We start from the raw sequence: 55089 nt of genomic DNA, 5'->3' as shown, positions 1-55089 counted from the left end.
AGGCGCGCACTCGGGTGATACGCATCACGCCCTTGAGCGCGCGCAGTTTCTTGATCACGCGGGCCAGGTGCACGCGGTCATGCACGCTGACCACCAGTTGCACCACGCTGATACGGCCATCACGTTCGTCCATGCTGATCTTCTCGATGTTGCCATCGGCAGCATTGACGCTGCTGGCCAGCAGGGCGATCAGGCCGCGCTGGTGTTCCAGCTCGACGCGCAGCTCGACGTTGAATTCGCCGGTGACGTCCTTGGCCCAGTTGAGCTGGATGCACTTTTCCGGGTTGTGGCGGATATCGACGATGTTCCGGCAGCTCTCCATGTGTACCACCATGCCCTTGCCGGCGGACAGGTAGCCGACGATGGGGTCGCCCGGAATCGGCGTGCAGCACTTGGCGTAGCTCATTACCAGGCCTTCGGTGCCACGGATCGCCAGCGGCCCTTCGCTGCTCGGCAGGGTGTCGTCGCCATTTTCGGCCAGCAGGCGGCGGGCCACGACGTAGGCCATGCGATTGCCCAGGCCGATATCCTCCAGCAGGTCCTCGATGACCTCCTGGCGGTATTCGCCGAGCACCGTTTGCACGCGCTCGGGCGCAATCTTCTCCAGGTGCGTATCGAAGCTGGCCAGCACCTTGTTCAGCAGGCGTTCGCCGAGGCTGATGGATTCCGAGCGGCGCTGCTGCTTGAGAGCGTGGCGGATGTGCGTGCGCGCCTTGCCGGTGACCACGAAGTTGAGCCAGGCCGGATTCGGTCGGGCGCCGGGGGCGGTGACGATTTCCACGGTCGAGCCGCTTTCCAGTGCTTGCGACAGCGGCGCCAGACGGCGGTTGATACGGCAGGCGATGCAGGTGTTGCCGACGTCAGTGTGCACCGCGTAGGCGAAGTCGACCGCCGTGGAGCCCTTCGGCAGCTCCATGATGCGACCCTTGGGCGTGAACACGTAGACCTCGTCCGGGAACAGGTCGATCTTCACGCTCTCGATAAATTCCAGCGAGTTGCCGGCGCGTTGCTGCAGCTCCAGCACGCCCTTGACCCACTGGCGCGCGCGGGCATGGTTGCCCTTGGGCGCTTCGTCCTCGTTGGACTTGTACAGCCAATGCGCGGCGATGCCGTTGTTGGCCATCTCTTCCATCTCGCGGGTGCGGATCTGGATCTCGATGGGTACGCCGTGCATGCCGAACAGCGTGGTGTGCAGCGACTGGTAGCCGTTGGCCTTGGGAATCGCGATGTAATCCTTGAAGCGCCCGGGCAAGGGTTTATACAAGTTGTGCACGGCGCCGAGCACGCGGTAGCAGGTGTCGACCTTGTCGACGATGATGCGGAATGCGTAGACGTCCATGATCTCGTTGAACGCCTTACGTTTGCCGCGCATCTTCTGGTAGATGCTGTAGAGGTGCTTCTCGCGGCCGATCACTTCGCCTTCCATGCCCTCGCGTTGCAGGCACATCTGGATCGATTCCTCGATCTTGGCGACGATTTCCTTGCGGTTGCCCCGGGCGCGGCGCACAGCGGCGCGAATGCGCTCGGAGCGCATCGGGTGCATGGCCTTGAAGCCCAGGTCTTCGAACTCCACGCGCATGTTGTGCATGCCCAACCGGTTGGCGATGGGCGCGTAGATTTCCAGGGTTTCCTTGGCGATGCGCCGGCTCTTCTCGTGCGGCATGGCATCGAGGGTGCGCATGTTGTGCAGGCGATCGGCGAGCTTGACCAGAATCACGCGGATGTCGCGGGCCATGGCCATGGCCATCTTCTGGAAGTTCTCGGCCTGCGCCTCGGCCTTGGTCTCGAAGTTCATCTGGGTCAGTTTGCTGACCCCGTCGACCAGTTCGGCCACGGTTTCGCCGAACTGCGCGTTGAGCGCTTCCTTGGCGATGCCGGTGTCTTCGATCACGTCATGCAGCATGGCGGCCATCAGGCTCTGATGATCCATGTGCATTTCAGCGAGGATGCTGGCCACGGCCAGCGGATGGGTCACGTAGGCTTCGCCACTGCGGCGGCGTTGGCCATCGTGCGCCTGTTCGGCGTAGAAATAGGCTCGGCGCACCAGGTTGACCTGGTCATGGCCGAGGTAGGCCGAAAGTCGGTCGGCGAGAGCGTCTATGCCAGCCATGGGGTATTCCCTTCAGGGCTGGCTTGGCTACACGCCGCGCGACTTCGACCCGGCATCATCGACTTACAGAGGCTCGTTGGCCTCTTCCTCGAAGGCAGCGAACAGCGGTTCTTCTTCGACGATGTCGTCCTGGGCAATCACGTCGTAATCCACCAGGCCGGCGGCGATTTCACGCAGGGCCACGACGGTGGGCTTGTCGTTTTCCCAAGCCACTTTCGGCTCTTTGCCGCCGGTGGCCAGCTGGCGCGAACGCTTGGTCGCGAGCATGACCAGTTCGAAGCGGTTATCAACGTTGTCCAGGCAATCTTCGACGGTAACGCGAGCCATGGTGTTCCTCGTAACGTGTGCGGATAAGCTTGGCCCGAGAGGGCGAGCGGACTGAATAGTGTAAAGCAGCTTCAAGCTTCAAGCTACAAGTAGGCGCCAAAACGGCCTTGCTTTTACCTGCAGCTTGTGGCTCGAAGCATGCGCGGCTTTTAGGCCAGCAACTCGCTGAGCAGGCCGGCATGGCGTTGCTGTTGCTGCGGTTGTGCCAGTTGGTTGCTGCGGAAGATGGCTTTCAGGTCGCTCAGGGCGTGGTTGAAGTCATCGTTGATCACCAGGTAGTCGTATTCGACGTAGTGGCTCATTTCGCTGACCGCTTCGCGCATGCGTCGTTCGATGATCTCGCCGCTGTCCTGGCCACGGTTGGTCAGGCGATGGCGCAGGGCTTCCTGGGTCGGCGGCAGAATGAAGATGGATTTGCTCTGCGGCATCAGCTTGCGCACCTGCTGCGCGCCCTGCCAGTCGATTTCCAGAATCAGGTCGAAGCCTTCGGCCAGGGTCTGCTCGACCCATTTCTGCGAGGTGCCGTAGAAGTTGTCGAACACCTGGGCGTGTTCGAGAAACTCGCTGCGCTCGATCATGGCGTTGAACTGCGCATGGTCGACGAAGTGGTAGTTCACCCCATTCACTTCGCCCGGGCGCATGGCGCGAGTGGTGTGCGAGACCGAAACGCGAATCTGCGCTTCGCTGTCGATCAGCGCCTTGACCAGGCTGGTCTTGCCGGCGCCGGAGGGGGCGGAAACGATGTAGAGGGTGCCGGTGGTGGCCATTAGATCTTCCTGAGCAAATCCTGGTGGACGTGAAAACGTAGCGAGCGACGGCTAGACAATGCGAAATCAGGTGAGAAAGCGGAGTTTACGACTGTAAATGAGCATTTCGAACCTGATTTAAACGCGGTATAGCCTAGCGCGGCAGTTTTCACTCGATGTTCTGTACTTGCTCGCGCATCTGCTCGATAAGCACCTTGAGGTTGACCGCAGCCTGTGTGCTGCGTGTATCGAACGCCTTGGAACCGAGGGTATTGGCCTCGCGGTTGAGTTCCTGCATCAGGAAGTCCAGGCGCCGCCCGGCAGCGCCGCCGGCCTTGAGTACGCGACGCACCTCGCTGACGTGAGTGCTGAGGCGATCCAGCTCCTCGGCGACATCGCTCTTTTGTGCGAGCAGCACCAGCTCCTGCTCCAGGCGTTGCGGGTCGAGTTCTGCCTGCATTTCTGCGAAGCGGGTTTCGATCTTGGCGCGCTGGCCGGCGAGCATCTGCGGCACCAGCTCGCGCAGGGCGGCGACTTCGTCGAGGATGCTGTCCAGGCGTTCGTTGAGCAGCTTGGCCAGCTCGGCGCCTTCGCGGGCACGTCCGGCCTTGAGTTCGCCCAAGGCCTGGTCGAACAGATTCAGCGCAGCGGCGTTGAGCGCCTGCGGGTCGGCCGAGTCGGCCACCAGTACGCCGGGCCAGGCCAGCACTTCCAGCGGGTTGAGCGGCGCCGGTTGCTGGATCAGCGCGGCGACCTGTTCGGCAGCGGCGATCACTTGGCGGGCGCGCTCGCTGTCGACCTGCAGTTGCTTGCCGGCGTTTTCCTCGGCGAAGCGCAGGGTGCACTCCACCTTGCCGCGTGACAGCCCCTGGCGCAGCGCTTCGCGCACGGCGCCTTCGAGGTCGCGAAAGGCTTCCGGCAGGCGCAGGTGTGGTTCGAGATAACGGTGATTGACCGAGCGCAGTTCCCAGCTCAGGGTGCCGTGGGCGGTTGCCTGCTCGTGGCGGGCAAAGGCCGTCATGCTGTGAACCATGGGATACCTCGCGAATGTCGATTCGAAAAACGCAGGATTGTAGCCCAGGGAGAGCGCCTGTTTCATGCGCCGGTGATCAGCTCTTGGCCCTGCCTGCTGTCAGTCGCTGCCAAATCGTCGTGCCCTGTCGGCGGCTGGCCCCTATAATGCGAGCTGTTTTCACTTAATGAAGTAGGTATCGCTCGATGAAACGTCCCAGTGGCCGCGCCGCCGATCAGTTGCGCTCGATTCGCATCACCCGCAACTACACCAAGCACGCCGAAGGCTCGGTGCTGGTGGAATTTGGCGATACCAAGGTGATCTGCACCGTCAGCGTCGAGTCCGGCGTGCCGCGCTTCCTCAAGGGGCAGGGCCAGGGTTGGCTGACTGCCGAATACGGCATGCTGCCGCGTGCCACCGGCGAGCGTAACCAGCGTGAGGCCAGTCGCGGCAAGCAGGGTGGTCGTACCCTGGAGATCCAGCGCCTGATCGGTCGTTCGCTGCGTGCCGCACTGGACATGAGCAAGCTCGGTGAGAACACCCTGTACGTCGATTGCGATGTGATCCAGGCTGACGGTGGCACCCGCACCGCGTCCATCACCGGTGCCATGGTGGCGCTGATCGATGCACTGAAAGTGCTGAAGAAACGTGGTTCGCTCAAGGGCGAGCCGCTCAAGCAGATGATTGCGGCGGTATCGGTCGGCATCTACCAGGGCGAGCCGGTGCTGGATCTGGACTACCTGGAAGACTCCGCCGCCGAGACCGACCTCAACGTGGTGATGACCAATGCCGGTGGCTTCATCGAAGTGCAGGGCACCGCTGAAGGCGCACCGTTCCAGCCTGACGAATTCAACGCCATGCTGGCATTGGCGCAGAAAGGCATGAACGAGATCTTTGAACTGCAGCAGGCCGCTCTGGTCGACTGAACCCGTAACGAGCAAGGAGCATCAGGATGAACGACGATCTGCAAAACCCGCTTCCGACGCCCAGTCAGGAAGCGCGCCAGTGGGCCATGTTCTGTCACTTCGCCGCGTTTCTCGGCCTGGTGTTCCCCTTTGGCAATCTGCTTGGCCCGCTTATCGTCTGGCAGGTGAAGAAGGATCTCGACCCCTTCGTCGATGCGCAGGGCAAGGAAGCGCTGAACTTCCAGATCAGCGTGGCCCTGGCCGCAGTGATCTGCTTCATCCTGATGGTGGTGGTGATCGGCTTCCCCATGCTCATGTTGCTGGGGCTGGCCGCGCTGGTGCTGACCATCATCGCCGGGATCAAAGCCAACGAGGGACAGCCTTATCGCTATCCCTTCAGTTGGCGGTTGCTGAAGTAGATCGTAGGCAATGAAAGGCCATGGCTAGGCCTGATGGGCTGTTGCGCAACTACCGGTATTGCCCTGCTGCATTGAAAACGATCGCATATGCCAACCCAGGCTTGTCGCTTCGATCAGCGCGACGGATGGTTCTGGAGGCTGCGTAAAGCCAGCAGGTGGGCCCCGATGCCTTCAGTGTGGCTGTGTCGGCAGGTCACCACTGAACACATCGTCTTCCAGATCATTGCCGGGAATCGCATGTTCACCGGCAGCCCAGGCGCCGAGATCGATCAGCTTGCAGCGCTCGCAACAGAACGGACGGTAGGTGTTTTCGGTTTTCCACTCGACGGGCGCACCACAGGTGGGGCATTGAACAGTCGTGGTCATGGCTGGCCTCCGCGTAGGGTCAGGTAGAAAGTGTGCAGGCGCTCGACCTGCGTATCCAGCCAGGCCATGTCGCGGTCATTGACCAGTACATCGTGGGCATGACGCAAGCGTTCTTCGCGGCTGGCCTGGGCCTGCATGATGGCGCGTACCTGCTCTTCCGAACTCTGGTCGCGCGCGATGGTGCGTTGCAGCTGCAACTCTGCGGGTGTATCGACCACCAGCACACGTTGGGTCATATGCCGCTGGCCGGATTCGACCAGCAGCGGTGACACCAGGATGGCGTAAGGCGACTCGGCGCGTGCCAGTACCTCAGCGATTTCCTGGCCGATCAGCGGATGCAGCAGGCTTTCCAGCCAGCGGCGCTGTTCGGGGTTGGCAAACACCAGCTTGCGCAGTGCGGCGCGATCCAGTTCGCCACTGGCTTGCAGCACGCCCTCGCCGAAATGCTCGACGATTTTCGCCAGCGCCGGGCGCCCAGGCTCTACTACCCAGCGCGCCGCGTGGTCGGCATCGACCACATGTATGCCGCGCGCGATAAAACCTTGCGCGACTGCGCTCTTGCCGCTGCCAATGCCGCCAGTCAGGCCGAGAATCCAGGGTTTCATCACGCCAATGCCGCCTCGTTATTGCTCAAGGGCGCGATTGTAGGGGGGATTGTAATGTGATGCGACCACGTCCGTGCTGTGCACCTACCTGTAGCCGCGCCCCGCCGCGAATCGATAGCAAGGCCAGCGCAAACCCAAAAGCTTCGCCCCGTGGCGGGGCTCCTACCGTGCAGGTTCGGCGCCGGCGATAATTGTTGCGTAGCTGTAGGAGCGGCGCCCCGCCGCGAATCGGTAGCAAGGCCAGCGCACCCCCAAAAGCTTCGCCCCGGGGCGGGGCTCCTACCGTGCAGGTTCGGCGCCGGCGATAATTGCTGCGTAGCTGTAGGAGCGGCGCCCCGCCGCGAATCGATAGTAAGGCCAGCGCAAAACCAAAGCTTCGCCCCGGGGCGGGGCTCCTACTGTGCAGGTTCGGCGCCGGCGATAATTGTTGCGTAGCTGTAGGAGCGGCGCCCCGCCGCGAATCGGTAGCAAGGCCAGTGCAAACCCAAAAGTTTCGCTCCAGGGCGGGGTACCTACAGTCTGGGTTGCCGATAGTGTTTGTGTGGATCAGAAGCCGGCGAACTTCAGATAGCTGCCGGTAATCACATCGCCCCACAGCAGCGCGACCCACCCGGCAATAGCCAGGTAAGGGCCAAAGGGCATTGGTGTGCTGGAGTCGCTACCGCGTATCCGCAGCAGAATCACCCCCAGTACAGCGCCGACCAGCGACGACAGCAGAATGGTCAGCGGCAAAATCTGCCAGCCCCCCCAGGCGCCAAGCATGGCCAGCAGCTTGAAGTCACCGTAGCCCATGCCTTCCTTGCCGGTGATCAGCTTGAACAGCCAGTACACCGACCATAGGCTCAGGTAACCGGCAATCGCGCCCCACAGAGCATCTTCCAGGCGGGTGAACAGCCCGAAGTAATTGACGATCAAACCCAGCCACAAAAGCGGCAGCACCAGCACGTCAGGTAGAAGCTGGTGATCAGTATCGATCAGGCTCATCGCCAGCAGCCCCCAGGCCAGAAGCAGCATTGCGCCGGCCTGCCAGGTGAAACCGAAATGCCAGGCGATGTAGCCGGAAAGCAGCCCGCAGGCCAGTTCGACGAGGGGGTAGCGCTTGCTGATTGGCGTTTTACAGTTCGAGCACTGACCGCGCAGGAACAGGTAGCTGAGTACCGGGATATTCTCCCAGGGGCGTATCTCGTGACCGCAGCCAGGACACGCAGAATTGGGTAGCAACAGGTTGAAGGTTTCTGCCTGTGGGGCTGGGGGCAATTCCAGCACTTCACGCGCCTGGCTCTGCCAGTCGCGCTGCAGCATCAGCGGCAGGCGGTAAACCACCACATTGAGGAAGCTGCCAATCAACAGGCCGAAAAGGGTACAGATAAAAACAAAGGCCGACAGATTGTCGGCCAGAAATTCGAACACCATGGGTTAGCCGACCACCGCACCAAGCTGGAAGATAGGCAGATACATCGCAATGATAAGGCCACCGACCAACACACCCAGCACGGCCATGATCAGCGGCTCCATCAGCGTGGTCAGGTTGTCCACGGCATTGTCTACTTCTTCTTCGTAATAACTGGCGGTTTTATCAAGCATTTCGTCCAGGGAGCCGGCCTCTTCGCCAATGGCGGTCATCTGCACGGCCATGGTGGGGAAAATACCCGTACTGCGCATGGAGAAGTTGAGCTGCATACCGGACGAAACATCGACTTTGATTTTATGCACGGCGTTGCGGAAAACCACATTGCCGGTTGCGCCTGCCACGGAGTCGAGCGCATCCACCAGTGGAACACCCGCTGCAAAGGTGGTGGCCAGGGTACGGGCGAAACGGGCTACCACTGCTTTGTACAAAATATCACCAACAATAGGCGCTTTTAGTAGAGCCCTGTCCAGTGAATCACGGAATTTCTCTGAACGCTTATAGGCTTGGGTAAAGGTGTAGGACGCAATGAACATCACCCCCAGCACGACGTACCACCATTCCTGCAAGCCTCGGGAGAGGTTTACAACTACTTGCGTAAACGCCGGCAGTTGAGCACCAAAGCCTTGGAAAACTGCTTCGAATTGTGGCACTACCTTGATCAGCAGAATGGCGGTCACGATCACCGCCACCACGATGACCGCGATCGGATAGGTCATGGCCTTCTTGATCTTGGCCTTGAGGGATTCGGTCTTTTCCTTGTAGGTGGCAATTCGGTCCAGCAGGGTTTCCAGCGCGCCGGACTGCTCGCCTGAGTCGACCAGGTTGCAATACAGGTCGTCGAAGTACATCGGCTTCTTGCGCAAGGATGAGGCAAAGCTGTTACCGGCAGCGACTTCCTGTTTGACCTCGTCGATCAGCTTGCGCATGTTCGGGTTGTCGAAGCCTTCGGCGATGATGTCGAACGACTGCAGCAGCGGTACGCCTGCCTTCATCATGGTGGCCATCTGGCGGGTGAACAAGGCGATGTCCATCGGCTTGATCTTTTTGCCCGCGCTGAACAGCGAAACGGCCTTTTTACGTACCTTGAGCGGGTTGATGCCCTGCTTGCGCAGTTGGGCCTTTACCAAAGCGGGGGATTGCCCGGAAATCTCGCCCTTGACCTTGCCGCCTTTACGATCGGTACCTTCCCAGGCGAATACGCTGGTTTTCAGTGCTTTTTCCGCCATGGATTAATCCTTGGTCACACGGTTGACTTCTTCCAGGCTGGTGATGCCCTGCATCGCCTTGAGCAGGCCGGAAGTACGGAGGTCATTGAAGCCGTCGGCCCTGGCCTGGGCGGCAATTTCAATGGAGTTGCCTTCCTCCATGATAATGCGTTGCAGGGCAGGCGTGATTTTAACTACTTCATAAATCCCCACCCTTCCTTTATAGCCGCCTTTGCAATTATCGCAGCCATTGGGGGCGTAAAGTTTGAAGCTGCCAATCTGGCTTTCCGGGAAGCCCTCTTTCAGCAGAGCCTCGCGCGGCAGCTCAACGACCTTCTTGCAACTGCAGAGTTTGCGCGCCAGGCGCTGGGCGATGATCAGGTTGACCGATGTGGCGATATTGAAGGCCGGCACACCCATATTGCGCAGGCGGGTCAGCGTTTCGGCGGCGCTGTTGGTGTGCAGGGTGGACATCACCATATGTCCGGTTTGCGCAGCCTTGATGGCAATCTCGGCGGTTTCCAGGTCACGAATCTCGCCGACCATGATCACGTCCGGATCCTGACGCAGGAAAGCGCGCAGCGCCTGGGCGAAGTCCATGCCGTGCTTCGGGTTGACATTGACCTGGTTAATACCTTCCAGGTTGATTTCCACCGGGTCTTCTGCCGTGGAAATATTGATGTCCGTAGTATTGAGGATATTCAGGCCGGTATACAGCGATACGGTTTTGCCTGAGCCGGTGGGGCCGGTCACCAGGATCATGCCCTGAGGCTGCTTCAGGGCGGTCATATACAGCTCCTTCTGCTCCTCCTCATAACCAAGCGCATCGATGCCCATTTGTGCGCTGGTGGGGTCGAGAATCCGCATCACGATCTTCTCACCCCACAAGGTGGGCAGGGTGTTGACGCGAAAGTCGATGGCCTTGTTTTTCGAAACCTTCATCTTGATGCGGCCATCCTGTGGCTTGCGCCGCTCGGAGATATCCAGCTGCGCCATGACCTTGAGACGAGCGGAAAGGCGGCTGGCCAACTGGATGGGCGGGCGCGCGACCTCATGCAGCATGCCGTCGGTACGAAAGCGCACGCGGTAGGTTTTTTCGTACGGCTCGAAGTGCAGATCGGAAGAGCCGCCCTTGATCGCATCCAGCAGCATCTTGTTAATAAAACGCACTACCGGTGCATCGTCGGCATCGCCACCAGAGACGGCATCGTCCTTGTCATCGGTGACGGCCTCCACATCCAGGCCGTCCAGGTCAACATCGGCTAAATCCTCCATGCCCGTATTGCCTGTATCGAAAAAACGCTCCAAGGCATCGCCCAGTTTGTCATCTTCGACCAGCAGGGCTTCTGTGCTCAGTCCGGCGCTGAATTGCACATCGGTCAGCGCCTGGTGGTTAGTCGGGTCGGACAGTGCAATAAACAGTTTGTTTCCCCGGCGATAGAGCGGCAATACCCGGTGTTGTCGGCAGAGCTTTTCGCTCAGTACATCCCGGGGTTGGCTGTCCTTGTCGATGGCAGTCAGGTCGAAATACGGGACACCGAATTGTTCTGCCGCTACTTCCGCCAGTGCACGGCTAGCGACCAGCTTGTTCTGTACCAGGTATGACACCAGGGGGATCTTGTTGCGGGCAGCCTGTGCCTGAGCATTGCTGGCGGCGCGCTCGTCGAGCAATTCGGCGTTGACGAGTTGCCGGGCCAGGCCGGTTGCGATCATGGTGTCATTCATTGCAATAGGTATCGACTGATGGCTAGACCATCTTTATAGCCCAAAGCCATGCAGTCGCCCAAGCAGGTTCTATAGGGGTGACCAAAAGTGTCAGTTGGTGACTCTTGCAGGGATGGCTCTGCCAGCAGTCGGCCCGCTTAAGGGCTCGCTAGAAGCTGGTTTGCACTGGGCTAGCGGCGTGGCCGAGCTTCGCGATAGGGACCAACTTTCTTGGCACGCTATCTGCTTTGGGTGTTCTAGGTCGTTGACCTTAACCACAATAGGAGTTCGTCCATGAAGTCTCTTAAGAAGCAAAAGGGTTTTACCCTGATCGAGCTGATGATCGTGATCGCGATCATCGGTATTCTGGCTGCTATCGCCATTCCTCAGTTTAATGATTATCGTCAAAAAGCGAACGATACTTCGGCGGTTGCTGATGTGAAGAACGGTGTTACATCTATTATTTCTTCTCTGCGCTAATGGTCTGGGTGATGAATATGAAAAAGATTACTCTTGTTCTCGCGGGGCTGATGGTGTCCGGTATGGCCTCTGCTGTTCAGTTGACCCAGTCAGGCAGTGTTAGCATGGATGATTGTGCTCCGCTGAATGAAAACGTACGTATTAACTTGAGCAATAATGTTCATGCTGGCGTTACGTGTAATGCCAATGCGGTTGCTCTATCTGCGTGCCATACTGGTGGCAAGGTGACTACTCGCTCTGTGCCGGTTAAGACTGTTGCTGCCGTCCCGGCTGATGGTATTCCAGAGCATATAGTGTCGTGCACTGTGGGTGCGGCAGATCCAGACTGTGCTCTAGAAGATGTGGTAGGTCCTGCTATGCCTTCTGCAACTACTATCTTGGGTACTGTTAATACTCAGTATCCTGGTGGTAATACTTGCACTGCAGCGGGCGCCGAAACTAACTCTACTGTTATGCTGCTTAACCCGTAATGTATTGGCGGGCGAGATTTATGTGTCTCGCCTGCCAGCTTTAAGTTTGGTGTGGAGAGTGTTGGGTGGATTGTAGTTTGTTATGAAGTTTCCTGCCATTTTTTTTGTGACCATTCGTTTGTCTTTTCGAGCTCGTTATATTGGGCTTGTTTTGTTTTCGGTTGTTTTCTTGTCATTAGCAGTGCTGTTGGGGGCTCAGTTTGCCGGGCGGCAGCCAGCAACTGTTGCTCTGGATGTGGGTATCTCGATCATTCGTTTGTTGTTGCCTTTTGTTGTCGTGATGTTGACTCAAGAGCTGCTTTCTAATGAGTTTGAGCGACGTTATTTTCTTAGTTCTCTTTCATATCCTTATACAAGACTATCTTGGTTGTGGGGGCGTTTTTTTGCTGTCACAGTTTTAATATTTGGTCTCCTGTGTCTTTTGGCGATTTTGCTGAGTGTTTTGGTTAGGTTGGCTGGGGAGGGGTACGTGCAGTCTACTCCAGTAGACCTTGTGGGCGGGTATCTTATTACGATGGGTTTCATCGCTTTAGATCTCCTGGTGTTAACTGCTCTGTCTAGCTTTCTGGCGTTGACCGCTTCGACATCGAGTTTTGTATTAGTAGGCACTTTTGGGTTTATGTTGGTGGCACGTTCCTTTGCGGCTATTATTGAATTGCTGGCTCGGGATTCTAGTGTGGTGTCTAACGCTGAAAGTTATGGTTCGGGTGTTGGGTTACTCGCTTACCTTCTTCCTGATTTGGGAGCGCTAGATGTTAGGGGGGTTTCATTGTATGGGCAGATGGAATTTCTGCCTGTAGATTGGCCGTGGTTGTTGTTGTCCTGTCTGATTTATGCTTTTGCTTTGATGGCGCTTGCTGTCTGGGCTTTCAATCGTAAGCGTTTTGTTTGATATGCGGCGCTACTATATTTCTCTGTTTTTGACGATATTGGGTTTTGCTCTATTTGCTACTTTGGTCTTCTGGCGCTCTCAGCAACTGCCTGAGCCGAATTACGGTGTGGCGTCAGATCGGGTTGTGGTTAGTGCTCCAATCCTTTTAGCTCTTTATGGTGGGGATCGATTTCTTGCTGCCAATTTAGAGGTTATGCGTCTGTCTGCAACTGGAATGGATTACGGTCAGTTTAACTCGCATTACTTGATTCGTGCTCAGCGTGTTGTTTCCGAGCTTAACCCCTGTCATGAGGATAACTATTACCTCGCTAACGGTCTTCTTACATGGGGCGGAGCTGTGGTAGAAGGGAATGATATTCTGCGTCGAGCCATTGACTGCCGTTTCTGGGATGGCATGCCCGGGTTTTTCTATGGCATAAATCTTTCTTTCTTCAATCGAAATGCCGATGAAGCTGCTCGGGTGTTGGAGGAGTCGGCGACTCGATGGCCAGAGAATGCTGCTGCTTTGCGCAAGTTGGCCGTAATGCTGAGGGTTGAGAAGTTCTCCGATGAGCGTCTGGCTTTAGAGTATCTGACTCTACAGCGCGATGTAGCTGATGACCTCCAACTACGTGAGATGTTGGATCGACGGGTTGTTCGCCTGCAGGGCTTGGTAGATTTGCGTGCCGCACAGCATCGTTATGAGGTTCTGCATGGCCCCCTGGGGGATCTAACCCAATTGGTAAGCTCCGGTGAGTTATTAGCATTTCCAGATGATCCTCTGGGGCTGGGCTATGAGTTGCGTGAAGGGCGTATCGAACTACGTAAATTGAAAATTGCAGGTTTGGAGGAGCAGCCTTGAGCGCTGTACTGGAGTTCAAAGGCGTCAGTCATACCTTTCGCGCCAAAGGTAAGGAACTTCGCGCACTGAATAACGTGAATTTCGCTCTCACCGAAGGCGAAGTCTTCGGTTTCGTTGGCCCTAATGGTGCCGGTAAGTCCACCACCATCAAAGTGATGCTGGATATCATCAACGACTATCAGGGCAAGGTAAGCATCTACGGTGTCGATGCTCATCGTGCCGAGGCACGTCAGCCTTTGGCGTTTGTGCCCGAGTCGCCAGCGCTCTATGAGCAGTTCACCCCGCTGGAAATACTGCGCATGGGCCTGTCCATGTATGGCATCAAGCGGGCGGATGCCGATGCCTGGTGCATGCATTGGCTGGAGCGCTTCTCCGTGGATATGAATGCCAAGCGGCGCATTCGTGAGTTGTCCAAGGGCAATGTGCAGCGTGTGGCGCTGGCCCATGCGATGGTCGTGCAGCCCAAGCTGCTGGTGCTGGATGAGCCGCTTTCCGGTCTTGATCCAGTCGGGCGCAAGGATGTGGTGGATATCCTTACCGAGTTCAAGCAGCAGGGTGGGGCGATCTTCTTCACCTCCCACGTGCTGCATGATGTGGAGCGTATTGCCGACCGCTTTGGCTTTATCAACAAGGGCGAGTTGCTGACCGTGCGCTCGCCGCGCGAGCTGGCTGCCGAGCGGGCTGACGATATGCTGGTTCGTTATCACGCGACGCAGCCGATTGGTCAGCCGTTGCGTGTGCTGCGCGAGGGGGAGTTCGAATGTGAGGTGCTGCAGGCTGAGCTGCCGGCCTTTATCGCCCAGTTGAATCAGGTGGGTGGCCATCTGTTGACGGTCAAGCCTGCAGTTTCGCTGGAGACGGTGTTCTTCAATATTCTCGACAGCGCCGGTAACAAAACCCCGGCCTGAGCTTGACTCTGTAGCCCCGTTTTGCGGTGTGCCGGCCATCGCTTCGCCGCGAGGCGCGGCTCCTACGAGAGCGATGCGTAGGTTTTTGCGATTTGCTGTGTGGGAGCCCAGGGGCGGGGCTTTTGGTTTTGCGGTGTGCCGGCCATTGTTTCGCCGCGAGGCGCGGCTCCTACGAGAGTGGTGCGTAGGTTTTTGCGATTTGCCGTGTGGGAGTCCAGGGGCGGGGCCTTTGGTTTTGCGGTGTGCCGGCCATCGCTTCGCCGCGAGGCGCGGCTCCTACGGGAGTGGTGCGTAGGTTTTTGCGATTGGCCGTGTAGGAGCCCCGCCCGGGGCGGGGCTTTTGGTTTTGCGGTGTGTCTGTTATCGCTTCGCCGCGAGGCGCGGCTCCTACAGGAGTGGTGCGTGGGTTTTGCGATTGGCCGTGTGGGAGCCCCGCCCCGGGGCGAAGCGTTTGGTTCTGCTATCGCTTCGCTTCGAAGTGAGGCTCTCGCAACACTACCGCGTCGACATCTAAATGGCGGGCGTTAGACAGTGCACCAGCTGTCGGTCAGACGCTGAGAATCCAGTCGTAATCGACGATCAGCGGCGCATGCTGGGAGAAGCGCGGCTGACGTGGCAGGCGTGCGCTGCGCACACTACGGCGCATGCCCGGAGTGAGCAGCTGATAGTCGAAGCGATAGCCCAGATTGAGCATTTCCGCCTGCTCGTTATCCGGCCACCAGCTGAACTGGTCGCCTTCGCGACTGACTTCGCGCAGCGCGTCGACATAACCCATGTTGCCAACCACCTCATCCATCCAGGCACGCTCAGGCGCCAGGAAACCCGGTGACTGCTGGCAATCGCGCCAGTTCTTCACGTCCAGCTTCTGGTGTGCCACGTGTAGCGAGCCGCAATAGATGTATTCGCGGCGCTTGCGACGTTGCTTGTCCAGATAATGGGTGAAGTCGTCCATGAACTTGAATTTCTGATTCAAGTTCTCGTCGCCCTCCCGTCCGCTTGGCAGCAGCAGGGTAGCGATACTTACCTTGTCGAAATCGGCCTGCAGGTAGCGCCCATAGCGATCGGCCATTTCAAAGCCGAGGCCGCTGATCACCGCCTTGGGTTGCAAACGCGAGTAGAGCGCCACGCCACCTTGGCTGGGCACTTCACCGTCGCATGCATAGAGGAAATAACCATCCAGCTGGAAGGCCTGGTCGTCCATTTCAAAGGCGGAGGCACGGGTGTCTTGCAGGCAGATCACGTCGGCATTCTGGGCTTGCAGCCAGCTGAGCAGACCTCGCTCGGCCGCAGCCTGAATACCATTCACGTTCACACTGATGATCCGCATAAATGGCCCCCAAAAACACGTGCGTGTATGATACCCGAGCTCACCTTAATTAGCTAAATCCGTGCCGCCCAGGACTTTTTCATGCAAGCGTACCAGCGCGATTTCATTCGCTTTGCCATCGAACGCGGGGTTCTGCGTTTCGGTCAGTTCACCCTCAAGTCCGGGCGTACCAGCCCCTATTTCTTCAATGCCGGCCTGTTCGACAGCGGCCTTGCTCTGGCCCAGCTGGGGCGTTTCTATGCGGCGGCCATCGTCGACAGTGGTATCGATTTCGACGTGCTGTTCGGCCCGGCCTACAAGGGTATTCCGCTGGCGGCGACCACGGCCGTGGCGCTGGCCGAGCATCATCAGCGTGATCTGCCCTGGTGCTTCAACCGCAAGGAAGCCAAGGACCATGGCGAGGGCGGCACCCTGGTCGGTGCGCCGCTCAAGGGCCGTGTGTTGATCGTCGATGACGTGATCACTGCCGGCACGGCGATCCGCGAGGTGATGCAGATCATCCAAAGCCAGGGCGCCCAGGCCGCCGGTACCCTGATCGCGCTGAACCGCCAGGAGCGCGGTCAGGGTGAGCTCTCCGCCATTCAGGAGGTCGAACGCGACTTCGGCATGCCGGTAGTGAGCATTGTGTCACTCGAACAGGTACTGGAATATCTGGCAGGTGATGCTGAACTGAAGCAATATCTGCCGGCCGTCGAAGCCTACCGCGCCGAGTACGGAATCTAGCCCTCGCACAAGGTCGTCCTATGCCTGCACCGCTCCTGACCCGCTGTACGCTGCTCTGTAGCCTGCTGCTGCCGTTGTCTGGAGTGGCTGCCGAGCTGTATCGCTATGTCGACGACAAGGGCGTGACGGTGCTTAGTCGTCAGGGCGTGCCGCCGGAATTCATCGGCAAGGGTTATGAGGTGCTCAACGACCAGGGACGTGTGCTGCGGGTCATACCGCCGGCGCCGACGCCGGAAGAATTCGCCCGCATGCAGGCGGACAAGGCCCGTGCCAGCAGCGATGCGCAGTTGCTGCGCCTGTACACCAACCTCGATGATGTCGACCGCGCCCGCGAACGCAAGCTGGTCGAGCTCGACGGCGTCACCAGCGTGGCGCGCGGCAACCTGCAGTCGGTGCGCACGCAACAGGCCAACCTGCAGAGCCAGGCCGCTGACCATGAGCGCGCCGGGCGTGAGGTACCGGAGCATTTGCTGGTGCAGATCAACAATCTCAAGGAAGAACAGCAGCGCCTGCAGCGTGATATCGCGCGCTACAAGGAAGCGCGCACTCAGGCCGAGGCCGGTTTTGCCGCTGACCGTGCACGCCTGGCCGAGTTGTTTGGCGAGCCGCAGAAAAAACCTTAGGGCTCAGTGATTCAGCCTTGCGGCTGAGTCTTCTCGAAACTCTCGATCTTTTCCCTGAGCCACTGCGGCAGCGTGGCGCTGCTGCGTGTCGCGCCGTCGGCGTGAACATAGACGATTTCGCCGCCGGTCAGTAGCTCGCCGTCGCGCCAGATGCCGAGGGCAAACGTCAGGCTGGAGCGGCCCAGGCGTGCGCTGCGGATGCCGACCTGCAACAGGTCGTCGAAGCGTGCCGGCGCGCGGTATTCGAGCAGCGTGCGGATGGCGAAGAAATCGCCGCCATCCCGAGCCAGGTCACCGGGGTAGGCGACACCCAGCGCGCGAAAGTATTCGGTGATGGCGACATCGGCGTAGGTCAGGTAGTGGCCGTTGAAAACGATGCTTTGCGGGTCGACTTCGGCCCAGCGTACGCGCAAGGTGTGGAAGAAGGTGAACTGGCTAAGTTCAGGCAGGGCACTCATGGGCGATCCTCTATCAGGGTTGCCTGGTGAGCGTGCTGGTTGAGGAGGGTTGCGGCAAGTTCGAGTCGGTATGCGGATGGCTTGCGATAAGGCTGCTCTATGGCCGGCGTCATCTCGTAGGGGTGCGCCGTGCGCAGCGGGTTGAGGGTGCGCTTGCCCTCACCTGCCCTGCGGGCACTCCCGGCTTTGGCTTCCTGCGTCGCTCCCATGCAGTCGTCTCCGGTGGAGAGGGGCATCAGAGGGATGCGTGGTAGCCGCTTTACCCTCACCCGCCCTGCGGGCACCCTCGGCTTTGGCTTTCTGCGTCGCTCTACCTCCTGCATCCATGCAGTCGTCTCCCGGAGGGAGAGGGGCGTCAGAGGGATGCGTGGTAGCCGCTTTGCCCTCACCCGCCCTTCGGGCACCCTCTCCCGGAGGGAGAGGGGCATCAGAAAGCCGCGTTCGCGGCTTGCTTTTAGGGGCGTTTGCGGTTGCTGATCATGGTGCCGTTGCCGATATCGGTGAAGATCTCCAGCAGTACGGCATTGGGTACGCGACCATCGATGATGTGCGAGCTGGTCACGCCACCCTGTACCGCTTCCAGGGCGCATTTGATCTTCGGCAGCATGCCGCCGTAGATGGTGCCGTCGGCGATCAGTTCGTTGACCTGCTCGGTGTTCAGGCCGGTGAGCACCTCGCCCTGCTTGTTCATCAGGCCGGCGATGTTGGTCAGCAGCATCAGTTTCTCGGCCTTCAACGCCTCGGCTACCTTGCCGGCGACCAGGTCGGCATTGATGTTGTAGGACTCGCCATCCGGGCCGACGCCGATGGGCGCGATGACTGGGATGAAGTCGCCCTTGGCCAGCATGTTGAGCAGGTCGGTGTTGATCCCGGTGACCTCGCCGACATGACCGATATCGATGATTTCCGGCTGGGTCATCTCCGGCGTCTGGCGGCTGACCTTGAGCTTGCGTGCGCGGATCAGGCCGGCATCCTTGCCGGTCAGGCCGATGGCGCTGCCGCCATGCTGGTTGATCAGGTTGACGATGCTCTTGTTGACCTGGCCGCCGAGCACCATTTCCACCACGTCCATGGTGGCGGTGTCGGTGACGCGCATGCCATCAATGAAGTGGCTTTCGATGGACAGGCGCTTGAGCAGATCACCGATCTGCGGGCCGCCACCGTGTACCACCACCGGGTTGATGCCGACCGCCTTCATCAGCACGATGTCGCGGGCGAAGCCCTGCTTGAGCTCCTCGCTCTCCATGGCGTTGCCGCCATACTTGATCACCAGCGTCTTGCCGACGAAGCGGCGGATATAAGGCAGGGCTTCGGACAATACCTTGGCAATCTGGGCAGCGGCGTCACGCTCGAGGGTCATGCATGGGCTCCTAAGGCAAATGGGTTAAAAGGGCAGTTGCAGGTCGGGGGCGACCTTGAGCAGTTGCGCGCGGAACACGTCCTGAATGCGCTCCAGCTCTTCCTGGGTGTCGGCCTCGAAGCGCAGCACCAGCACCGGTGTGGTGTTGGAGGCACGGATCAGGCCCCAGCCCTTGGGATAGTCGACGCGTACACCGTCGATGCTGGTGATGTTCGCCTCGCCCCACTGGCCTTCACGTTGCAGGCGCTCGATCATGCCGAACTTGGTCTGCTCGGTGACCTTGATGTTGATTTCCGGCGTGGAAATATCGCTGGGGAAGGCGCTGAACACCTGCTCGGCGTTGCGTTTTTCCAGGCTGAGGATTTCTAGCAGACGGGCCGCGCTGTAGATGCCGTCGTCGAAACCGTACCAGCGCTCCTTGAAGAAGATGTGACCGCTCATCTCGCCAGCCAGCAGGGCGCCGGTTTCCTTCATTTTCTTCTTGATCAGCGAGTGGCCGGTCTTCCACATCACTGGGCGGCCGCCGTAGCCGCTGATCAACGGGGTCAGGCGACGGGTGCATTTGACGTCGAAGATGATGTCGGCGCCGGGGTTACGCGAGACAACGTCCTTGGCGAACAGCATCAGCAGGCGGTCGGGGTAGACGATGGTGCCGGTATTGGTCACCACGCCGACGCGGTCGCCGTCACCGTCGAAGGCCAGGCCGAGGTCGGCGTTTTCCGCTTTGACGCGGGCGATCAGGTCGACCAGGTTCTCCGGCTTGCCCGGGTCCGGGTGATGGTTGGGGAAGGTGCCATCGACTTCGCAGAACAGCGGAATCACGCTGCAGCCCAGGGCTTCGATCAGCTGTGGGGCGATCACGCCGGCGGCGCCGTTGCCGCAGTCGACCACCACGCGCAGCGGCTTGGCCAGGGCGATGTCGTCACGGATGGTCTTGAAGTAGCGCTGCAGGACGTCGATCTGCTGCACGCTGCCGACGCCTGTGGCCAGGTCGTTATTGTCCAGGCGGGTTTTCAGCGCGAGGATCTGCTCGTTGGCCAGGGTGTCACCGGCGATGATGATCTTGAAGCCGTTGTAGTCCGGCGGGTTATGGCTGCCGGTGAGCATGACCGCTGAGCGGCCTTCCAGCACGTTGGCGGCGAAGTACACCACCGGGGTCGGCACCATGCCGATATCGGTCACTTCGCAGCCGCAGTCGAGCAGGCCCTGCACCAGTTGCTGCAGCAGCTCGGGGCCGGACAGGCGACCATCGCGGCCGACGATGACCTTGGGTTCACCCTGAGCCAGGCTTTGCGAGCCGATGGCCCGGCCGATCCAGTAGGCGTATTCGGCGGTCAGGGTGTCACCGACCACGCCACGGATGTCGTAGGCACGGAAGATGTCGTCGGGAAGTTTGGGGGCGCTTTGGCTGTTGCTCATTGCGGGGCTTTGCTCCAGTCCCAGGAGATCCTGGTCTTCATCGAGAATGTCGATATCGAGGATATCGGTGTCCTGGAACAGCGGGTCGACCAGCTCGGCGGGCTTGGCGGCCGGCTGAGCGGCGGGGGCCGCAGCTGTTCCTTTCAGGGGTGTATTGCTGCCTTCACTGCTGCGACGCGGCAGACGAGCCAGGCTCTGAGCCAGGGCGTCGAGTGCCGGTACGCTGAGGCTGAAGGCTTTGACGCTCTTGCCCGCAGAGAGTTCTTTGAGCATTTGCCCGAGTTGGCGGGCATCGCTGTTGACCCGGCCTTGCAGTGCACCTTGCACCAGTATCAGGCCGATCAGTGCGCCGCCCAGGGCCAGCAGGGCGGCAAGGCCCAGCATCAGCGGTGGTATGCCGCCCTGTGCCAGGCCTGGGCCTGGGGTGAAACTGAGAATCCATTGTGGGTTGCCGGTCGAGAAGGTCTGCGCGCTGCCTGCGCCTGCCACGCCGCGTTGCAACAGCACCTGCGGCGCCGTATTGGCGAACTGCTGCAGCAGTTGCACCTGGCCATATTCGGCCGGTAGTGGCGGCAGGGCGGCCAGCAGGCGTTGCAGATCGACGGCCAGCAACAGGGTGCCCTGCGCCGGCTGGCTGTCGCTGACGCGCAGGGTCACGGCGCTGTAGGCTAGCCAGCGCTGGCCGACGCGATAGGCTTCGACAGCGGGCTGCTGACCACTCTCGGCGCGGCGCAGCATGTCCAGCCCGGCGAAGTTCATTGGCGCGGCGCGGGTGGTGTTCTGCACGGCCTCGCCACGGCGATTGAGGTGGGCGTCGATCACGCCGTGCCAATAGCCCAGGCGCCGTTCGGCCTCACTGACCTGCAGGCTGTCACCGCTTTGCAGCGCCTGTAGCAGTTCCGGGTTGCGCGCGGCTGCCAGGCTGTCGGCCTGCAGTTGTTTGAGCGCCTGTTGCACCGCTGCCGCCTGACTGCTGCCGATAGCCTGGACCAGCTCGCTCTGGCGCGCCTGCTTGCTGCTGTCTTCGGCGAACCAGAGCAAGGCGCCACCTGCGCCCGTACCAATCAGTGCGGCAAGCAGGCCGGGCAGCAGCGGCCCAAGTGCGGGCTTGGCAGCGGCGCTCTTGCTGGCTGGCGCTGGGCTGGCAGGGGTGTCGGCTTCCTTGGCATTGCGCTTGAAGAGTTTCACGCAGGTGCTCCTCGGCGGGTCGTCCTGTGGGAGAGAGTCAGTGGCTGCCGGAGTGGCCGAAGCCGCCGGCGCCGCGTTGGGTCTCGTCGAACTGCTCGACCAGTTCGAAATGCGCCTGCACCACCGGCACCAGTACCAGTTGCGCGATGCGCTCGCCGATGGCGATGGTGAAGGGGCTCTGGCCACGGTTCCAGCACGACACCATCAGTTCGCCCTGGTAGTCCGAGTCGATCAGGCCGACCAGGTTGCCGAGGACGATGCCATGTTTGTGGCCGAGGCCCGAGCGCGGCAGGACCAGCGCGGCCAGGTCGGGGTCGCCGATGTAGATCGACAGCCCGGTGGGAATCAGCACGGTCTGCCCCGGCTCGAGGATGATCTCTTCCTTGAGCATGGCACGCAGGTCAAGGCCGGCGGAGCCTGGTGTGGCGTATTGCGGCAGGGGAAATTCCTGGCCGAGGCGGGGGTCGAGGATCTTGGCTTGCAGAGCGTGCATGGTCAGTTCTTGTTCAGTCGTTCTTTGATAAGGGTGATCAACTGGCGGGCGATCTTGCCCTTGCTGGTCTGGGCGAAGCTGATTTGCTGCAGCCCACGGTCGATCACGGTGATGGCGTTCTCTTCACTATTGAAGCCGATGCTGGGGTTGGCCACATCATTGGCGACGATCAGGTCGAGATTCTTGTCGCGCAGCTTGCGCGAGGCGTATTCCAGCAGGTTCTCGGTTTCGGCGGCGAAGCCCACGCTGAACGGGCGATCCTCGCGGCCGGCGATGGTGGCGAGAATATCCGGGTTGCGCACCATTTGCAGGAGCATGCCCTCGCCGCTGCTGGGGTCTTTCTTCAACTTGTGCTGCGCGACCACTTCCGGGCGGTAGTCGGCCACCGCGGCGGCGGCGATCAGCACGTCGCAGGGCATGGCGGCTTCGCAGGCAGCGAGCATGTCGCGGGCGCTGACCACATCGATGCGGCTGACCCGGTCTGGCGTCGGCAAGTGCACCGGGCCGCTGACCAGGGTCACGCGCGCGCCGGCTTCGGCAGCGGCCTCGGCGAGGGCAAAGCCCATCTTGCCGGAGCTGTGGTTGGTGATGTAGCGCACCGGGTCGATGTTTTCCTGAGTCGGGCCGGCGGTGATCAGGACATGCAGGCCATCGAGCGCCTGACGCTGGAAGCAGTCGGCGGCCAGCAGGGCCAGATCATTGGCTTCGAGCATGCGGCCAAGGCCGACATCGCCGCAGGCCTGGCTGCCGGAGGCCGGGCCGAATAGGCGCATGCCGCGCTGTTGCAGCAGTTCGAGGTTGGCCTGAGTGGCCGCGTCGCGCCACATGGCCTGGTTCATCGCCGGAGCCAGGGCAATCGGCGCATCGGTAGCCAGCACCAGGGTGGTCAGCAGGTCGTTGGCGATGCCCTGGGCCAGGCGCGCGATCAGGTCGGCGGTGGCCGGGGCGATGAGGATCAGATCGGCCCAGCGCGCCAGCTCGATATGGCCCATCGCCGCTTCGGCAGCAGGGTCGAGCAGGTCGAGATGAACCGGGTGGCCGGAAAGGGCTTGCAGGGTCAGCGGGGTGATGAACTCGCGGCCGCCCTGGGTCATCACTACGCGCACTTCGGCGCCCTGATCCTTGAGTCGGCGAACCAGTTCGGCGCTCTTGTAGGCGGCAATACCGCCCCCCACGCCGACGATGATGCGTTTGCGATACAGCCGCTGCATAGGCCTGCCTTGTCTGGACGGATGGATGTGCGCCACGCGACCAACGCCTCCCCAGGCCGGTCGCAGGCAAAAAGATGGGCTACGATAGCACAGGGCCCGTAACGGAAGCAGCGGGCGACTGGCTCGATAAGGAGGTGGGAATGAGCATTCGCGATTGGCCTGCGGCAGAGCGTCCGCGAGAGAAATTGCTGGAGCAGGGCGCAGCATCACTGACCGATGCCGAACTGTTGGCGATCTTTCTGCGCACCGGGGTGACCGGCAAGAGTGCGGTGGATCTGGCGCGCTATCTGCTGAGCGAATTCGGCAGCCTGAGGGCGTTGCTCGAAGCCGACCTGGCCGGTTTCAGCCAGTACCTCGGCCTGGGCCCGGCCAAGTACGCACAGCTACAGGCAGTGCTGGAGATGTCGCGGCGCCATCTGGCCGAGCGCCTGCGTCGCGATTCAGCGCTGGAAAGCCCGCAGGCCGTGCGCGATTACCTCAAGGCGCAACTGCGCCATGAGCCGCATGAGGTGTTTGGCTGCCTGTTTCTCGATGCCAAGCACCGGGTGTTGGCGTTCGAGGTGCTATTTCGCGGCAGCATCGACAGTGCCAGCGTGTATCCCAGGCAAGTGGTCAAGCGTGCGTTGGCCAATAACGCCGCCGCCGTCATCCTCACGCATAACCACCCCTCGGGTGTGTCGGAACCCAGCCAGGCTGACCGCGTACTGACCCAGCGCCTCAAGGATGCCCTGGCACTGGTCGAGGTGCGCGTGCTCGATCATTTCATTGTCGGCGATGGCGAGCCGCTGTCGATGGCCGAGCTGGGCTGGATGTAGGGGCGACGCACTGACGGTAGGAGCGGATTTATCCGCGATCCTGGCGGCTTGGTGCCGGCCCCATCGCGGATAAATCCGCTCCTACATTGCGTAGGGTGGGCTTTAGCCCACCACGACGATGCTTAGGGTGCGATCTGCACCGAAGCGAAATTCTGCCGGCCGAACGGGCTGACCTGGTAGCCCTCGACCTTGGCGCTGAGCAGCGTGAAGGCGGTGGGATGAGCCAGCGGCAGCCACAGCGCCTGCTGCTGGATGATCTGCTGCGCCTGCTGATAGAGGCGGCTGCGTTCGGCCTGGTCGTTGCTGGTTTTGCCATCGGCGATCAGCTTGTCCAGCGTCTCGTCGCAATAACGCGCGAAGTTGAGGCCGGACTCGACCGACGCGCAGGCGAATTGCGGGGTAAGGAAATTGTCCGGGTCGCCGTTGTCGCCGGCCCAGCCCATGAACAGCAGGTCATGCTCGCCGGCCTTGGCGCGGCGGATCAGTTCGCCCCACTCGATCACGCGAATCTCGGCGTCGATACCCACCTTGGCCAGATCCGCCTGCAGCAGTTGCGCGCCGAGGCTCGGGTTGGGGTTGAGCAGGCTGCCGTTGGGGCGCGTCCAGATGGTGGTCTTGAAACCCTCCGCCAGGCCCGCCTCGGCCAGCAGGGCGCGGGCCTTGTCCGGATCATACGGATAACCGGGCAGATCGCTGGCATAGCTCCAGGTGTTCGGCGGGTAAGGGCCGCTGGCCGGTTCGGCGCTGCCCTCGAACACCGCCTTGACGTAGCTGGCCTTGTCGAACGCCAGGTTGATCGCCTGGCGCACCTGCGGCTTGTCCAGCGGCGCATGCTGACTGTTGATACCGACGAAGGCCGTCATGAAGGCGGCGGTCTGTGCGCTTTTCAGCTTGGCGTCACCAGCGATGGCCTGCACGTCCTGCGGTTTTGGCGACAGGGCGATCTGGCATTCGCCACGGCGTAGCTTCTGCAGGCGCACGTTGCTGTCCGGGGTGATGGCGAAAATCACCCGCTCCACCCCCGGCTTGCCGGCGAAATAATCCGGGTTGGCGCGGTAGCGCACTACGGCATCCTTCTGGAAACGCTCGAAGACGAACGGGCCGCTGCCGACAGGGGCGCTGTTGAGCCGCTGCGGGGTGCCGGCGGCCATCAGCTGGTCGGCGTACTCGGCGGAGTAAATCGAGGCGAAGCCCATGCTCAGGGTGGCGAGGAAGGTGGCATCGCGGCGGTTCAAGGTGATGCGTACGTCATGTGTGCCCGGTGCTTCGACCTTGGCGATCAGGCTTGGCCACTGCATCGACTGGGCGTGTGGGTAACCGCTGGCGGCGACCGCGTGCCAGGGGTGATTGGGGTCGAGCATGCGCTGGAAGCTGAACACTACATCCTGCGCATCGAGGTGGCGGCTGGGGGTGAAGTCGGCGCTGTGATGGAATTGCACGTCGTCGCGCAACTGGAAGTCGTAAACCAGGCCGTCGTCCGAGACCGACCAGCTGCGCGCCAGACTCGGCAGCAGCGTGCCCTGCTCGGCGTCGAACTCCACCAGGCGGTTCATCAGCATGTCAGCCGAGGCGTTGGTGGTGGTCAGCGAGTTGTACTGCACCACATCGAAACCTTCCGGGCTGGCTTCGGTGCACACGCTAAGGGTGGCGGCCTGGGCCAGTATCGGGGTACACAGCAGAGCGGCAAGCAAAAGGCGCATGATCAAGTCCTTATTCCTGGCGTTGACGGCAAGTGTGCAACCCTAGTCGATTTGCCGGGCGCTGAATACCGGAGCGAGGCGACGAGCGGTCAAATCCTGATCAAACCCCGGAACCCCGGCTCCTGGCCAGCCTGGGGGCCAGACTCGGTGTTTTATCCTGCGTTTTTCCTTGTTGCTCCATAGGGTTTCTGGTATAAAGCAGCGCTCTTTTCTAGGGGCCCGGTTCTTGCGCTATCCAGTGCGCCCGGTAAGACCCTCGGGAAACGCGGCGCCGAGCGCCAATGACATTGAGTTTAAGCGGCCAACCCATGCCGGGTTGGGCATGTGGTTTTAGAGGGCTGAGGCATGTCGAGAGTCTGTCAAGTTACCGGTAAGGGTCCGGTAACCGGGAACAACATTTCCCACGCAAACAACAAAACCCGTCGTCGTTTCCTGCCGAACCTGCAGCATCATCGCTTCTGGGTCGAGTCCGAGAAGCGCTTCGTGCGTCTGCGCGTATCTGCCAAGGGCATGCGCGTCATCGACAAGCGTGGCATCGACGTAGTGCTGGCTGAGCTGCGCGCTCGCGGCGAAAAGGTTTAAGGAGAGAGTCATGCGTGAACTGATCCGTTTGGTGTCCAGCGCCGGTACCGGCCACTTCTACACCACCGACAAGAACAAGCGCACCACCCCAGACAAGATCGAAATCAAGAAATTCGATCCGGTCGTGCGCAAGCACGTGATGTACAAGGAAGCCAAGATCAAGTAATTGATCGGCGACCTGTCGAAGAAACCCGCCCTCACCGGCGGGTTTTTTTATGCCTGTTGCGGTCACGGCCTGGCTGTAAGCAAGTCGGCGCGACCTTTGGTCGCGGCGTTTTTCGTGCAACCCGACCATCCGTTACTTACGCCAGGCCGGGGTCGGGTTTAGACTGCGCCGTTGCCGTGGTACTGACTCATCCGTCAGCTTTTGCTGGATGCGGGCATATGGGGTTCGGGCACCCGCCGTTCGTCATTTGCCCAGAGGCTCGCATGACCGCTTCAGCTCATTGTGTGGAAGTTCTGATCGCCGAAGCGGACCCCTGGACCTCCAATCTGCTGCAGCAACTGGTGCTCGATGTGCGCGGTGATGCCCGCGTGCTGCAGGTCAGTGATGGCCAAACGGCACTGGCACGCTGCAAGCGCCGCCTGCCTGACCTGGTGATCGCCGATGGCGAGCTGCCGGGGCTCGATGGTCTGGAACTGTTGCGTCAGTTGCGCCGTCATCCACGTACGCCGGCGTTGCCGTTCGTGCTCATCAGCGGTCGTTTCGATGCCAGTAGCGTCTGTGCGGCGCGGCCTTTGGCGCCCAGTGCCTATCTGGCCAAACCATTCAATGCCGAGAGCCTGCGCCAGCGCTTGCGTACCTTGTTGCCCGCGTCTGCGGGGGCCATGGCGGTGCCTCAGCCGCTGCTGGTCAGCGAGCTGCGCGATTTTCTCGATACGGTGCGTGAAGAGGGGCAGGGCGCGCCGCTGCTCAGCGATGTGCGCGACGCGGTTAGCCAGGCGCTGCAGTCGGGTGAGCAGGATCTGGGTGAGCTGCAAGCGGTATTCGGCAATGACCCGCAGATCACCGCGCTGTTGATCGCTGCGGCCAGCACCGCCGCCCAGCATCAGGGCGTACCTTGCCAGACGCTGGCGCAGGCGCTGCATCGTCTGGGAGTGGCGCGTACGCTGAATCTGGTGCTGGGGATGGCCCTGCAGCGCAACGCACAGTTACGCGATCCGCGCCTGGCCGAACTGGCCGCGCATGCCTGGCAGCAGGCACGCCGCAGTGCCGATCTGGCACGCTGGCTGGCGCTCGAACTGAGGCTCGATGCCGAGCTGTGCTACACCGCCGGCCTGCTGCACAACATGGGCGAGTTGGCCTTGCTGCGCAGTCTGCAGGACTGGCTGGATACGGGGGGTGAGTTGAGTGATGAGCAGATCGAGCAGGCCATGCAGCGCCGGTCGGCCAGCTTCGGCTTGGCCTTGCGCATCCGCTGGCGTCTGCCATTCGGCCTGCGCGAATTGATCGCGGCGTTCTATGGCCTGGGCAGCGGCGTGTTCTCGCGCGAGGCGTTGTTGCTCAACCTCAGCGGCTTGCTGTTGGCGCTCGCGGTCAGCGAGCAGCCGGCGAGCCTGGCCGAGGCGCGCTGTGTACGCATGCTACGGCTTGATTTGCGGCTGCTTGAACGCCTGCCGGCGGAGCTTTATCGGTCTGCCTGAGTGTACTGGCAGGCATCGTCAGCCAACTGCCGCAGTGGCTGCGGGCGGCCAACGAAATAGCCCTGGGCATAGTCGATGCCGAGGTTGCGCAGGCAGTCCAGGCTGGCCTGGGTTTCGACGAACTCGGCGACGGTGAGCAGGCCCAGTTGCCCGGCGATCTGGCGCATGGAGCCGACCATGGCCTGGTTGATCGGGTCGTGCTCGATACCGCTGATGAAGCTGCCGTCGATCTTCAGAATGTCCAGTGGCAGGTGGCGCAGATAGGCGTATGAAGCGAAGCCGCTGCCGAAGTCGTCCAGGGCGACTTTCAGCCCCTGGCTGCGCAGTTCCTCGATCCACTGAGCGGAGACGTTCAGCTCGCCGAGGGCCACCATTTCCGTGACTTCGATGCACAGCTTGCCGGGTGGCAAGTCGTGGCGTTGCAGTTCGTCCTGCAGCAGGCGATGGAAGTTGTCATCGAGCAGCGAGTTGGCGCTGAGGTTGACGTTGACCTGGGCCAGTTGCGCCAGGTGCTTGGGGTTGGCTGCGAGCCAGGCGCACAGGTGCTGGATCACCCAGCGGTCGATGGCACCGAGAAAGTCATAGCGCGCCGCCGCGTCGAGAAACTGCGCCGGGCTGATCCACTCACCGCTGTGCGGGTCACGGTAGCGCAACAGCACTTCGTAGTGCAGGCCGCTGGTGACGCTCTGCAGTGCCTGCACGGGTTGCTGGAACAGCTCGAAATGGCCGCGCTCGGTGGCTTCGCGCAGGCGCGTGATCCATTGCAGCTGGCGCTGGTGTTCGAGCAGGGCGCCGTCTGCCGGGCTGAAGGCGTGGATGCGGTTGCGCCCCTGATGCTTGGCCAGTTGCGCCGCGTTACCGGCCCAGTTGAGTGCGGTCTCCCAGTCGCTGACATCGGCGTTGAGGTTGAGCAGGCCGATGCTGGCATTGAGGCGCAGCGGTCGGCCTTGCCAGGTGAAGACGAATTGCCCGACAGCCTTGCGCAGGTGGTCGGCCTGGCTCAGGGCGGCGGCGTCGTCGACTTCACGCAGGAGGATGGCGAATTCGTCACCGCTGACGCGCGCCAGCTCGGCATGGCGCGGTAGCTGATGCAGCAGTTGGCTGCTCAGTTGCTTGAGCAGTTGATCGCCGGCCGAATGGCCAAACAGGTCGTTGACCTGCTTGAAACGATCCAGCCCCATCAGCAACAGGTGGCTGAAGCGGCGCTTGGCGGTGCCACTGAGGGTTTCCGACAGCAGCCTTTCCAACTCGCGGCGGTTGAGCAGGCCGGTCAGGGCATCGCGGGCCGCCAACTGTTGCAGGCGCTCTTCCAGTGCGCGGCGCTCGCTGAGATCGACCACGATGCCTTCGATGAGATCCTGATGCGGGCGACGGTGCAGTGACAGGTAGACCCAACGCGGTCGTTGCTGCAAATCGTAAAGCTGGCATTCGCAGCTGATCGTGCCAGCCTGCGCATCGAACTGTGCCAGCAGCGAGCGCCACTGCGCGGCGCCGAGCAAGCGTTGCAGGGACAGATTACCCGGGTCATCCGGCAGGGTCGCGTTACCGAGCAGGCGCGTCAGGCTCGGATTGGCCTCCAGCAGTTGGCCGTCGTGCTGGCAGCGGAAGATGCCCTCACCGCTGTGCCGGAACAGCGCCTGGTATTGTTCCAGGTTGTCGATGGCCTGCGCCTGGCTGCTGAGCAGTACGCGGCGCACGCGCTCCAGTTGTTTGTCGAGCAGGGCGCCGAACAGCAGCATGCTCAGGGCCGGCAGGTAGGCGTACAGCGCATAGAAGCCGGCCGGCAGCGGAATCACTCCGGCGCGGCTCAGCGGCACCAGCAGCATCAGTACTAACGCTGCGCTCCAGCACAGCATGTAGCCCGGTGCATAGGGGCGGCGCTGGCGAATGCCGAGCACCATCAACAGCAGTTGATACAGGCCGATGGCCAGGGTCAGCAGGTTGAGCATCTGGTAGGCGTGCGGCGGGTCGATGATCACGCCGCCCAGGCTGATCAGCAGGGTGGCGGCGAACAGTGCATCGCGCAGCCAGCGCAGGCGCCCCAGTTGCAGGCCCAGGGCGCTGGCGATGAACAGCGAACTGAAGATCAGCATGCCCGCTGTGGGCAGGTTGACCAGTAACTTGGGCAACAGCGGCCACTGTGGCCAGAGCAGGCCCGGCAGGCTGTACAGGCTGGTGTTGTACAGCGCCACGCACAGCGAGGTGAGGCTGAAGTAGGCCAGTTTGGCTTCACGCAGGGTGCTGTACTTGACCAGGTAGAACACGGCCAGGGCCAGCAGCGCACCGATCAGCAGACCGCTGCGCAGCCAGCTGTGGGCAATCAGTTGCTGGCCGTGTTCGGCGCCGACCAGTTGCAGCGGCAGGTTGATCGCCGACTGGCTCTGTACGCGCAGCAGCAGGCTGTGCGGGCCGTCATCCAGGCGTGGCAGGCTGAGCAGAAACTGCGGGTAGGGCTCGCCGCGCTCACTGAATGAGCGTTTGGCGCCACTGTACAGCGGAGCGAGCGGCTGCTCGCCGTCGAACAACCAGATTTCCAGATCATCGAGGAAGGTCTGACCGATGATCAGTTGTAGGCGTTCGGCTGCGGGTGCCTGCACCTGTGCGGCGAGCCACCAGGCGCTGCGTGTGTAGCCGATGCGCGCGGTGCCCCGGACTTCGCGGCCATCAGTGGTGATTCGCTGCAGCACCTCGGCGGCGGTCAGCTGGCCGCCGGGATCTTCCAGCAGGAGACTGCGCTCGATGCTGACCGGCTGGGCCAGGTCGGCATTGCTGAGTTTCAGGAGCGGCAGGGCGTTGTCCGCCACGACCGGCATGGCACAGGCCAGGCAGAGCAGCAGGAGCAGTGAGCAAAGCGGTTGATGCATTCCGGGCGCCTTATGGCTACTACGAGGGCGCCGAAGTCCGCAGGACGCTGTCTTGTCTCAGGCGCTCGGGCGCGAAGGCAATTCTAGCCAACTGCTGGCGCAATGATTGCGCAGCGAGTCTCATCTGCTTGGATCGGACGAACAAGGATGGCTTACAGCCTGTCACAGGTTTCTCGTGGTCAACGGTTGCGGTGGTGCGGACGGGGCGACACTCTCTGCGTTCGGGTGTGACTTTGACAAGGCGTGCCGGGCGTCAGAGTGCGCAGAAAAGCAGGCGCTGCGAAGTGAGCATGAATCGGATTATCGAGCTTTCAAACGCTGGACCGGCCAGGTGCCGCGCCAGTAACGCGATGGATGCAATGAACGCATGACCCAGTACGACCTGATCCTGGCCGGGGCCGGCCATGCCCACTTGGGGGTGTTGCGCCGCTGGGCGCTGGTGGAGCGTCCGCCAGGCCGTATCGGCTTGCTCAGCCCGGGCCCGGAAGCCTGGTACGCGGGCATGTTGCCGGGGCTGATCAGCGGCCGCTTCAGCCCAGCTGACTGCCGGGTAGAGCTGCAGCCGCTGTGTCGCGCGGCCAAGGTCGAGTTGATCGAGGGCGAAATCGCCGCGCTCGATGCCGATACGCGCATCCTGCAGCTTGCGGACGGGCGCCAACTGCAGGGCGAATGGCTGTCGCTGAATGTCGGTGCCGGTATGGCCATACCGCCGCAGCAGGGCGATGCCATGCAGGTGCTGGCCGCCAGGCCGATCGAACGGCTGCTCGAAGGCTGGCAGCAGTGGCAGAGCGAGCCCCGGCGCATGGCGATTCTCGGCGGAGGTGCCGGTGGCGTGGAACTGGCTCTGGCGCTGGCCGGCCAGGTGCCGACCCTGGCGCTGTTCTGCGGTGGCTCGTTGCTCGACGGGCTGGCCCCTGGGCTGCGCCTGCGCGCGCTGGGACATTTGCGTCAGCGTGGCGTGCAGGTACGTGAGCATTGCCCGATTGGCCGCATCGAAGACGACTGGCTGCTCAGCGGCGACGAGCCGGTCTGGCGTGGGCGCCGTCTGCTGCTGGCCAGTGGCGCGCGGCCCTGGCCGTGGCTGGCAGCCAGCCAACTGAGCAGCGATGCGGCCGGCTTCATCGCCATTCGTCCAACCCTGCAATGCGAATCCCATGCGCAGATCTTCGCTGTTGGCGACAGCGCCAGTCTCGACGGCATGCGTCGCAGTGGCCGCTTCGCGGTGCGTCAGGCGCCGGTGCTCACCGCCAACCTGCAGGCGGCGCTGCAGGGCCGCCCGCTGCGTGCGTACCGCGCGCAATGGCAGAGCCTGGCCCTGCTCGCCACCGGTGACGGCGGAGCCCTGCTCGGCTGGCATGACTGGAGTGCCGGCGGGCAGCTTTACGGGCACTACAAGGACTGGCTGGACCGACGTTTCGTCAAACGCCACCGCATGGTCGGGTAGCGGCGCGGCGAAGACGTCCGAGGCCGGGATGCCGTGCCAGGGTCGGTTAATGCCTCCCGGTTAAGTGCCGATACAGCGAATAGGCACGTTGGCGCCCTGCGGCGAACTTGAGCGGGATGGGCTCGTCCTGTCGGGTACTGCTTTGATGTATGGCAGGTTGCTACCAAAGTTTTATGGTGCTGGCGCTTCCAAGCTGCTCGAATCGCGGTCATGTTGCCCGATCTGCTGGTGCATTTTTCGTCGGGCCTTTCTTATGCGTAGCCTATTGCCAGACTGCGTGGGATATTCAAGGAGAGAACCCGTCGTGACTCCGTCCGCCTACAGCGCCTCGCCGCGCACCAGAACAAGAACCCTGAGGTCGGTCATGCAAGCTGCCTTTATCCGTTCGCCGATCGCTTTCGTACTGCATGCACTGGGGCTGGCTGGGCTCATGCTCGCCTATCAGCAGATGCAGCTGCCTCTCTACGTGAGCGTGCCATCCTACTTATTGCTGGCGTTATGGCCCTGGCTGGGGCCCTGGCAGCGGCGTGACGAGCCGCAACAGGCTGCCCGGCAGGCCGCGACGGGCGACTTTGTCGAGCTGAGCCGGGGGCTGTCGCGACACACCTGCCACAACGCGCTGTCTGCCGCCAAGGTGGCCCATGCCGTGAAGCACCTGGCCGGCCGCCTGCAATCGCAACTGGCGGCGGTGCAGCAGGTCAGTCAGGCCGCCGAGGCCATCACCCACACCGAGCAGGACAGCGCCGCCCGTGCCGAACACACCCTGGTCGCTGCCCGCCATGTCCGTGAAGCCAGCGCCAACGGCCAGGCCGAGCTCAACCAGGCCATCGCGCGCATGCAGCAACTCAGTGCGCAGACCCTGGCCAGCCGCGAGCTGATCGATGGCCTGGGCAGCCGTACCGAGCAGATTGAGCAGGTCACCCAGGTCATCCAGTCCATCGCCAGCCAGACCAACCTGCTGGCGCTCAACGCCGCCATCGAGGCTGCGCGAGCCGGTGAGATGGGCCGTGGTTTTGCCGTAGTCGCCGACGAGGTGCGCAACCTGGCCGCGCGCACCGCCAGCGCCACCGAGGAAGTCAGCCAGATGATCGCCGATATCCGCCAGCAGAGCACGGCGGTGGTGGCCCACATCCAGCGCCAGAGCGTCGAGCTGGAGCAGGCGGCGCAGCAGATCGAGACCGCCGGCAGTGGCTTGCAGGGCATTGCCGAGCAGGCCGAAGAGGTCGAACAGCAGGTGGCGCAGATCAGTGCCGGCACGGCCGAAAACCATCAGTGCCTGGCCAGCCTGTCGGCTGCTGCCCTGCAATTGCAGGACGACGTGCAGAGCAGTGAAGGGCAGACACGGGAGCTGGCCGACGCTGCCGAACAATTGGTCGGCCAGGCCGAAACCGTCAGCGAGCAGCTTGCTGAGGTGGGGCTGGATGATTACCACCAGCGCGCCTATGACCTGGCCCGCGAGGGGGCTGCAGCCATCGCCGCGCAGTTCGAGCAGGACCTGCAGGCCGGGCGCATCAGCCTCGATGATCTGTTCGACCGTCATTACCAGCCGATTGCCGGCACCCAGCCGCAGAAATACCGCACACGCTTCGACCAGTACGCCGATCAGGTACTGCCGGCGCTGCAGGAGCCGCTGCTCAAGCGTCATGAAGGGCTGGTGTTCGCCATCTCCACCACCCCCGAAGGCTACGTGCCGACCCACAATGCCGCATTCAACCATCCGCCCTGCGGCGATCCGGCGGTGGATGCAACGAAGAGCCGTGGCAAGCGCCTGTTCAACGACCGCACCGGCATCCGCTGTGGCAGCCACCGGCAGGCGGTGTTGTTGCAGACCTACATGCGCGATACCGGCGAGCTGATGCATGACCTGTCGGTGCCGATCATGGTGCGCGGGCGGCATTGGGGCGGTTTGCGTCTGGGTTATCGGCCGGAGCCGTAGACTGCGCTGACTGTCGTGCGGGTCATGGTGCGCCTGGCGCACCCTGTGGATCGTTTTGCTCTGCACGGGCAGGATTGTTTAGCAGGCGTATAACCAAGCGTATGAAAAACCCGATTTAACGCACGTCAAACCCTGTGCGACGCTGCCAAACCATGATCTCCCCGGCCTGCCAAATCCATGTTCCGCTGTACTGCGCTCCAGCGCGGCGGCGTTTGTTGGAGCGCCTCAACCCGCTGCTGACGATCATCCTCGCCTTCTGGGCGCTGTGGCATTGTCGCCACGCCCGCCCGCCGGACGTCGCCCCCACCCGCTGACTCCGATGGCTGCGCCAAGCCCGCAGCCGCTGCCATGACCTTGTCTGCCTGTGCAACCCGTTCGAGACGCGAACGGGCCGTGCGGACACCGAGCGCCCACCTGGCGCAAGCGAGTGCGATATGACGACTTTCGCGGCTGTACAGGAAGCCCAGAATTTCCTGGCCAGCAATCCCGATATCGAACTGATCGAGCTGTTCATCCTCGACGCCAATGGCGTGCCGCGCGGCAAGCTGCTGCACCGCGAGGAACTGCTCGCGCTCTATGAAACGGGGCGACCGCTGCCGAGCACCATGCTCGGGCTGACCATCCAGGGTGAGGACGTCGAAGACTCCGGCCTGGTCTGGGAGGTGGGCGATATCGATTGCCGCGCCTATCCGCTGGCCGGCAGCCTGGTGCGCCTGCCCTGGCGGCAGTTGCCCACCGCTGCCGTGCAAGTGTCGATGCACCCCAGCGAAGGCCTGCCGGCCACCCCGGCCGACCCGCGTCAGTTGTTGCTGCGGGTGATCGAGCAGCTTGCAGCCGACGGCTATCACCCGGTAATGGCCTGCGAGCTGGAGTTCTACCTGCTCGACCAGAAGCGCGACGCCCAGGGCCGCCCGCAGCCGGCGCTGGACGCCGATGGCGGCCGTCCACGGCAGACCCAGGTCTACGGCCTGCGCGAGCTGGAACAGATCGAGCCGTTCCTGCGTGATCTCTATATGGCCTGCAAGGCGCAGGGCATCCCGGCGCGTACGGCGATTTCCGAGTACGCCCCCGGCCAGGTGGAAATCACCCTGGAGCATGGCCCGGCGCTGGCGGCGATGGATCAGGCGGTGCGTTACAAGCGCCTGGTCAAGGGGGTGGCCCATGCCCACGGCATGCAGGCCTGCTTCATGGCCAAGCCGTTCGCCGAGATTGCCGGCACTGGCATGCACATGCACGTCAGCCTGGCCGATGCACAGGGCAACAGCCTGTTTGCCAGTGAAGACCCCGCCGGCACGCCGCTGCTGCGTCACGCCGTTGGCGGCATGCTCGCCAGCCTGCTCGACTCGCTGCTGCTGTTCTGCCCCAACGCCAACTCCTACCGGCGCTTCCAGGCCAACAGCTACGCGCCGCTGGCGCCAACCTGGGGTGTGGACAACCGCACCGTCAGCCTGCGCGTGCCGGGTGGCCCGGCCAAGACCCGTCACGTCGAACACCGTATCTGTGGCGCTGACGCCAACCCTTACCTTGCCGCTGCGGCGATTCTGGCCGGCATTCACCGGGGCATTCGTGAACGCCTCGATCCCGGCGCACCGATCGAAGGTAATGGATACGCCCAGGCCACCGAGTACCTGCCGACCCAGTGGTCGGCAGCGATCCAGGCGCTGGAGCAGTCCGAGTGGGCACGCGAAGCTTTCGGCGCGGAATTTCTCAAGGTGTATGTGGCCGTCAAGCGCGCCGAGTATCGCCAGTTCATGGGCGAGGTCGGCGAGCAGGACTGGCGTTGGTATCTGAGCAACGCCTGAGTCGAGGGACAACAGCTTCGAGGCCAAGGCTGCTCCCACAGGGCGCAGCAGGGGCTTGTGGGAGCGGACTTGTCTGCGAATACGGATTCAACTGTGCGCACAGCGCACCCTACGGCGGCTTGCCGCCACAAGGACATGCAATGAACATGATCAAGCAACCCGCCAAACCCGCCGCCGAGCGCGCGCCCTCCTATTACTCGGCCTCGCTCAACTTCGAGAGCGACTACCCGACGCTGCAGGGCAGTGTCACCGTCGACGTGGCCATCATCGGTGGTGGCTTTACCGGCATCGCCACGGCGGTGGAGCTGGCCGAGCGTGGCCTCAAGGTGGCCGTGGTGGAGACCCACAAGGTCGGCTGGGGCGCCAGCGGGCGCAACGGTGGCCAGGTCACCGGCAGCCTGTCCGGCGACGAGGCCATGCGCAAGCAGATGCGCAACACGCTGGGCGATGAAGTGGACGACTTCATCTGGCACCTGCGCTGGCGCGGCCACGAGATCATCAAGAGCCGTGTGGCCAAGTACGGCATCGACTGCGACCTCAAGCACGGCCATCTGCATACGGCGATGAAAGCCAGCCATATGGACGAGCTCAAGGCGACCTACGAGGAAGCGCTGCGCCGTGGCATGGAAGCCGATGTCACCCTGCTCGACGCCGCTGGCGTGCGTGCGCAACTGGGCAGCGAGCTGTACTGCGGCGCGCTGAAGAACACCCGCAACATGCACCTGCACCCGCTCAACCTGTGCCTCGGCGAGGCCAAGGCCGCCGAGAGCCTGGGCGCGCTGATCTTCGAACACTCCCAGGTGCTGGATATCGTCCACGGCCCGCGCCCGGCGGTGGTCACCACGGGCGGGCGGATCGAGGCCAAACAGGTGCTGCTGGCCGGCGACGTCTACCACAAGCTGGAGCGGCGCAGGCTCAAGGGCATGATCTTCCCGGCCATGGGTGGCATCGTCACCACCGCGCCGCTGGGCGCCGAGCTGATCGAGGCGATCAACCCACATGACCTGGCGGTGTACGACTGCCGCTTCGTGCTCGACTACTACCGCCTGACCGGCGATGGCCGCCTGCTGTTCGGCGGCGGTGCCAACTACTCCGGGCGCGACTCACGCGACATCGCCGGCGAGCTGCGCCCGTGCATCGAGCGCACCTTCCCGCAGCTCAAGGGCGTGCAGATCGATTTCCAGTGGAGCTGCGCCATGGGCATCGTGATGAACCGCATCCCGCAGCTGGGCAAGCTCTCGTCCAACGTCTGGTACTGCCAGGGCTACTCCGGCCATGGCGTGGCGACCACCCACATCATGGGCGAGATCATGGCCAAGGCCATCACCGGCGACCTGGAGCAGTACGACACCTTCGCCGCCTGCAAGCACATCAAGGTGCCGCTGGGCGACCAGCTCGGCAACCCGATGCTGGCCGCCGGCATGTGGTACTACCAGATGCTGGAGAAGCTGCGCTGAGTGCCACAAGCCCTCAGCTGTGATGGGGCGTTTTCCTGAGGGCTGGGCGAAAGGTCGTCGAACTGATTGCTCGGGCTCGCGCACGAGCCCGTTTTCAACGCAGCATCACCGAGCGCGGGCCCTTTTCGTGCACAGCCTAAGGCGCAGCATTGCGACTGCGAGGCGTAGTGGCGTGGGCCGGCCGCTCTTCGCGTTCGCTGATGAACGTCACCGGCTTCGAGCCATCGGCATTGAGCTGGAGGATGCGCTTGGGTCGGCCCTGCTCGTCGAAGAACACCTGGCCGAGGCCGGCGCCGTTCCACAGGCGTTCGCCGGAGCGGCTGCGGTCGGGGATCAGCGGGGTGACGCGCATGCGCCGGCGTTTGGTCAGCCAGTTGAGCGGCGACCAAGGCGCGTAGAGCCAGCGATTGAGGCGGTCGAACCAGTCCAGCAGCCTGGCCGGAAATTCGTTCTTGATGCCGCTGCTGGTGATCTGCCAGATGGTCGGGCTGGCACGCTTGTGGCGGATGCTCACGCGGTAGACGAAGGAGTAGTGCACGTCGCCGGAGAGAATGACGAAATCCCCCGGCGTACGCGAGTGGCGGAAGATGTTCAGTATCACGCTGGCCGCGCCGCGATGGGCCATCCAGTTTTCCGCATCGACCATCAGCGGGTGGCCGGCGTAGGTGAACAGCTTCTGGATGCCCTCGATCAGCTTCACGCCGAACATCGGCGCGGGCGAGACGATGATGCAACTGGGGTGATCGAGCAGTGCCTGCTGGAAGTCGCACAGCGCCTCCCAGTCCATCAGCCCCGAGGGTTTCGACAGATGCCCTTCACTGCGCCAGCGACGCGTGCGGGTGTCGAGCACCAACAAGGCCGGCGTGGTGGGCAGCACGTAATGCCATTGTTCGAAGTGCAGCAACTGGTCGATCAGCGCGTCCTGCGCTGCGGCCCGCAGATGCTCGTTCTGGCGCTGCTGCAGCAGGTCGGCAAAGGCCTGCAGCGGCTCATCGAATACATCGGGATTGTTGCCCCAGCCCTGGCACAGCAGGTAGGCAAGCAGGGCATTGCCGATGATGCGCTTGGAAAAGGGGTGGCCGTAGGCGGTCTGCTCCCAGCGCGCGGAGAGGTTCCAGTCATCGGTGACGTCGTGGTCGTCGAAGATCATCAGCGTCGGCAGGTGGGCGAACACCCGTGCAGCCTGGCCGAGGCTCTGGCGGAAGGCATCGATGCGTTCGCGCTCACGGGCATAACGCTGCTGCTGTTCTGCGCTCAGCGGCGGCTGCTGTTCGCTGATCAGCGTCCAGGGCACAGGCGACCAGACCAGCAGGTACATGGCGATCATCTCGGCGAAGGTCACCAGATGGTTGTCGGCACTGCTGCTGGTGAAGACGGGTTTCTCCACACCGCCGAAGAACTTGTCGCGTAGGGTCTGGTTGCTCTTCACCGCCGGCAGCAGGTCGGCGCGTTGGTAGTAGCCCACCGGGTTGGCGTAGAGCGCCTGGCTGTCTTCGATCACGGCGCCCTGGAGAAACTCGTCGAACAGGCCGAGGCGGGCGATCAGTTGGTGGATGGCGCACAGCAGCGGCCCGGCGACGTCATCGACGTAGACCTGATCGCCGCTCATCAGCAGCAGCGCCGGGCGTTGCCTGGCGTCGTGAGGCTCGGCCAGCAGGCGGTCGGCGCAGAGCAGGCCATCCGTCGCGGCGTGATGCGGTTTGCGGCAGGAACCATGGAGCAACTGGTCGACCCGCGCGCGCAGGACGAAATCAGCGTGCTCAGCGCCGTCGTAGAGCAGGTGCGGCGCCCAGTCGCGCATGCCTTTCGCGCCTGCGCTGTCGATGATCTGCAGGTCGTAGGCGATGCGCGTGTCCTGCGGAAGTGCCTCGGCAAGCGGCAGGTCGATCAGGTGCAGCACGGCATGCCGGCCCAGCGGCAACTGCTGACAGTGCGCGTGCAGGGCATGGGTTTGCGGCGCCTGGCCTTCGGGCTGCAGCCACAGGTGCAGGTTCAGCTCGCCACTGGCCACCAGCCACAGCACCAGGCGGCCGGGCTCCAGGCGGCGCAGCAGCGGGCCGGCGAGCACGGCGGGCAGTGGAGCGTGGGCATTGTCTGGCATCGATACGGTTCTTTTGGCGGAAAACACGACAGGGCTTGGACAGTGGCAGGAGGCCAGCGGTTCAGGTGGCCAGGCGGCGCAGGTGCTCGAAGTCGAGAATCTCGATCTCGCCATAGGTGAGTTGCACCACGCCCTGCGCCTGCAGCTCCTTGAGAATCTGGTTGGTGGTCTGGCGTGACAGCGAGAGCATCAGCGCCAGTTGTTCCTGGGCCAGGTGCAGCACGCGGCGTGGCTCGCTCTCGCCGTAGTTCTCGGCGATCAACAGCAGGCGCCGAGCCAGGCGGGGTGCGGCCGGCAGCAGGCTCATGTCTTCCAGGGCGATAAAGGCCAGACGCAGCTTGTGGCTCATCAGCAGGGCGAAGTCGCGCCAGTGCTGCGGCTCGCGTTCGAGCAGGGCGAGCAGTCCGGCCTGCGGCAACAGCAGCAGGGTGCTGGCGCTGTCGGCGAAGGCATCGTGGGTGCGCGGCAGGCCATCGAACAGGGAAATCTCGCCGAACCAGTAGGGCGGCTCGACCAGGGTCAGCAGCGCCTCCTTGCCGGTTTCGCTGACCGCACCGACGCGCACCGCGCCTTCGACCACCGCATACAGCCCACTGGGTTTGTCGCCACGGTGAAACAGCCGCTGGCCGGCATCCAGGCGCTGCACCTGGGCCATGTTCAGCAGGGTATGACGCAGCGCCTGGGGCAGCGCAGCGAACCAGTGACCCTGGCTCAGCTGGCCGAGGTAGTGACGCGGATCGGGCATTACGACTCCTGTAGGCTGTGGCCGCAGCAGCCATTGTCGGCTAGCCGACAGTGCGACGGCGTTGGGCGAGGCGATCATGCTCAGGCCCGTTTCACACCTGAGGACGATAACAATGAAAACCCTCGTCGATCACCTGGCGCAGTATGCCGCCTACCACCGCGACCGGCGCAATATCGCCAGCCATTTCATCGGCATCCCGATGATCGTGCTGGCTGTCGCCGTGCTGCTGTCGCGGCCCGGTTTCGAAATCGCTGGCCTGTGGCTGGCGCCGGCCACACTGGTGGCGTTGGCGTCGGCATGGTTCTACCTGCGTCTGGACACCCGCTTCGGCCTGCTCATGACCGCGTTGCTGGGGCTGTGCCTATGGGCGGGCGCCAGCCTGGCGGTTGCCTCCACTGCCCTGTGGCTGACGGCAGGCATTGGCCTGTTCGTGATCGGCTGGATCATCCAGTTCATCGGGCACTACTACGAAGGACGCAAGCCGGCGTTCGTCGATGACGTCATGGGCTTGGTGGTCGGCCCGCTGTTCGTGGTCGCTGAGCTGGCCTTTCTGCTCGGTCTGCGCAAGGACGTCGAGCAGGCCGTGGTGGAGCGCGCCGGGCCGACCTGCATCCGCGAGAAGAAGGCGCTGGCCTGAGTCTGCCCTACCCGCAGGAGCGCCGCCCCGGCGCGAAATGATCGTCGCCGTGACGCTCGATTGGCGTTGCCGGCATGATTCGCCGCGGGGCGCGGCTCCTATGAAGTCACCGGAGCGCGGCTGAAGCCCCCCACAAGCTTGAGAGGCTGTGGGAGGGGCTTCAGCCGCGAGACTTTCTAGAACATCGCCATCCATTGCGCCGTCATCGCGCGGGTGTGGCGATCCACGGTGATGGGCGCGAAGGGGCGGCCGGAGACGCTCTGCAGGGCGTTGCTCTGGCTGTTCATGTCGGCCAGTGCCGTGCGCAGATAGCTCCAGCGGGTCTGCAGTTTGACCACCTGCGGATCGGACTGTGCCGGGAGTGCCTGCAGCTCTTTGTCGATGGCCGGCAGCAGCAGGCGTTCGTCCTGGCCGAGGTAGGTGTCGGGCTGCTCGCGGGCGATCTCGAAGTTGCCCAGGTAGGAGCGGCTGAGGTATTGCACGCTGAGGTATTCGATCTTCGCCGCCAGCTCGCTCTGGCCTTCGGCGCCGGGTAGGGCGCGTGCGGCGCTGAGAAAATCGCGCAGGGCACGGCTCAGGTCTTCGGTGAAGCGCCAGGGTACGTTCTCTTCGCCGGGGCCATAGGAAACACCGTTGCGCAATTGGGTAACGAGTGCCTGATGGGCGCTGGTAAGTGCGGCGTTGCCTTGCGCCAGGCTCTGCATGGCACCCGCCAGCGCGGTCAGGTCGGCGTCCAGGCGTTGCTGGTGAGTCTTCTGGAAACCTTCGCCACGTAACAGCATCAGGCTGCTGGTGGCGCGGCTGGCGTGTATCTGAATCTGTTCCTGCAGGCTGACGGCGTGGGCGATGTTCATCGGCGAGAGCCCGATGAAGACGCCCAGCGTCCAGAGAACGGCATGGCGTAACAGTGCTTTACAGCGCATCCGGGGTGCTCCTTGTTATTGTTTTGAGCAGGTATGCAGTGGGCAGCGTCAAGGACGCAGCGCCAAGACTACTGCGTCGGACGCCCTGTAGCATGACCCAAAAGAGTGATTTCGTCGGAAATCGCTACCGTTCATGGGCTTTTCGTCAGATTGTGCGGGCGCTCGATGCTGTTGGTATCAGCGCTGGGTGGGACTGCAAAGGGCAGATGCGCTGAGGCGGGGGCGGCTTGCACAGGCGAGCGATGCGGCTGCCTGCCCGCCGCTGGCAGCCACACGTGAGGGGCGCCCGGAGCGTGTTCGGCTCCGGGCAGCGAGCGATCAGCCGGCCGGGTTGCTCACCGGCTTGCCGCCCTTGGGCTTGAAGTACAGCGTGGTGCCACGGCCCAGGTTGTTCAGGCTCAGGTGATCCTTGGCCACCTCGGCCTCGATCAGCTCGTCCTGGCCCTCGACCTTCAGCGTAATGCGGGTGATGGCGCCGAGCAGACGAATGTCGCGCACCTCGCCGGCCTTGTGCTCCGGGCTCGGTTCGCTGGACAGGTCGACCTCGTGCGGGCGGAACAGCACGTGATGATCGTTGCCCACATACAGGCGATTGGCATCACCGAGGAAGTGGTAGACGAAATCGCTGGCTGGATTCTCGTAAACCTCGGCCGGTGTACCGATCTGCTCGATCACGCCCTTGTTCATCACCACGATGCGGTCGGCCACTTCCATGGCTTCTTCCTGGTCGTGGGTGACGAATACGCTGGTCAGGTGCACGTCCTCGTGCAGGCGCGCCAGCCAGCGGCGCAGCTCCTTGCGCACCTTGGCATCCAGCGCGCCGAAGGGTTCGTCGAGCAGCAGTACGCGCGGCTCCACGGCCAGGGCGCGGGCCAGGGCGATACGCTGGCGCTGACCGCCGGAGAGCTGCTCCGGGTAGCGATCGCCGAGCCAGTCGAGCTGCACCAGGTCGAGCAGTTCGTGGACCTTGCGCTTGATCACCTCTTCGCTCGGGCGCTGACCCTTGGGCTTCATGCGCAGGCCGAAAGCGACGTTATCGAACACCGTCATATGGCGAAACAGCGCGTAGTGCTGGAACACGAAGCCGACGTTGCGATCACGCACGTCGTGGTTGGAGACGTCCTCGCCGTGGAACTCGATGGTGCCGCTGTCCGGGGTTTCCAGGCCGGCGATGATGCGCAGCAGGGTGGTCTTGCCGCAGCCGGACGGGCCGAGCAGGGCGACCAGTTCGCCGCTCTGGATGTTCAGGTTGATCTCGTTCAGCGCCTTGAACGCATTGAAGTTCTTGCTGACGTTACGGATTTCGATACTCATGTTTATTCCTCGCCAGCACTGGCTTTGCGGCGGTTGATACGGGATTCGCTCCACTGCTTGAGCAGCAGGATGAACAGCGCCAGAAGCAGCAGCAGGCTTGCAACGCTGAAGGCGGCGACGTGATTGTATTCGTTATAGAGAATCTCGACATGCAGCGGCAGCGTGTTGGTGTAGCCGCGGATGTGCCCGGAGACCACCGATACCGCGCCGAACTCGCCCATCGCCCGGGCGGTGCACAGCACCACGCCGTAGATCAGGCCCCATTTGATATTGGGCAGGGTCACGTGCCAGAACATCTGCCAGCCGTTGGCACCGAGCAGGCGCGCGGCCTCTTCCTCCTGCGTGCCCTGTTCCTGCATCAGCGGGATCAGCTCGCGGGCGACGAAGGGCACGGTGACGAAGATGGTCGCCAGGACGATGCCGGGCAGGGCGAAGATGATCTGGATGTCGTGCTCGCGCAGCCAGGGGCCGAAGAAGCCCTGGGCGCCGAACAGCAGCACGTAGATCAGACCGGCGATCACCGGCGACACCGAGAACGGTAGGTCGATCAGGGTCACCAGAATGCTCTTGCCGCGAAACTCGTACTTGCTCACACACCAGGCGGCGGCTACGCCGAACACCAGGTTGAGTGGCACGGCGATGCCCACGGCGAGCAGGGTCAGTTTCAGCGCGCTGACGGCATCGGGTTCGAGGATCGAGCTGACGAACACGCCGACGCCCTGCTTGAGCGCCTCGGTCGCCACCACGAACAACGGCAGCAGCAGGAAGAAGGCGAACACCAGCCAGGCCGAGATGATCAGCAGGCGGCGGCCCAGGGGGTTGCCGCGACGCGCGGCGTTGTTGACGGCGCTGGCCGTCAGGGTTGCAGATGACATGCCTGGCTCCTCAAGAACGGCTGATGCGGCGCTGCAGCAGGTTGATCAGCAGCAGCAGGACGAACGACACCACCAGCATCAGCACGCCGATGGCGGTGGCGCCGGCGTAGTTGTACTGGTCCAGTTGCACCATGATCAGCAGGGGCAGGATCTCGGTCTTCATCGGCATATTGCCGGCGATGAAGATCACCGAGCCGTATTCACCAACGCCACGGGCGAAGGCCAGGGCGAAGCCGGTCAGCCAGGCTGGCAGCAGCGCCGGCAGCAGCACGTGGCGCGCCACCTGTAATGGCTTGGCACCGAGGCAGGCGGCGGCTTCCTCGACCTCGCGGGGGATGTCGGCCAGCACCGGCTGCAGGGTGCGCACGACGAAGGGCAGGGTGACGAAGGTCAGTGCCAGGGTGATACCCAGCGGGGTGTAGGCGATCTTGAAGCCCAGGGACGTGGCGAACTGGCCGATCAGACCGTTGGGCGCATAGAGCGCGGTCAGGGCGATACCGGCAACGGCTGTGGGCAGGGCGAAGGGCAGGTCGATCATCGCTTCGATGATCTTGCGGCCGGGGAAGGTGTAGCGCACCAGCACCCAGGCCAGCAGGGTACCGATCACGCCGTTGATGATGGCCGCGAGAAAGGCCGTGCCGAAGCTAAGTTTCAGGGCGGCCAGCACGCGCGGTGAGGAAATGATGGCCCAGAACTGATCCCAGGTGAGCTGGGCCGCGTGGACGAACATGGCACCCAGGGGAATCAGCACCAACAGGCTGAGGTACACCAGGGTGTAACCCAGCGTCAGCCCGAAGCCGGGTATGACGGGGGAAGTGCGGCGAGACATGCAAGCTCCTTGGTAGGGCGGGTGGAACCCGCCACTGGCTGCGACGATCTTGCGGCTGCATCCGCCCTACATGGGCGGACGCGCCGTGGCAATCACTGGGCTTGGTAGATCTGGTCGAACACGCCGCCGTCGTTGAAGAACTTCGGCTGAGCGGTTTTCCAGCCATCGAAGTCAGCGTCGATGGTTACCAGCTTGAGCTGCGGGAACTGCTTGGCGAACTCGGCCGCCACCGCCTGGTTGCGTGGGCGGTAGAAGTGCTTGGCGGCGATGCGCTGGCCTTCCTCGCTGTACAGGTAGTTGAGGTAGGCCTCGGCGACTTTGCGGGTGCCTTTCTTGTCGACGTTCTGATCGACCACGCTTACCGGCGGTTCGGCGAGGATCGACAGCGACGGCGCGACGATCTCGAAGTTCTCCCCGCCTTCTTCCTTGAGCGCCAGGAAGGCCTCGTTCTCCCAGGCCAGCAGCACGTCGCCGATGCCGTTGTTGACGAAGGTGATGGTCGAGCCGCGGGCGCCGGTATCGAGCACCGGGACGTTCTTGTAGAGCTTCTCGGTAAAGGCCTTGGCCTCGGCTTCGCTGCCGTACTTCTGCTGGGCATAGGCCCAGGCAGCGAGGAAGTTCCAGCGTGCACCACCGGAGGTTTTCGGGTTCGGGGTGATCACTTCCACGCCCGGCTTGACCAGGTCATCCCAGTCCTTCAGGCCTTTCGGGTTGCCCTTGCGCACCAGGAACACGATGGTCGAGGTGTAGGGGGTGCTGGCGTCCGGCAGGCGCTCCTGCCAGTTCTGCGGGATCAGCTTGCCGATCTTGTACAGCTCGTCGATATCGCCGGCCAGGGCCAGGGTCACCACGTCGGCGCGCAGGCCGTCGATCACCGCACGGGCCTGCTTGCCCGAGCCACCGTGGGATTGCTGGATGGTCACCGCTTCATTGCCCTGGGCCTGCCAGTGCTTGTTGAAGGCGGCGTTGAATTCGCTGTACAGCTCACGGGTCGGGTCGTAGGACACGTTGAGCAGGGTTTGTGCGGCGGCCACCGGGCCGGCGATCAGACTGCTGGCCAGCGCGGCCAGGGCAAAACGACGAAGGGACATGGTGCAGCTCCTAACTGTGAAATTCTTGTGTTGGCGTATTGGCTGTCAGGCGGGGCGATCTTTCTCGAGCCCTCTGGTGGTCCAGTCGGGCCGCATCATGTGTCAGCTGTTCTTGGTACTCGGTTGTTGCAGGCGGATCTTTTCCTTGCGCTCGATCTGCACGACCTGGCCGTTGTGCACGGTGATTTCCACCGAACCGAATTTCAGGCCATGCAGGGCGGTCTGAATCTCGCGCAGGATGCTGGCTTCATCCTGGCCTTCGAGGTTTCTCAGCGTCGCGGTCATTTCCAGGCTCCTTGTGAATAGGTCGCCACGGCGGCGGTATGGAGTACCGACGCTGGCGTGGAGCGGATAGTAGAGAGACGGAAATATTCTTAAAAATATTGTTTAAGAACATTTATATGCTTTTTGGAAATATAAGGCGTGATGCGATTTATTGAATTTTTGGAATAAGTAAATAAGTTCTTATTCTTTTTGTAATTTATTCGTGCTGCCTAGACTGACGCCATTCGATTCAAGGAGGCGCCGTCATGGGCAGCGAAGCAATCCGTTATCTGATCCTGCCGGGCTGGCAGGGCTCACCCGAAGAACACTGGCAAAGCCATTGGCAGCGCAGCCTGCCGAACAGCGCGCGTGTGGAGCAGAAGGACTGGCTCAACCCGCAACGTGGCGACTGGGTCACCGCGTTGAACCAGGCAGTCGCCGACGATCCGCGTCCGCTCATCCTCATCGCCCATAGCCTGGGCTGCGTGACGGTGGCGCATTGGGCCGCGCAGGCACCGGTCGAACTGCTGCGCCGTGTGCGCGGCGCGCTGCTGGTCGCGCCGGCCGATGTCGAGCGGCCGGGCTGCCCCGCACCGCTGCAGAATTTCGCACCGATGCCGCGTGATCTGCTGCCTTTTCCCAGCCTGTTGGTGGGTTCCGACAACGATGCCGCAGCCAGCGCCCTGCGTGCCATGGAGCTGGCGCGGGCCTGGGGCAGCGAGGCGGCGATTCTCACTGGTGCCGGGCATATCAACGTGAAGTCCGGGCACCGTTACTGGGAGCAGGGCTTCGGCTATCTGTATCGCCTGCAGAGCCGCATCGAACAGCAGTCGCGCCTACGCGCCTGAGCCGGTCACCACGTCACACCATTTTCAGAGCGGGGTCGGGCCAGGCAGCCGCCCGCTCTTTTTTCTTCACGTACAGGCTACGCCCAGTGAGGTGTGGCCTTGGAGCTGCACGTCATGAGTTTTTCAGCCGACTTTCCGGCACCGCTGACCTTTGCCGACGCGGACAAGAGCCCGCTGAGCATTCGCGCCAAGGCGCTGGTATTCGTCGATGCGCGTTCGCGCCAGTTGCGCGAGCGTGCTGAAGCCTTGGCGGGCAATGGCCAGCCGCTGCTGATCCTTGGCGAGACCGGCACCGGCAAGGAATTGCTGGCGCGCTACATCCATCGCCACAGTGAGCGCGCCGGCCTGTTCGTGGCCGTGAGCTGCGCGGCGATCAGCCCGCAATGGGGCGAGGCCGAGCTGTTCGGCCATGTTGCAGGCGCCCATGTCGGCGCCGCCAGCAGCCGCGCCGGCTGGTTCGGTTCGGCCAATGGCGGCACGCTCTACCTGGATGAGATCGCCGACCTCTCGCGGCCTCTGCAGAGCAAGCTGCTGGCCGCGCTGGAAACCCGCGAGGTGTATCGCGTCGGCGCCAGTCAGGCGCTGCCGGTGGATGTGCGTCTGCTGGCGGCGAGCAGCATCGACCTGGCGCGTACGGTGGCTGCCGGCACTTTCGACGAGCGCCTGTACGCCTATCTGTGCGATGGCCAGTTTCTGTTCCCGGCGCTGCGTCAGCGCGTCGGCGATATTCTGCCGCTGGCCGAATACTTCCTCGGCATCCACGCCTCGCGCCTGGGCCTGGGCATTCCGTCGATCAGCCCGGCGGCGCAGGCCGTGCTGGAGGCGCACAGTTGGCCGGGCAACACCCGCGAGCTGGAGAACGTCATCCACTTCGCCCTGCTGCTGGCCGGCAACGCCGAGATCGGGCCGGAACATCTGGAGTTGCCCGGGGGCGTTTGATCGCTCCGGATTGCATCCGGGCTACGAACCTGCGGCATCTGCGTGTGCTCGGTGCGCGCGGCGCACCCTAGGGCGCGAGCAGTGACACCGACTTGATCTGCGCCCAGAGCGCCTGGCCGACATGAACGCCCAACTGATCGAATGAATAGCGGGTGATGCGTGCCAGCAGGCGCTGTTCACCCAGGCGCAGGGTCAGCAGCATCTGCGCGTCCAGCGCCTGGCAACTGTCCACCTGCACCGGCAGCCGATTGAGCAGGCTGCTGCCCTCGGCGTGCTGCAGGCTGAGGCTGACGTCACGTGCCTTGATCTTCACCCGTACCCGGTGCCCGTCAGGCAGTGCTGCATGAGGTAGGCGCAACTGGGCTTCGCTGCCGGGCAGACGCAGATGCAGCAGGTGGTAGGCGGCATCATGGCCGCAGACCTCACCCTCGATCACCGCTTCGGCATCGTCCTCGCTGGCGAAGGGCAGGTCGGGCCGCAGCAGGATGTCCTTGAGCGGGCCGCTGGCGCGTACCTGGCCTTCATCGAGCAGCACCAGGTGATCGGCCAGGCGCGCCACTTCGTCCGGCGCATGGCTGACGTAGAGCACGGGGATGTCCAGCTCCTCGTGCAGGCGCTGCAGGTAGGGCAGCACCTCCTGCTTGCGCTTGAGATCGAGCGAGGCCAGTGGCTCGTCCATCAGCAGCAGGCGCGGGCTGGTCACCAGTGCACGGGCGATGCCGACGCGCTGGCGTTCGCCGCCGGACAGCGCCGAGGGCATGCGCTCGAGCAAGTGACCGATGCCGAGCAATTGCAGCGCCTGATCCAGCGCCACCTTGCGCTGCTCCGGCGGGATGCGCCGCTGGCCGTACGCCAGGTTCTGGCGCACGCTCAGGTGCGGGAACAGGTTGGCATCCTGGAATACGTAGCCGATGGCACGTTCGTGCGCCGGCAGAAAAAAACCGCACGCACTGTCCTGCCAGCGCTCGCCGGCCACCTGCAGATAGCCCTGCTGCGGGCGATCCAGCCCGGCGAAGCAGCGCAGGCAGCTGGTCTTGCCCGAGCCGGAATGGCCGAACAGCGCAGTGACGCCGCGCCCGGGCAGGTCGAGGTCGACATCCAGGGTAAAGCCCGCATGCCTGACTAGAAAACGCGCATGAATGCGCCCATCGTCAGCGACGACCGCTGCCGGGCGCTTGCCGAAACCGAACATCACAGCGCCCTCATCTTATGGCTGCGCCCGCTGTACAGCGTGAGTAGAACGATGAAGGAGAACGCCAGCATGCCGCCGGCCAGCCAGTGCGCCTGGGCGTATTCCATGGCTTCGACATGGTTGTAGATCTGTACCGACACCACCTGGGTCTTGCCAGGGATATTGCCGCCGATCATCAGCACCACGCCGAACTCGCCGATGGTATGGGCGAAGCTGAGAATCGCGGCAGTGATGAAGCCGGGCCGCGCCAGTGGCAGCACCACGCTGAAGAAGCTGTCCCAGGGGCTGGCGCGCAGGGTCGCCGCCGCTTCCAGCGGAGCACGGCCAATGGCCTCGAAGGCGTTCTGCAGCGGCTGCACGACGAAGGGCAGCGAGTAGAAGATCGAGCCGATCACCAGGCCGGTGAAGGTAAAGGTGAAGGTGCCGAGACCAAGGCTCTGCGTCAGTTGTCCGAAAAAGCCGTTGGGGCCCATGCTCACCAGCAGGTAGAAGCCGATCACCGTCGGTGGCAGCACCAGCGGCAGCGCCACCACGGCGCCGACCGGGCGTTTGAGCCAGGAGTCGGTGCGCGCCAGCCACCAGGCAATCGGCGTACCGATGATCAGCAGCAGCACGGTGGTCAGCGAAGCCAGCTCCAGGGTCAGGAGGATGGCGTCGAGGTCATTCTTCGACAGCGGCATGGTCAGATTCCGGCACCTGGCGTCTGGACAAACGTAGCCCGGATGCAATCCGGGGCCCGCTCAGGCAACTGGCCCCCGGATTTCATCCGGGCTACGGGGATTACAGTTTATAGCCGAACGACTCGATCACCCTGGCGGCTTCCGGGCCTTTCAGGTACTCGACCAGTGCCGCTGCGGCCGGATTGTTCATGCCCGGCTTGAGGATCACCGCGTCCTGCCTGATCGGGTCGTACAGGGTCGCCGGCACGATCCAGGCCGAGCCGCTGCCGAGTTTGCCGTCCGTATACACCTGCGACAGCGCGACGAAACCCAGCTCGGCATTACCGGTGGAGACGAACTGATGCGTCTGGGTGATGTTCTGGCCCTCGACCAGCTTGCCCTGCACCGCCTCGCTCAGCCCCAGCCTGGCCAGTACCTGCGTTGCGGCCAGGCCATAGGGCGCCGTCTTCGGGTTGGCGATGGCCAGGTGCCGGAACTGGCCAGCCCTGAGCGCGGCGTCCGTGCCGTCGAGGTAGCTGGCATCGGCCGACCACAGCACCAGGCTGCCGATGGCGTAGGTGAAACGCGAGCCGGGCACGGTCGCGCCCTCGCGCTCCAGTCTGGCTGGCGTCGTGTCGTCGGCGCTGAGGAATACATCGAAGGGCGCGCCGTTGTTGATCTGCGCATAGAACTGCCCGGTGGCACCGAATGAGGCGACCAGCGTATGACCGGTGGCCTTCTCGAATGCCGGCGCGATGGCCTGCATGGGCGCGGTGAAGTTGGCGGCGACGGCGACCTTGACCTCATCGGCCGCCACGCCGCCGGTGAACAGCAGGGCGAGGCCGAGCAGGCTGCGTTGCACTGTCTTGATCATGGGAATTTCGCGTACCTGCATCTCGTTGCTCCGGTCTGTGGGGGCGTTGATGAATCACGCAGCCATACTACTTCGTTATATTTGTTTGTATATAGCGATGGGCGCGATGCACGCCGGTGACTGGCCAAGCCATCATGGCGGGGCTCAGGCCGGGGGTAGATGGCGATGTGCGTGCTGCATCAGGCCAAAACCTGACTTATAAGTCAATCCGGTTGAGATCAGCTGCGCCGCCAGACACTGGCCAGCCAGGGCTGCTGATCGCGAGGCAGGCCGGTGGGGCGGTAGTAATGTTCCAGCTCGACGAAACCGGCCGTCGTGAGCCGCGCGCGCCAGCGTTCCAGATCGTGATAACTGCCGTAGCGCGGGCCGTTCCAGCCTTCCTGATTCTCGCCACGCGGGTTGGAGCTGAACAGCACGCCGCCCGGTTTGAGCGCCGTGTGCAGTTGGCCGAGTACGCGCGGCAGTTCCTGATCCGGCACATGGAACAGGCTGGCGTTGGCGAAGATGCCGTCGAAATGCCCGGCCGGCAGCTCCAGTTCGAGGAAGCTCTGCTGCCACACCTCGCAGCCGCTGTCGGCACGCGCCATGGCGACGAACTCGGCGCAGCCATCCAGGCCGATGGCTTCGTGGCCGAGGCCGCTGAAGGTGCGCAGGTCACGCCCCGGCCCGCAGCCGAAATCGAGGATGCGCCAGGGCTTCTCGCCCTCGATATGCCGCAGCAGCGCAGCGATGTTCTGGCTCACGTCATGGTCGCGCGTGCCTTCGCGAAAGTCCTCGGCGCTGCTCTGGTAGTGGGCCAGGGTCAGGGCGCTGATCTGCGCGAGTTCGTCGGGGCTCAGAGGCATGGTGGGGCTTCCGTAAAAGGGCAAATATGCAGGCGTGCAGACAAGGCTACCAAAGTCGTCTGCCGTAGATGTCTTCACACTATTCCCCGTAGGAGCGGCTTTAGCCGCGATAGGACGGCTCGCCGCTAAAGCGCCTCCTACGGGTTTGTGGGTTGAACCATAGCGCCCGCAGCCTTATGGCGTGTGGGAGGGGCTTCAGCCGCGACTGCACGAGATTCGTTGACCCTGGCCAAAATATTTCGGTCGCCACCTCGCAATGGAGCAACCTGCGCAACAGCCTGTTCATCGGTTTGCCCCGTGGCGGAACTTTGCCGTAGATTGGCCGGCCCACCTCGACCGGAACTTCCCGGTCATGCCTCGAGGTTCGCGTCGTGTCTGCTGCTGTTCCCGCTTCCGTTTATCGTCTTCCCGGTTTCCTGGCGTTTCTCATTGCCCGCATCGTCGTGGTCTTCGCCGTACAGATCCAGGCCGTTGTGGTGGCCTGGCAGGTCTATGACCTGACCCGCGACCCGCTGTCGCTGGCCTATGTCGGCCTGGCCCAGTTCATCCCCATGCTGGTGCTGCTGATGCCGGCCGGCGACCTGATCGACCGCTACGACCGCAAGCTGATCCTCATGCTCAGCTGGCTGGTCGAAGGGGTGTGCGCGGCAGCGCTGCTGTGGCTGTCGCTGAGCGAGGCGGCTGTCAGTTGGTACTACGCGGTGCTGGTGCTGTATGGCTGCGGCCGTGCCTTCACCGGGCCGGCGTTGTCCAGCCTGCTGCCACAGATCGTGCCGCGCGAGCGCCTGGCGGCGGCCATTGCCGCCAACAGCATGATCATGCGCGTCGCGACCATTTCCGGCCCGGTGATCGGCGGTGGTCTGTATGCCATCGGCGGTGGCGGGCTGACCTACTCGGTGTGCCTGGCCTGCTTCCTCGCCGGCTGCGTGTTGCTGCTGCGGGTGCCGGTACGCTATGCCGAGAAAATGCAGGCACTGGAAGCCACTGCCTGGGCGCGCTTCACCGCCGGCATCCACTTTATCCGCACGCGCCCGATCATCCTCGGCACCATCTCGCTGGACCTGTTCGCGGTGCTGCTCGGCGGCGTGATCGCACTGCTGCCCATCTATGCCCAGGAAGTGCTGGAAGTCGGCCCGACCGGCCTCGGCCTGCTGCGCAGCGCCATGGCCATCGGTGAGGTATCGGTGGGGCTGTACCTGAGCATGAAACCCTTCAACCGTAATGTCGGGCTGGTGATGTTCGGCGCGGTGGCGTTGTTCGGCGTGGCCAATCTGGTGTTTGCCCTGTCCAGCCTGTTCTGGCTGTCGTTCGCTGCGCTGGTGGTGGCCGGCGGTGCGGACATGGTGAGCATGTACATCCGCTCATCCCTGGTGCAGTTCTCCACCCCGGACGCCATGCGCGGCCGGGTCAATGCGGTGAACATGCTGTTTATCGGCTCTTCCAACGAACTGGGCGAATTCCGCGCCGGCACCAGCGCCGCCTGGTTCGGCGTGGTGCCGGCAGCGCTGATCGGCTGCGCCTGCACCCTGACCGTCACCGGCGGCTGGATGCTCGGCTTCAAGAGCCTGCGCCAGGTGAATCGCTTTGAGGATGCTTCGCCAGCGAAGGTGGGCTGAAGTAGGGCTGCCCTGGACGCGGGCCGCTCGTCGCGAAGCGAGCAGTCCGCCAGAGACTGCGGATGTGTGCCGATCAACGACCGTAGGATGGGTAGAGCAACGCGAAACCCATCACCGCAATTGCTCTGGGTATTGCTTTGCACTAACCAGCCTAGTTGCTGTTCCGACACGTGGCATGGTGGACAAGCTCCGCATTGTCCACCCTACGCGGCGGGTATTTCTACGTAGGTTTTCATCCACTGTGGGGCGAGGTTGTCCGGGCTACTTGCTATTCCATCAACGCGAGGCTGTCCACGCTTCGCGAGCAAAATGCCCTCTCGGTTGTTTTCTCGCGCCAGAGTCGGCTATCCAGGCCTTCCCAAACCCACCCACAAATTCTGTTAACAGCGCTGTGGATAACCTTTGCAAAAGCCCTCTGCGCCTAGCATTCAAGCGGGTCTCGGCAGGCCGCTCAGTTTTTGCCCAATGACGCTTTGCTGGCGTTATCGTCGGGCGGAATATCGCTTTTAATCAATCACTTGGATCATGTTTTCAACAGCGGGGCAGGGTGCGGGCATGTTGCCGGGTGTCGTGCACAGAATCTGGGGAAAGCGCTGTGGATAAGATGCGGGAAAACGCGTCCAGGCCAGGTGAGGCAAGGGCTGCGCTTGGCTGGTGGTTTTTCGTACGCTGTCGCAAGGCTGTCATGTTTCACGGTTATAGTGCCCGGTCGATTTATCCGCTGATGGAGCCCTCCGATGTCCGATTCGTCTGAACGCCCTGTTCCGGTCAGTCTGCTGCAGGCGTTCTGGTTCTGGCTGAAGCTGGGGTTGATCAGTTTCGGTGGGCCGGCGGGGCAGATTTCTATCATGCACCAGGAGTTGGTGGAGAAGCGCCGCTGGTTGTCCGAGCGGCGTTTTCTGCATGCGCTGAACTACTGCATGTTGCTGCCCGGGCCGGAGGCGCAGCAGTTGGCCACCTATATCGGCTGGCTGATGCACCGCACCTGGGGCGGGGTGATCGCCGGGGCGTTGTTCGTGCTGCCTTCGCTGTTGATCCTGATCGTGCTGTCCTGGGTCTATCTGGTGTTCGGCGATGTGCCGTTGGTGGCGGGGATTTTCTACGGCATCAAGCCGGCGGTGACGGCCATCGTGGTGCAGGCGGCCTGGCGCATCGGCGGGCGGGTGTTGAAGAACGTCTGGCTGTGGGCCATTGCAGCAGCGGCTTTCGTCGCCATTTTTGCGTTGCAGTTGCCGTTCCCGCTGATCGTGCTCGGTGCGGCGCTGGTGGGCTATATCGGCGGGCGGCTGGCGCCGCAGCACTTTGCGCTTGGTGCCGGGCATGGCGAGGCGAGTGGGGCGCATGCCCCGGCGCTGATCGATGACGAGACGCGCCTGGCGCATACGCATTTTCGCTCCAGCCGCCTGGCGCTGATCCTGCTGGTCGGCGCGCTGCTCTGGCTGCTGCCGATGGGCCTGTTGACCCTGGCATTCGGCTGGCAGGGCACGCTGACGCAGATGGGCTGGTTCTTCACCAAGGCGGCGCTGCTTACGTTCGGCGGTGCCTATGCGGTGTTGCCTTACGTGTACCAGGGCGCCATCGACCACTTCGGCTGGCTGACGCCCCGGCAGATGATCGATGGCCTGGCCCTCGGTGAGACCACGCCGGGGCCGCTGATCATGCTGGTGGCGTTCGTCGCATTCGTTGGCGCCTACGGCCAGCCGGTGTTCGGGGGCGATTCGGCCTTTGCCAGTGGCGCGCTGGCTGCGGTGCTGGTCACCTGGTTCACCTTCCTGCCGTCGTTCCTGTTCATCCTCGCCGGCGGGCCGTTGGTGGAGTCGACCCATGGTCAGTTGAAGTTCACCGCGCCGCTGACCGGCATCACCGCTGCGGTGGTCGGGGTGATCCTCA

52 protein-coding genes (2 of these 52 running past the window's edge) are annotated in these 55089 nt (G+C 62.9%); 22 read left to right on the top strand and 30 right to left on the bottom strand.

Annotated elements, in window-relative coordinates; genetic code table 11:
- The 4 genes from spoT to J7655_RS20685 form a co-directional block, all read right to left on the bottom strand.
- Positions 1-2110, bottom strand: partial view of a bifunctional GTP diphosphokinase/guanosine-3',5'-bis pyrophosphate 3'-pyrophosphohydrolase gene (gene spoT, locus J7655_RS20700; protein ID WP_230926011.1) — the 5' portion only. Its footprint begins 2 nt before the window's first position; only the first 2110 of its 2112 coding nucleotides appear in the window; it begins with the start codon at positions 2108-2110; its stop codon straddles the left edge of the window (only 1 of its three bases is visible, at position 1).
- Positions 2111-2173: 63 nt separating this feature from the next.
- On the bottom strand, positions 2174-2437 hold the full coding sequence (rpoZ, locus tag J7655_RS20695) for a DNA-directed RNA polymerase subunit omega (RefSeq protein WP_003464606.1): 264 nt from the start codon (positions 2435-2437) through the stop codon (positions 2174-2176).
- 149 nt (positions 2438-2586) lie between these two features.
- Positions 2587-3204 (bottom strand): guanylate kinase, encoded by a 618-nt coding sequence (gene gmk / locus J7655_RS20690; RefSeq protein WP_230926010.1) that lies wholly within the window; start codon positions 3202-3204, stop codon positions 2587-2589.
- 148 nt (positions 3205-3352) lie between these two features.
- Positions 3353-4216: a YicC/YloC family endoribonuclease gene (locus J7655_RS20685; protein WP_230926009.1), complete on the bottom strand. Its 864-nt coding sequence runs from the start codon at positions 4214-4216 to the stop codon at positions 3353-3355.
- 185 nt (positions 4217-4401) lie between these two features.
- Here J7655_RS20685 and rph point away from each other — a divergent pair, with 185 nt between their 5' ends.
- Positions 4402-5121, top strand: a complete 720-nt coding sequence (gene rph, locus J7655_RS20680; protein WP_230926008.1) for a ribonuclease PH — start codon at positions 4402-4404, stop codon at positions 5119-5121.
- Between the two features lie 26 nt (positions 5122-5147).
- The gene (locus J7655_RS20675; protein ID WP_147809937.1) at positions 5148-5519 is read left to right on the top strand and encodes a DUF4870 domain-containing protein; all 372 of its coding nucleotides are present in this window, start codon (positions 5148-5150) and stop codon (positions 5517-5519) included.
- 171 nt (positions 5520-5690) lie between these two features.
- On the opposite strand, the gene yacG is transcribed toward J7655_RS20675, so the two are convergent.
- From yacG to pilB, 5 genes are all read right to left on the bottom strand, one after another.
- Complete coding sequence (yacG, locus tag J7655_RS20670) at positions 5691-5885, bottom strand: DNA gyrase inhibitor YacG (RefSeq protein ID WP_230926007.1); 195 nt, start codon at positions 5883-5885, stop codon at positions 5691-5693.
- Positions 5882-6490: a dephospho-CoA kinase gene (gene coaE, locus J7655_RS20665; RefSeq protein WP_420850959.1), complete on the bottom strand. Its 609-nt coding sequence runs from the start codon at positions 6488-6490 to the stop codon at positions 5882-5884. Before coaE ends, yacG begins: the two co-directional genes overlap by 4 nt.
- A gap of 546 nt (positions 6491-7036) precedes the next feature.
- Positions 7037-7903, bottom strand: a complete 867-nt coding sequence (locus tag J7655_RS20660) for a prepilin peptidase (protein WP_230926005.1) — start codon at positions 7901-7903, stop codon at positions 7037-7039.
- Between the two features lie 3 nt (positions 7904-7906).
- Complete coding sequence (locus J7655_RS20655) at positions 7907-9127, bottom strand: type II secretion system F family protein (protein WP_230926004.1); 1221 nt, start codon at positions 9125-9127, stop codon at positions 7907-7909.
- 3 nt (positions 9128-9130) lie between these two features.
- A complete protein-coding gene (gene pilB / locus J7655_RS20650; protein ID WP_230926003.1) occupies positions 9131-10831 on the bottom strand; it encodes a type IV-A pilus assembly ATPase PilB in 1701 nt (566 codons plus the stop codon).
- Between the two features lie 273 nt (positions 10832-11104).
- On the opposite strand from pilB, the gene J7655_RS20830 reads away from it, so the two are divergent.
- From J7655_RS20830 to J7655_RS20625, 5 genes are all read left to right on the top strand, one after another.
- Positions 11105-11290: a prepilin-type N-terminal cleavage/methylation domain-containing protein gene (locus J7655_RS20830; protein ID WP_041976804.1), complete on the top strand. Its 186-nt coding sequence runs from the start codon at positions 11105-11107 to the stop codon at positions 11288-11290.
- Between the two features lie 11 nt (positions 11291-11301).
- Positions 11302-11760 carry a hypothetical protein gene (locus tag J7655_RS20640; RefSeq protein ID WP_155294766.1) on the top strand — a complete coding sequence of 153 codons (459 nt, stop codon included), beginning with the start codon at positions 11302-11304 and terminating at the stop codon, positions 11758-11760.
- 82 nt (positions 11761-11842) lie between these two features.
- Positions 11843-12652, top strand: a complete 810-nt coding sequence (locus tag J7655_RS20635) for a hypothetical protein (protein WP_230926002.1) — start codon at positions 11843-11845, stop codon at positions 12650-12652.
- The gene (locus J7655_RS20630; protein ID WP_230926001.1) at positions 12615-13493 is read left to right on the top strand and encodes a hypothetical protein; all 879 of its coding nucleotides are present in this window, start codon (positions 12615-12617) and stop codon (positions 13491-13493) included. Before J7655_RS20635 ends, J7655_RS20630 begins: the two co-directional genes overlap by 38 nt.
- Positions 13490-14401, top strand: coding sequence for an ABC transporter ATP-binding protein (locus tag J7655_RS20625; protein WP_230926000.1), 912 nt, complete (start codon positions 13490-13492; stop codon positions 14399-14401). Before J7655_RS20630 ends, J7655_RS20625 begins: the two co-directional genes overlap by 4 nt.
- Before the next feature lie 547 nt (positions 14402-14948).
- On the opposite strand, the gene J7655_RS20620 is transcribed toward J7655_RS20625, so the two are convergent.
- A complete protein-coding gene (locus J7655_RS20620) occupies positions 14949-15728 on the bottom strand; it encodes an exodeoxyribonuclease III (RefSeq protein ID WP_230925999.1) in 780 nt (259 codons plus the stop codon).
- An 81-nt stretch (positions 15729-15809) separates the two neighbouring features.
- On the opposite strand from J7655_RS20620, the gene pyrE reads away from it, so the two are divergent.
- Together pyrE and J7655_RS20610 are read left to right on the top strand one after the other, a co-directional pair.
- Positions 15810-16451 (top strand): orotate phosphoribosyltransferase, encoded by a 642-nt coding sequence (gene pyrE, locus J7655_RS20615; protein WP_230925998.1) that lies wholly within the window; start codon positions 15810-15812, stop codon positions 16449-16451.
- A 20-nt stretch (positions 16452-16471) separates the two neighbouring features.
- Complete coding sequence (locus tag J7655_RS20610) at positions 16472-17074, top strand: DUF4124 domain-containing protein (RefSeq protein ID WP_230925997.1); 603 nt, start codon at positions 16472-16474, stop codon at positions 17072-17074.
- 11 nt (positions 17075-17085) lie between these two features.
- On the opposite strand, the gene J7655_RS20605 is transcribed toward J7655_RS20610, so the two are convergent.
- The 6 genes from J7655_RS20605 to coaBC all read right to left on the bottom strand — a co-directional run bounded on the left by J7655_RS20605 (position 17086) and on the right by coaBC (position 23203).
- Complete coding sequence (locus J7655_RS20605; RefSeq protein ID WP_230925996.1) at positions 17086-17532, bottom strand: acyl-CoA thioesterase; 447 nt, start codon at positions 17530-17532, stop codon at positions 17086-17088.
- Complete coding sequence (locus J7655_RS20600) at positions 17529-17741, bottom strand: hypothetical protein (protein ID WP_230925995.1); 213 nt, start codon at positions 17739-17741, stop codon at positions 17529-17531. The genes J7655_RS20605 and J7655_RS20600 overlap by 4 nt, the downstream gene beginning before the upstream one ends.
- A gap of 245 nt (positions 17742-17986) precedes the next feature.
- Positions 17987-18892, bottom strand: a complete 906-nt coding sequence (gene argB / locus J7655_RS20595; RefSeq protein WP_104727158.1) for an acetylglutamate kinase — start codon at positions 18890-18892, stop codon at positions 17987-17989.
- A 24-nt stretch (positions 18893-18916) separates the two neighbouring features.
- Complete coding sequence (gene algC, locus J7655_RS20590; RefSeq protein ID WP_230927772.1) at positions 18917-20311, bottom strand: phosphomannomutase/phosphoglucomutase; 1395 nt, start codon at positions 20309-20311, stop codon at positions 18917-18919.
- A 1225-nt stretch (positions 20312-21536) separates the two neighbouring features.
- Positions 21537-21992: a dUTP diphosphatase gene (dut, locus tag J7655_RS20585; protein WP_230925994.1), complete on the bottom strand. Its 456-nt coding sequence runs from the start codon at positions 21990-21992 to the stop codon at positions 21537-21539.
- A 2-nt stretch (positions 21993-21994) separates the two neighbouring features.
- On the bottom strand, positions 21995-23203 hold the full coding sequence (gene coaBC / locus J7655_RS20580) for a bifunctional phosphopantothenoylcysteine decarboxylase/phosphopantothenate--cysteine ligase CoaBC (RefSeq protein WP_230925993.1): 1209 nt from the start codon (positions 23201-23203) through the stop codon (positions 21995-21997).
- 140 nt (positions 23204-23343) lie between these two features.
- Here coaBC and radC point away from each other — a divergent pair, with 140 nt between their 5' ends.
- Positions 23344-24018, top strand: coding sequence for a RadC family protein (gene radC / locus J7655_RS20575; protein ID WP_230925992.1), 675 nt, complete (start codon positions 23344-23346; stop codon positions 24016-24018).
- Between the two features lie 122 nt (positions 24019-24140).
- On the opposite strand, the gene J7655_RS20570 is transcribed toward radC, so the two are convergent.
- Positions 24141-25718 (bottom strand): ABC transporter substrate-binding protein, encoded by a 1578-nt coding sequence (locus J7655_RS20570; RefSeq protein ID WP_230925991.1) that lies wholly within the window; start codon positions 25716-25718, stop codon positions 24141-24143.
- A gap of 345 nt (positions 25719-26063) precedes the next feature.
- On the opposite strand from J7655_RS20570, the gene rpmB reads away from it, so the two are divergent.
- From rpmB to J7655_RS20555, 3 genes are all read left to right on the top strand, one after another.
- Positions 26064-26300: a 50S ribosomal protein L28 gene (rpmB, locus tag J7655_RS20565; protein ID WP_003242523.1), complete on the top strand. Its 237-nt coding sequence runs from the start codon at positions 26064-26066 to the stop codon at positions 26298-26300.
- 10 nt (positions 26301-26310) lie between these two features.
- Positions 26311-26466 carry a 50S ribosomal protein L33 gene (gene rpmG / locus J7655_RS20560; protein ID WP_003464575.1) on the top strand — a complete coding sequence of 52 codons (156 nt, stop codon included), beginning with the start codon at positions 26311-26313 and terminating at the stop codon, positions 26464-26466.
- A 263-nt stretch (positions 26467-26729) separates the two neighbouring features.
- Positions 26730-27944: an HDOD domain-containing protein gene (locus J7655_RS20555; RefSeq protein WP_230925990.1), complete on the top strand. Its 1215-nt coding sequence runs from the start codon at positions 26730-26732 to the stop codon at positions 27942-27944.
- On the opposite strand, the gene J7655_RS20550 is transcribed toward J7655_RS20555, so the two are convergent.
- Positions 27929-30808 carry an EAL domain-containing protein gene (locus J7655_RS20550; RefSeq protein ID WP_230925989.1) on the bottom strand — a complete coding sequence of 960 codons (2880 nt, stop codon included), beginning with the start codon at positions 30806-30808 and terminating at the stop codon, positions 27929-27931. The two genes, J7655_RS20555 and J7655_RS20550, sit on opposite strands and share 16 nt — an antisense overlap.
- Positions 30809-31175: 367 nt before the next feature.
- On the opposite strand from J7655_RS20550, the gene J7655_RS20545 reads away from it, so the two are divergent.
- The 4 genes from J7655_RS20545 (at position 31176) to J7655_RS20530 (ending at position 37447) form a co-directional block, all read left to right on the top strand.
- On the top strand, positions 31176-32252 hold the full coding sequence (locus J7655_RS20545; protein ID WP_230925988.1) for an FAD-dependent oxidoreductase: 1077 nt from the start codon (positions 31176-31178) through the stop codon (positions 32250-32252).
- A gap of 145 nt (positions 32253-32397) precedes the next feature.
- Positions 32398-34188, top strand: a complete 1791-nt coding sequence (locus tag J7655_RS20540) for a methyl-accepting chemotaxis protein (RefSeq protein WP_420850900.1) — start codon at positions 32398-32400, stop codon at positions 34186-34188.
- Between the two features lie 434 nt (positions 34189-34622).
- The gene (locus tag J7655_RS20535) at positions 34623-35990 is read left to right on the top strand and encodes a glutamine synthetase family protein (RefSeq protein ID WP_230925986.1); all 1368 of its coding nucleotides are present in this window, start codon (positions 34623-34625) and stop codon (positions 35988-35990) included.
- Between the two features lie 146 nt (positions 35991-36136).
- Positions 36137-37447 (top strand): NAD(P)/FAD-dependent oxidoreductase, encoded by a 1311-nt coding sequence (locus J7655_RS20530; protein WP_230927771.1) that lies wholly within the window; start codon positions 36137-36139, stop codon positions 37445-37447.
- 136 nt (positions 37448-37583) lie between these two features.
- On the opposite strand, the gene J7655_RS20525 is transcribed toward J7655_RS20530, so the two are convergent.
- Both J7655_RS20525 and J7655_RS20520 read right to left on the bottom strand, forming a co-directional pair.
- Positions 37584-39548: an alkaline phosphatase D family protein gene (locus J7655_RS20525; protein ID WP_230925985.1), complete on the bottom strand. Its 1965-nt coding sequence runs from the start codon at positions 39546-39548 to the stop codon at positions 37584-37586.
- A gap of 61 nt (positions 39549-39609) precedes the next feature.
- Positions 39610-40293 (bottom strand): Crp/Fnr family transcriptional regulator, encoded by a 684-nt coding sequence (locus J7655_RS20520; protein ID WP_230925984.1) that lies wholly within the window; start codon positions 40291-40293, stop codon positions 39610-39612.
- Positions 40294-40405: 112 nt separating this feature from the next.
- Between J7655_RS20520 and J7655_RS20515 the strand changes: the two genes are divergently transcribed.
- A complete protein-coding gene (locus J7655_RS20515; RefSeq protein ID WP_230925983.1) occupies positions 40406-40930 on the top strand; it encodes an Mpo1 family 2-hydroxy fatty acid dioxygenase in 525 nt (174 codons plus the stop codon).
- A gap of 176 nt (positions 40931-41106) precedes the next feature.
- Here J7655_RS20515 and J7655_RS20510 read toward each other — a convergent pair whose 3' ends face one another.
- The 6 genes from J7655_RS20510 to oscA all read right to left on the bottom strand — a co-directional run bounded on the left by J7655_RS20510 (position 41107) and on the right by oscA (position 46247).
- The gene (locus J7655_RS20510) at positions 41107-41853 is read right to left on the bottom strand and encodes a hypothetical protein (protein ID WP_230925982.1); all 747 of its coding nucleotides are present in this window, start codon (positions 41851-41853) and stop codon (positions 41107-41109) included.
- 318 nt (positions 41854-42171) lie between these two features.
- Entirely contained in the window at positions 42172-43167 is a 996-nt protein-coding gene (locus tag J7655_RS20505; protein ID WP_230925981.1) for a sulfate/molybdate ABC transporter ATP-binding protein, read from the bottom strand.
- Positions 43168-43169: 2 nt separating this feature from the next.
- Entirely contained in the window at positions 43170-44042 is an 873-nt protein-coding gene (gene cysW / locus J7655_RS20500; protein ID WP_230925980.1) for a sulfate ABC transporter permease subunit CysW, read from the bottom strand.
- A gap of 10 nt (positions 44043-44052) precedes the next feature.
- On the bottom strand, positions 44053-44871 hold the full coding sequence (gene cysT, locus J7655_RS20495) for a sulfate ABC transporter permease subunit CysT (protein WP_230925979.1): 819 nt from the start codon (positions 44869-44871) through the stop codon (positions 44053-44055).
- A 92-nt stretch (positions 44872-44963) separates the two neighbouring features.
- Positions 44964-45962, bottom strand: coding sequence for a sulfate ABC transporter substrate-binding protein (locus J7655_RS20490; protein ID WP_143511024.1), 999 nt, complete (start codon positions 45960-45962; stop codon positions 44964-44966).
- A 102-nt stretch (positions 45963-46064) separates the two neighbouring features.
- Positions 46065-46247 (bottom strand): sulfur starvation response protein OscA, encoded by a 183-nt coding sequence (gene oscA / locus J7655_RS20485; RefSeq protein ID WP_003464528.1) that lies wholly within the window; start codon positions 46245-46247, stop codon positions 46065-46067.
- Positions 46248-46492: 245 nt separating this feature from the next.
- Here oscA and J7655_RS20480 point away from each other — a divergent pair, with 245 nt between their 5' ends.
- Together J7655_RS20480 and J7655_RS20475 are read left to right on the top strand one after the other, a co-directional pair.
- Positions 46493-47074, top strand: coding sequence for an RBBP9/YdeN family alpha/beta hydrolase (locus J7655_RS20480; RefSeq protein WP_230925978.1), 582 nt, complete (start codon positions 46493-46495; stop codon positions 47072-47074).
- Between the two features lie 114 nt (positions 47075-47188).
- Positions 47189-48013, top strand: coding sequence for a sigma 54-interacting transcriptional regulator (locus J7655_RS20475; protein ID WP_230925977.1), 825 nt, complete (start codon positions 47189-47191; stop codon positions 48011-48013).
- A gap of 67 nt (positions 48014-48080) precedes the next feature.
- On the opposite strand, the gene modC is transcribed toward J7655_RS20475, so the two are convergent.
- From modC to J7655_RS20455, 4 genes are all read right to left on the bottom strand, one after another.
- Entirely contained in the window at positions 48081-49205 is a 1125-nt protein-coding gene (gene modC / locus J7655_RS20470; protein ID WP_230927770.1) for a molybdenum ABC transporter ATP-binding protein, read from the bottom strand.
- Positions 49205-49885, bottom strand: a complete 681-nt coding sequence (modB, locus tag J7655_RS20465) for a molybdate ABC transporter permease subunit (protein WP_279531808.1) — start codon at positions 49883-49885, stop codon at positions 49205-49207. Before modB ends, modC begins: the two co-directional genes overlap by 1 nt.
- 100 nt (positions 49886-49985) lie before the next feature.
- Positions 49986-50738, bottom strand: a complete 753-nt coding sequence (gene modA, locus J7655_RS20460; protein ID WP_230927768.1) for a molybdate ABC transporter substrate-binding protein — start codon at positions 50736-50738, stop codon at positions 49986-49988.
- A 218-nt stretch (positions 50739-50956) separates the two neighbouring features.
- Positions 50957-51583: a class I SAM-dependent methyltransferase gene (locus J7655_RS20455; protein ID WP_230925976.1), complete on the bottom strand. Its 627-nt coding sequence runs from the start codon at positions 51581-51583 to the stop codon at positions 50957-50959.
- Between the two features lie 371 nt (positions 51584-51954).
- Here J7655_RS20455 and J7655_RS20450 point away from each other — a divergent pair, with 371 nt between their 5' ends.
- Both J7655_RS20450 and chrA read left to right on the top strand, forming a co-directional pair.
- On the top strand, positions 51955-53199 hold the full coding sequence (locus J7655_RS20450) for an MFS transporter (protein WP_230925975.1): 1245 nt from the start codon (positions 51955-51957) through the stop codon (positions 53197-53199).
- Positions 53200-53936: 737 nt separating this feature from the next.
- Positions 53937-55089, top strand: the 5' portion of a protein-coding gene (gene chrA / locus J7655_RS20445; RefSeq protein ID WP_230925974.1) for a chromate efflux transporter. 182 nt of this gene lie beyond the right edge of the window; 1153 of the gene's 1335 nt are visible here — the first part of the coding sequence; its start codon is at positions 53937-53939; the stop codon falls past the right edge of the window.

Source organism: Pseudomonas wenzhouensis, assembly GCF_021029445.1.
Taxonomy (GTDB): domain Bacteria; phylum Pseudomonadota; class Gammaproteobacteria; order Pseudomonadales; family Pseudomonadaceae; genus Aquipseudomonas; species Aquipseudomonas wenzhouensis.
This window is presented reverse-complemented; position numbering and strand designations above follow the sequence as displayed.

Bases quoted from the DNA above. Each gene is read 5' to 3' on its own strand.
- J7655_RS20535 (WP_230925986.1), top strand. From the start codon at position 34,623: ATGACGACTTTCGCGGCTGTACAGGAAGCCCAGAATTTCCTGGCCAGC.
- J7655_RS20475 (WP_230925977.1), top strand. From the start codon at position 47,189: ATGAGTTTTTCAGCCGACTTTCCGGCACCGCTGACCTTTGCCGACGCG.
- J7655_RS20540 (WP_420850900.1), top strand. From the start codon at position 32,398: ATGTATGGCAGGTTGCTACCAAAGTTTTATGGTGCTGGCGCTTCCAAG.
- J7655_RS20635 (WP_230926002.1), top strand. From the start codon at position 11,843: ATGAAGTTTCCTGCCATTTTTTTTGTGACCATTCGTTTGTCTTTTCGA.
- J7655_RS20660 (WP_230926005.1), bottom strand. From the start codon at position 7,903: ATGGTGTTCGAATTTCTGGCCGACAATCTGTCGGCCTTTGTTTTTATC.
- J7655_RS20605 (WP_230925996.1), bottom strand. From the start codon at position 17,532: ATGAGTGCCCTGCCTGAACTTAGCCAGTTCACCTTCTTCCACACCTTG.
- J7655_RS20530 (WP_230927771.1), top strand. From the start codon at position 36,137: ATGATCAAGCAACCCGCCAAACCCGCCGCCGAGCGCGCGCCCTCCTAT.
- J7655_RS20505 (WP_230925981.1), bottom strand. From the start codon at position 43,167: ATGAGTATCGAAATCCGTAACGTCAGCAAGAACTTCAATGCGTTCAAG.
- J7655_RS20480 (WP_230925978.1), top strand. From the start codon at position 46,493: ATGGGCAGCGAAGCAATCCGTTATCTGATCCTGCCGGGCTGGCAGGGC.
- J7655_RS20620 (WP_230925999.1), bottom strand. From the start codon at position 15,728: ATGCGGATCATCAGTGTGAACGTGAATGGTATTCAGGCTGCGGCCGAG.
- rpoZ (WP_003464606.1), bottom strand. From the start codon at position 2,437: ATGGCTCGCGTTACCGTCGAAGATTGCCTGGACAACGTTGATAACCGC.
- pilB (WP_230926003.1), bottom strand. From the start codon at position 10,831: ATGAATGACACCATGATCGCAACCGGCCTGGCCCGGCAACTCGTCAAC.
- gmk (WP_230926010.1), bottom strand. From the start codon at position 3,204: ATGGCCACCACCGGCACCCTCTACATCGTTTCCGCCCCCTCCGGCGCC.
- modA (WP_230927768.1), bottom strand. From the start codon at position 50,738: ATGATCAAGACAGTGCAACGCAGCCTGCTCGGCCTCGCCCTGCTGTTC.
- oscA (WP_003464528.1), bottom strand. From the start codon at position 46,247: ATGACCGCGACGCTGAGAAACCTCGAAGGCCAGGATGAAGCCAGCATC.
- dut (WP_230925994.1), bottom strand. From the start codon at position 21,992: ATGCACGCTCTGCAAGCCAAGATCCTCGACCCCCGCCTCGGCCAGGAA.
- J7655_RS20675 (WP_147809937.1), top strand. From the start codon at position 5,148: ATGAACGACGATCTGCAAAACCCGCTTCCGACGCCCAGTCAGGAAGCG.
- J7655_RS20640 (WP_155294766.1), top strand. From the start codon at position 11,302: ATGAATATGAAAAAGATTACTCTTGTTCTCGCGGGGCTGATGGTGTCC.
- cysT (WP_230925979.1), bottom strand. From the start codon at position 44,871: ATGTCTCGCCGCACTTCCCCCGTCATACCCGGCTTCGGGCTGACGCTG.
- J7655_RS20545 (WP_230925988.1), top strand. From the start codon at position 31,176: ATGACCCAGTACGACCTGATCCTGGCCGGGGCCGGCCATGCCCACTTG.
- modB (WP_279531808.1), bottom strand. From the start codon at position 49,885: ATGCCGCTGTCGAAGAATGACCTCGACGCCATCCTCCTGACCCTGGAG.
- J7655_RS20570 (WP_230925991.1), bottom strand. From the start codon at position 25,718: ATGCGCCTTTTGCTTGCCGCTCTGCTGTGTACCCCGATACTGGCCCAG.
- coaE (WP_420850959.1), bottom strand. From the start codon at position 6,490: ATGAAACCCTGGATTCTCGGCCTGACTGGCGGCATTGGCAGCGGCAAG.
- pyrE (WP_230925998.1), top strand. From the start codon at position 15,810: ATGCAAGCGTACCAGCGCGATTTCATTCGCTTTGCCATCGAACGCGGG.
- J7655_RS20520 (WP_230925984.1), bottom strand. From the start codon at position 40,293: ATGCCCGATCCGCGTCACTACCTCGGCCAGCTGAGCCAGGGTCACTGG.
- algC (WP_230927772.1), bottom strand. From the start codon at position 20,311: ATGAGCAACAGCCAAAGCGCCCCCAAACTTCCCGACGACATCTTCCGT.
- yacG (WP_230926007.1), bottom strand. From the start codon at position 5,885: ATGACCACGACTGTTCAATGCCCCACCTGTGGTGCGCCCGTCGAGTGG.
- J7655_RS20685 (WP_230926009.1), bottom strand. From the start codon at position 4,216: ATGGTTCACAGCATGACGGCCTTTGCCCGCCACGAGCAGGCAACCGCC.
- J7655_RS20830 (WP_041976804.1), top strand. From the start codon at position 11,105: ATGAAGTCTCTTAAGAAGCAAAAGGGTTTTACCCTGATCGAGCTGATG.
- J7655_RS20655 (WP_230926004.1), bottom strand. From the start codon at position 9,127: ATGGCGGAAAAAGCACTGAAAACCAGCGTATTCGCCTGGGAAGGTACC.
- modC (WP_230927770.1), bottom strand. From the start codon at position 49,205: ATGTTCGGTTTCGGCAAGCGCCCGGCAGCGGTCGTCGCTGACGATGGG.
- J7655_RS20610 (WP_230925997.1), top strand. From the start codon at position 16,472: ATGCCTGCACCGCTCCTGACCCGCTGTACGCTGCTCTGTAGCCTGCTG.
- J7655_RS20550 (WP_230925989.1), bottom strand. From the start codon at position 30,808: ATGCATCAACCGCTTTGCTCACTGCTCCTGCTGCTCTGCCTGGCCTGT.
- J7655_RS20555 (WP_230925990.1), top strand. From the start codon at position 26,730: ATGACCGCTTCAGCTCATTGTGTGGAAGTTCTGATCGCCGAAGCGGAC.
- J7655_RS20600 (WP_230925995.1), bottom strand. From the start codon at position 17,741: ATGGGAGCGACGCAGGAAGCCAAAGCCGGGAGTGCCCGCAGGGCAGGT.
- argB (WP_104727158.1), bottom strand. From the start codon at position 18,892: ATGACCCTCGAGCGTGACGCCGCTGCCCAGATTGCCAAGGTATTGTCC.
- coaBC (WP_230925993.1), bottom strand. From the start codon at position 23,203: ATGCAGCGGCTGTATCGCAAACGCATCATCGTCGGCGTGGGGGGCGGT.
- radC (WP_230925992.1), top strand. From the start codon at position 23,344: ATGAGCATTCGCGATTGGCCTGCGGCAGAGCGTCCGCGAGAGAAATTG.
- J7655_RS20455 (WP_230925976.1), bottom strand. From the start codon at position 51,583: ATGCCTCTGAGCCCCGACGAACTCGCGCAGATCAGCGCCCTGACCCTG.
- rpmG (WP_003464575.1), top strand. From the start codon at position 26,311: ATGCGTGAACTGATCCGTTTGGTGTCCAGCGCCGGTACCGGCCACTTC.
- J7655_RS20510 (WP_230925982.1), bottom strand. From the start codon at position 41,853: ATGCGCTGTAAAGCACTGTTACGCCATGCCGTTCTCTGGACGCTGGGC.
- J7655_RS20525 (WP_230925985.1), bottom strand. From the start codon at position 39,548: ATGCCAGACAATGCCCACGCTCCACTGCCCGCCGTGCTCGCCGGCCCG.
- J7655_RS20490 (WP_143511024.1), bottom strand. From the start codon at position 45,962: ATGTCCCTTCGTCGTTTTGCCCTGGCCGCGCTGGCCAGCAGTCTGATC.
- cysW (WP_230925980.1), bottom strand. From the start codon at position 44,042: ATGTCATCTGCAACCCTGACGGCCAGCGCCGTCAACAACGCCGCGCGT.
- J7655_RS20515 (WP_230925983.1), top strand. From the start codon at position 40,406: ATGAAAACCCTCGTCGATCACCTGGCGCAGTATGCCGCCTACCACCGC.
- rph (WP_230926008.1), top strand. From the start codon at position 4,402: ATGAAACGTCCCAGTGGCCGCGCCGCCGATCAGTTGCGCTCGATTCGC.
- rpmB (WP_003242523.1), top strand. From the start codon at position 26,064: ATGTCGAGAGTCTGTCAAGTTACCGGTAAGGGTCCGGTAACCGGGAAC.